The sequence below is a fragment of the Micromonospora sp. NPDC048169 genome (assembly GCF_040652815.1).
Lineage (GTDB): Bacteria > Actinomycetota > Actinomycetes > Mycobacteriales > Micromonosporaceae > Micromonospora.
This window is the reverse complement of record NZ_JBEZMS010000002.1, coordinates 280,959-338,629: the sequence shown is the minus strand read 5'-3', so window position 1 is coordinate 338,629 and position 57,671 is coordinate 280,959. Positions and strand designations below refer to the sequence as shown.

At 73.3% G+C, this 57,671-nt stretch carries 48 protein-coding genes and 1 tRNA gene; 18 read left to right on the top strand and 31 right to left on the bottom strand.

Going from position 1 to position 57,671, the window contains the following annotated elements:
- Positions 1 to 37 precede the first annotated feature (37 nt).
- The gene (locus AB0D28_RS03530) at positions 38 to 727 is read left to right on the top strand and encodes a TIGR03089 family protein (protein WP_357381771.1); all 690 of its coding nucleotides are present in this window, start codon (positions 38 to 40) and stop codon (positions 725 to 727) included.
- A gap of 111 nt (positions 728 to 838) precedes the next feature.
- Here AB0D28_RS03530 and AB0D28_RS03525 read toward each other — a convergent pair whose 3' ends face one another.
- The gene (locus AB0D28_RS03525) at positions 839 to 2,830 is read right to left on the bottom strand and encodes an acetoacetate--CoA ligase (RefSeq protein WP_357381769.1); all 1,992 of its coding nucleotides are present in this window, start codon (positions 2,828 to 2,830) and stop codon (positions 839 to 841) included.
- Positions 2,831 to 3,149: 319 nt separating this feature from the next.
- Positions 3,150 to 3,665: a hotdog domain-containing protein gene (locus tag AB0D28_RS03520; RefSeq protein ID WP_357381767.1), complete on the bottom strand. Its 516-nt coding sequence runs from the start codon at positions 3,663 to 3,665 to the stop codon at positions 3,150 to 3,152.
- Positions 3,666 to 3,688: 23 nt separating this feature from the next.
- Here AB0D28_RS03520 and AB0D28_RS03515 point away from each other — a divergent pair, with 23 nt between their 5' ends.
- Positions 3,689 to 4,345 carry a hypothetical protein gene (locus AB0D28_RS03515; protein WP_357381765.1) on the top strand — a complete coding sequence of 219 codons (657 nt, stop codon included), beginning with the start codon at positions 3,689 to 3,691 and terminating at the stop codon, positions 4,343 to 4,345.
- Positions 4,346 to 4,394: 49 nt separating this feature from the next.
- On the opposite strand, the gene AB0D28_RS03510 is transcribed toward AB0D28_RS03515, so the two are convergent.
- Positions 4,395 to 5,558 carry an acyl-CoA dehydrogenase family protein gene (locus AB0D28_RS03510; RefSeq protein WP_357381763.1) on the bottom strand — a complete coding sequence of 388 codons (1,164 nt, stop codon included), beginning with the start codon at positions 5,556 to 5,558 and terminating at the stop codon, positions 4,395 to 4,397.
- A gap of 247 nt (positions 5,559 to 5,805) precedes the next feature.
- Here AB0D28_RS03510 and AB0D28_RS03505 point away from each other — a divergent pair, with 247 nt between their 5' ends.
- Both AB0D28_RS03505 and AB0D28_RS03500 read left to right on the top strand, forming a co-directional pair.
- Positions 5,806 to 7,233: a UDP-glucose/GDP-mannose dehydrogenase family protein gene (locus tag AB0D28_RS03505; protein ID WP_354865003.1), complete on the top strand. Its 1,428-nt coding sequence runs from the start codon at positions 5,806 to 5,808 to the stop codon at positions 7,231 to 7,233.
- Between the two features lie 163 nt (positions 7,234 to 7,396).
- Entirely contained in the window at positions 7,397 to 12,301 is a 4,905-nt protein-coding gene (locus tag AB0D28_RS03500; RefSeq protein WP_357381760.1) for a permease, read from the top strand.
- Positions 12,302 to 12,661: 360 nt separating this feature from the next.
- On the opposite strand, the gene purE is transcribed toward AB0D28_RS03500, so the two are convergent.
- The 9 genes from purE to mca all read right to left on the bottom strand — a co-directional run bounded on the left by purE (position 12,662) and on the right by mca (position 23,603).
- The gene (purE, locus tag AB0D28_RS03495; protein ID WP_357381758.1) at positions 12,662 to 13,153 is read right to left on the bottom strand and encodes a 5-(carboxyamino)imidazole ribonucleotide mutase; all 492 of its coding nucleotides are present in this window, start codon (positions 13,151 to 13,153) and stop codon (positions 12,662 to 12,664) included.
- The gene (locus tag AB0D28_RS03490) at positions 13,153 to 14,310 is read right to left on the bottom strand and encodes a 5-(carboxyamino)imidazole ribonucleotide synthase (RefSeq protein ID WP_357381756.1); all 1,158 of its coding nucleotides are present in this window, start codon (positions 14,308 to 14,310) and stop codon (positions 13,153 to 13,155) included. Before AB0D28_RS03490 ends, purE begins: the two co-directional genes overlap by 1 nt.
- Positions 14,311 to 14,374: 64 nt before the next feature.
- The gene (locus tag AB0D28_RS03485) at positions 14,375 to 16,411 is read right to left on the bottom strand and encodes a thioredoxin domain-containing protein (protein WP_357381754.1); all 2,037 of its coding nucleotides are present in this window, start codon (positions 16,409 to 16,411) and stop codon (positions 14,375 to 14,377) included.
- 79 nt (positions 16,412 to 16,490) lie between these two features.
- Positions 16,491 to 17,114 (bottom strand): restriction endonuclease subunit S, encoded by a 624-nt coding sequence (locus AB0D28_RS03480; RefSeq protein ID WP_357381752.1) that lies wholly within the window; start codon positions 17,112 to 17,114, stop codon positions 16,491 to 16,493.
- Positions 17,111 to 18,766: an N-6 DNA methylase gene (locus tag AB0D28_RS03475; protein ID WP_357381749.1), complete on the bottom strand. Its 1,656-nt coding sequence runs from the start codon at positions 18,764 to 18,766 to the stop codon at positions 17,111 to 17,113. Before AB0D28_RS03475 ends, AB0D28_RS03480 begins: the two co-directional genes overlap by 4 nt.
- Before the next feature lie 8 nt (positions 18,767 to 18,774).
- Positions 18,775 to 19,461 carry a hypothetical protein gene (locus AB0D28_RS03470; RefSeq protein ID WP_357381747.1) on the bottom strand — a complete coding sequence of 229 codons (687 nt, stop codon included), beginning with the start codon at positions 19,459 to 19,461 and terminating at the stop codon, positions 18,775 to 18,777.
- A 214-nt stretch (positions 19,462 to 19,675) separates the two neighbouring features.
- A complete protein-coding gene (locus AB0D28_RS03465) occupies positions 19,676 to 22,171 on the bottom strand; it encodes a bifunctional diguanylate cyclase/phosphodiesterase (RefSeq protein ID WP_357381813.1) in 2,496 nt (831 codons plus the stop codon).
- Positions 22,172 to 22,388: 217 nt separating this feature from the next.
- Entirely contained in the window at positions 22,389 to 22,673 is a 285-nt protein-coding gene (locus tag AB0D28_RS03460) for a hypothetical protein (RefSeq protein ID WP_357381745.1), read from the bottom strand.
- Between the two features lie 48 nt (positions 22,674 to 22,721).
- Positions 22,722 to 23,603, bottom strand: coding sequence for a mycothiol conjugate amidase Mca (gene mca / locus AB0D28_RS03455; protein WP_357381743.1), 882 nt, complete (start codon positions 23,601 to 23,603; stop codon positions 22,722 to 22,724).
- A 242-nt stretch (positions 23,604 to 23,845) separates the two neighbouring features.
- Between mca and AB0D28_RS03450 the strand changes: the two genes are divergently transcribed.
- A complete protein-coding gene (locus AB0D28_RS03450) occupies positions 23,846 to 24,280 on the top strand; it encodes a DUF4307 domain-containing protein (protein ID WP_357381741.1) in 435 nt (144 codons plus the stop codon).
- A 144-nt stretch (positions 24,281 to 24,424) separates the two neighbouring features.
- Positions 24,425 to 24,925 carry a transcription elongation factor GreA gene (gene greA / locus AB0D28_RS03445; RefSeq protein ID WP_357381739.1) on the top strand — a complete coding sequence of 167 codons (501 nt, stop codon included), beginning with the start codon at positions 24,425 to 24,427 and terminating at the stop codon, positions 24,923 to 24,925.
- Positions 24,926 to 25,059: 134 nt separating this feature from the next.
- Here the strand turns inward: greA and ilvA are convergent, their stop codons facing one another.
- The 5 genes from ilvA to AB0D28_RS03420 all read right to left on the bottom strand — a co-directional run bounded on the left by ilvA (position 25,060) and on the right by AB0D28_RS03420 (position 30,954).
- Complete coding sequence (gene ilvA / locus AB0D28_RS03440; protein ID WP_357381737.1) at positions 25,060 to 26,280, bottom strand: threonine ammonia-lyase; 1,221 nt, start codon at positions 26,278 to 26,280, stop codon at positions 25,060 to 25,062.
- Positions 26,277 to 27,185 (bottom strand): DUF4328 domain-containing protein, encoded by a 909-nt coding sequence (locus tag AB0D28_RS03435; RefSeq protein WP_357381735.1) that lies wholly within the window; start codon positions 27,183 to 27,185, stop codon positions 26,277 to 26,279. The genes ilvA and AB0D28_RS03435 overlap by 4 nt, the downstream gene beginning before the upstream one ends.
- Positions 27,186 to 27,237: 52 nt before the next feature.
- On the bottom strand, positions 27,238 to 28,650 hold the full coding sequence (locus AB0D28_RS03430; protein WP_357381732.1) for an amidase: 1,413 nt from the start codon (positions 28,648 to 28,650) through the stop codon (positions 27,238 to 27,240).
- Positions 28,651 to 28,666: 16 nt separating this feature from the next.
- Positions 28,667 to 29,809, bottom strand: coding sequence for a cystathionine gamma-synthase (locus AB0D28_RS03425; protein WP_357381730.1), 1,143 nt, complete (start codon positions 29,807 to 29,809; stop codon positions 28,667 to 28,669).
- A gap of 98 nt (positions 29,810 to 29,907) precedes the next feature.
- Positions 29,908 to 30,954: a hypothetical protein gene (locus AB0D28_RS03420; RefSeq protein ID WP_357381728.1), complete on the bottom strand. Its 1,047-nt coding sequence runs from the start codon at positions 30,952 to 30,954 to the stop codon at positions 29,908 to 29,910.
- 257 nt (positions 30,955 to 31,211) lie between these two features.
- Here AB0D28_RS03420 and AB0D28_RS03415 point away from each other — a divergent pair, with 257 nt between their 5' ends.
- The 7 genes from AB0D28_RS03415 (at position 31,212) to AB0D28_RS03385 (ending at position 39,316) form a co-directional block, all read left to right on the top strand.
- The gene (locus tag AB0D28_RS03415; protein WP_357381725.1) at positions 31,212 to 31,625 is read left to right on the top strand and encodes an HIT family protein; all 414 of its coding nucleotides are present in this window, start codon (positions 31,212 to 31,214) and stop codon (positions 31,623 to 31,625) included.
- A 76-nt stretch (positions 31,626 to 31,701) separates the two neighbouring features.
- Positions 31,702 to 32,364, top strand: a complete 663-nt coding sequence (gene msrA, locus AB0D28_RS03410; RefSeq protein ID WP_357381723.1) for a peptide-methionine (S)-S-oxide reductase MsrA — start codon at positions 31,702 to 31,704, stop codon at positions 32,362 to 32,364.
- 394 nt (positions 32,365 to 32,758) lie between these two features.
- Positions 32,759 to 34,549 (top strand): N-acetylglutaminylglutamine amidotransferase, encoded by a 1,791-nt coding sequence (locus AB0D28_RS03405; protein ID WP_357381721.1) that lies wholly within the window; start codon positions 32,759 to 32,761, stop codon positions 34,547 to 34,549.
- A 2-nt stretch (positions 34,550 to 34,551) separates the two neighbouring features.
- Positions 34,552 to 36,390: an N-acetylglutaminylglutamine synthetase gene (gene ngg, locus AB0D28_RS03400; protein WP_357381719.1), complete on the top strand. Its 1,839-nt coding sequence runs from the start codon at positions 34,552 to 34,554 to the stop codon at positions 36,388 to 36,390.
- Positions 36,387 to 37,571 carry an osmoprotectant NAGGN system M42 family peptidase gene (locus AB0D28_RS03395; RefSeq protein WP_357381717.1) on the top strand — a complete coding sequence of 395 codons (1,185 nt, stop codon included), beginning with the start codon at positions 36,387 to 36,389 and terminating at the stop codon, positions 37,569 to 37,571. Before ngg ends, AB0D28_RS03395 begins: the two co-directional genes overlap by 4 nt.
- Positions 37,572 to 37,880: 309 nt before the next feature.
- Positions 37,881 to 38,810 (top strand): ribonuclease Z, encoded by a 930-nt coding sequence (locus tag AB0D28_RS03390; RefSeq protein ID WP_357381715.1) that lies wholly within the window; start codon positions 37,881 to 37,883, stop codon positions 38,808 to 38,810.
- Positions 38,807 to 39,316, top strand: a complete 510-nt coding sequence (locus AB0D28_RS03385) for a GNAT family N-acetyltransferase (RefSeq protein ID WP_357381713.1) — start codon at positions 38,807 to 38,809, stop codon at positions 39,314 to 39,316. Before AB0D28_RS03390 ends, AB0D28_RS03385 begins: the two co-directional genes overlap by 4 nt.
- A gap of 91 nt (positions 39,317 to 39,407) precedes the next feature.
- Here AB0D28_RS03385 and AB0D28_RS03380 read toward each other — a convergent pair whose 3' ends face one another.
- Positions 39,408 to 40,778, bottom strand: coding sequence for a cystathionine beta-synthase (locus AB0D28_RS03380; protein WP_357381711.1), 1,371 nt, complete (start codon positions 40,776 to 40,778; stop codon positions 39,408 to 39,410).
- Positions 40,779 to 40,854: 76 nt separating this feature from the next.
- Positions 40,855 to 41,211, bottom strand: coding sequence for a YkvA family protein (locus tag AB0D28_RS03375; protein ID WP_357381709.1), 357 nt, complete (start codon positions 41,209 to 41,211; stop codon positions 40,855 to 40,857).
- Positions 41,212 to 41,351: 140 nt separating this feature from the next.
- Here AB0D28_RS03375 and AB0D28_RS03370 point away from each other — a divergent pair, with 140 nt between their 5' ends.
- The 4 genes from AB0D28_RS03370 (at position 41,352) to AB0D28_RS03355 (ending at position 46,207) form a co-directional block, all read left to right on the top strand.
- Positions 41,352 to 42,398, top strand: coding sequence for an SGNH/GDSL hydrolase family protein (locus AB0D28_RS03370; RefSeq protein ID WP_357381707.1), 1,047 nt, complete (start codon positions 41,352 to 41,354; stop codon positions 42,396 to 42,398).
- Between the two features lie 147 nt (positions 42,399 to 42,545).
- Positions 42,546 to 43,358 (top strand): SGNH/GDSL hydrolase family protein, encoded by an 813-nt coding sequence (locus tag AB0D28_RS03365; RefSeq protein ID WP_357381705.1) that lies wholly within the window; start codon positions 42,546 to 42,548, stop codon positions 43,356 to 43,358.
- A gap of 58 nt (positions 43,359 to 43,416) precedes the next feature.
- Complete coding sequence (locus tag AB0D28_RS03360; protein WP_357381703.1) at positions 43,417 to 44,679, top strand: acetyl-CoA C-acetyltransferase; 1,263 nt, start codon at positions 43,417 to 43,419, stop codon at positions 44,677 to 44,679.
- Between the two features lie 40 nt (positions 44,680 to 44,719).
- A complete protein-coding gene (locus AB0D28_RS03355; RefSeq protein WP_357381701.1) occupies positions 44,720 to 46,207 on the top strand; it encodes a CYTH and CHAD domain-containing protein in 1,488 nt (495 codons plus the stop codon).
- Here the strand turns inward: AB0D28_RS03355 and AB0D28_RS03350 are convergent.
- The 4 genes from AB0D28_RS03350 to AB0D28_RS03335 form a co-directional block, all read right to left on the bottom strand.
- Complete coding sequence (locus AB0D28_RS03350) at positions 46,204 to 46,524, bottom strand: hypothetical protein (RefSeq protein ID WP_357381699.1); 321 nt, start codon at positions 46,522 to 46,524, stop codon at positions 46,204 to 46,206. The two genes, AB0D28_RS03355 and AB0D28_RS03350, sit on opposite strands and share 4 nt — an antisense overlap.
- 17 nt (positions 46,525 to 46,541) lie before the next feature.
- Positions 46,542 to 47,300 (bottom strand): Bax inhibitor-1/YccA family protein, encoded by a 759-nt coding sequence (locus AB0D28_RS03345; protein WP_357381697.1) that lies wholly within the window; start codon positions 47,298 to 47,300, stop codon positions 46,542 to 46,544.
- Between the two features lie 125 nt (positions 47,301 to 47,425).
- On the bottom strand, positions 47,426 to 48,301 hold the full coding sequence (locus tag AB0D28_RS03340) for a Bax inhibitor-1/YccA family protein (protein WP_357381695.1): 876 nt from the start codon (positions 48,299 to 48,301) through the stop codon (positions 47,426 to 47,428).
- Positions 48,302 to 48,412: 111 nt separating this feature from the next.
- Positions 48,413 to 48,493: transfer RNA gene (locus AB0D28_RS03335), tRNA-Leu, on the bottom strand.
- Positions 48,494 to 48,583: 90 nt separating this feature from the next.
- On the opposite strand from AB0D28_RS03335, the gene AB0D28_RS03330 reads away from it, so the two are divergent.
- Positions 48,584 to 50,410, top strand: coding sequence for a hypothetical protein (locus AB0D28_RS03330; protein ID WP_357381693.1), 1,827 nt, complete (start codon positions 48,584 to 48,586; stop codon positions 50,408 to 50,410).
- Positions 50,411 to 50,467: 57 nt separating this feature from the next.
- Here AB0D28_RS03330 and AB0D28_RS03325 read toward each other — a convergent pair whose 3' ends face one another.
- The 8 genes from AB0D28_RS03325 to AB0D28_RS03290 form a co-directional block, all read right to left on the bottom strand.
- Positions 50,468 to 51,799: an NAD(P)/FAD-dependent oxidoreductase gene (locus AB0D28_RS03325; RefSeq protein WP_357381691.1), complete on the bottom strand. Its 1,332-nt coding sequence runs from the start codon at positions 51,797 to 51,799 to the stop codon at positions 50,468 to 50,470.
- Positions 51,800 to 51,902: 103 nt separating this feature from the next.
- Complete coding sequence (locus AB0D28_RS03320; RefSeq protein ID WP_357381689.1) at positions 51,903 to 52,463, bottom strand: hypothetical protein; 561 nt, start codon at positions 52,461 to 52,463, stop codon at positions 51,903 to 51,905.
- A gap of 16 nt (positions 52,464 to 52,479) precedes the next feature.
- Complete coding sequence (locus AB0D28_RS03315) at positions 52,480 to 53,841, bottom strand: DUF58 domain-containing protein (RefSeq protein ID WP_357381687.1); 1,362 nt, start codon at positions 53,839 to 53,841, stop codon at positions 52,480 to 52,482.
- Entirely contained in the window at positions 53,841 to 54,839 is a 999-nt protein-coding gene (locus AB0D28_RS03310) for a MoxR family ATPase (protein WP_357381685.1), read from the bottom strand. Before AB0D28_RS03310 ends, AB0D28_RS03315 begins: the two co-directional genes overlap by 1 nt.
- Complete coding sequence (locus AB0D28_RS03305; RefSeq protein WP_357381683.1) at positions 54,839 to 55,423, bottom strand: hypothetical protein; 585 nt, start codon at positions 55,421 to 55,423, stop codon at positions 54,839 to 54,841. Before AB0D28_RS03305 ends, AB0D28_RS03310 begins: the two co-directional genes overlap by 1 nt.
- Positions 55,420 to 56,154, bottom strand: coding sequence for a DUF4129 domain-containing protein (locus AB0D28_RS03300; RefSeq protein WP_357381681.1), 735 nt, complete (start codon positions 56,152 to 56,154; stop codon positions 55,420 to 55,422). Before AB0D28_RS03300 ends, AB0D28_RS03305 begins: the two co-directional genes overlap by 4 nt.
- A 20-nt stretch (positions 56,155 to 56,174) precedes the next feature.
- On the bottom strand, positions 56,175 to 56,888 hold the full coding sequence (locus AB0D28_RS03295; RefSeq protein WP_357381811.1) for a uracil-DNA glycosylase: 714 nt from the start codon (positions 56,886 to 56,888) through the stop codon (positions 56,175 to 56,177).
- A gap of 19 nt (positions 56,889 to 56,907) precedes the next feature.
- Positions 56,908 to 57,612 (bottom strand): dienelactone hydrolase family protein, encoded by a 705-nt coding sequence (locus AB0D28_RS03290; RefSeq protein ID WP_357381679.1) that lies wholly within the window; start codon positions 57,610 to 57,612, stop codon positions 56,908 to 56,910.
- Positions 57,613 to 57,671: the final 59 nt, after the last annotated feature.

Sequence of the window (57,671 nt, the reverse complement as noted above, 5' to 3'; positions counted from 1 at the left end):
ATCGAGTACGCACGCGGGGCGCGTATCGTTCGCGCCGATGGCCGACAACATTGCCCGGGTGTTCGCCGACGCGATCGCGCCCGACCCCACCCGACCGCTGCTGACCTGGTACGACGACGCCACCGGCGAACGCACCGAACTCTCCGGGGCGACACTCGCGAACTGGGTGGCGAAGACCGCCAACCTGCTCACCGACGAGGTGGGCGCCGCGCCCGGCGACGCGGCCGGGGTGCTGCTGCCGCCGCACTGGCAGACCGCCGCCGTGCTGCTCGGCTGCTGGTCGGCGAAGCTGACCGTGGTCGGCACGCCGGGGCCGGTGGAGGCGCTGTTCGTGGCCGTCGACCGGGCGGACGAGGCAGCCGGTTGGCCGGCCGGCGAGCGGTACGCGCTGGCGCTCGACCCGTTCGCACTGCCGATGCGGCAGGTGCCGGCGGGCTGCGCGGACTTCGTCACCGCGGTACGCGGACACGGCGACCACTTCACGCCGGACCCGTCCGGCGGGGAAGCGGACGCGGCGCTGCTGGCCCGGGCGGCGGTCCGCGCCACCGAGCTGGGCCTGACTCCGGGCGACCGCCTCCTGGTCGACGTGACCACTCACCCCGACCCGGTCGACTGGCTGCTCACCCCGCTCACGGCGGGAGCCAGCGTGGTCGCGTGCGCCCACCCCGACCCGGCTCGCCTTGAGGCGCGCTCCACAACCGAGAAGACCACGCACACCCTGGCCTGAGCCCGCCCCGCCCCTCTCCCTGTTGATCTTGCACCTTCGGCCCTCGGTACGGGGGATTCACCCCTTTCGCCGGGGCGGAAAGTGCAAGATCAGCGAGGGCGACAGGGCTGATCAGCCAGGGGCGACGGGGCTGTCGGTGGTGGAACGGCGCTGGGCGAGGGCGGCGAACGCCGTCAGGGACTCGGGGTTGGCCAGGGCGCCCTTGGCCGCCGCGCGGTCGACGGGGGTGCCCGTCAGGATCTTCTTCACCGGCACCTCCAGCTTCTTCGCGCTCAGCGTGCGGGGCACGGCCCGGACCTGGTGGATCTCGTCCGGCACGTGCCGGGGCGACAGCGCGGTACGCAGCTCCCGGCAGATCTTCTTCCGCATGTCGTCGTCGAGTTCCAGGCCCTCGGCGAGCACCACGAACAGCAGCAGCTCACCCGCGCCGCCCTCGTCGTCCTCCAGGTGCACGACCACCGAGTCGACCACCTCGTCCAGCCCTTCGACCACCGAGTAGAACTCCGCGGTGCCCAGCCGTACCCCACCCCGGTTGAGCGTGGCGTCGGACCGCCCGGTGATCACGCATCCGCCGCGCTCGTTCACCGTGATCCAGTCGCCGTGCCGCCACACGCCGGGATAGACCTCGAAGTACGCCTCCCGGTAGCGGGCGCCGTCCGGGTCGTTCCAGAACCCGACCGGCATGCTCGGCATCGGCTCGGTGATCACCAGCTCGCCGAGCTGCCCGATCACCGCGCTGCCGTCGGCGGAACGGGCCTCCACCTTCGCGCCGAGCGCCCGGCAGGCGATCTCCCCCGCGTACACCGGCAGCAGCGGCACGCCGCCGACGAAGCCGGTGCACACGTCCGTGCCGCCGGACAGCGACTGGAGCTGGAGGCGGTCGCTCACGTTCTCGTACACCCAGGTGAAGCCCTCGGCCGGCAGCGGCGCGCCGGTCGAGCCGAGGCCGCGCACCGCGGACAGGTCGGCGACCTCGCGCGGCACCAGGCCGGCCTTGCGGCAGGCCAGCAGGAACGGCGCGGACGTGCCGAAGTACGTGGTGCCGGTGTCGGCGGCCAGCCGCCACAGCGCGCCCAGGTCGGGGTGGCCCGGGTTGCCGTCGAACAGCACGATCGCCGCGCCCACCGCCGGGCCGGAGACCAGGAAGTTCCACATCATCCAGCCGGTGGTGGTGAACCAGAGGAACCGGTCGGCCGGACCCAGGTCGTGGTGCAGCGCCAGCATCTTGAGGTGTTCCAGCAGGATGCCGCCGTGGCCGTGCACGATCGGCTTGGGCAGGCCGGTGGTGCCGGAGGAGTAGAGCACGTAGAGCGGGTGGTCGAAGGCGACCGGGGTGAACGTCAGCGGCTCGTCGGTGGGCGCCGCAAGCTCCGCCCACGGCAGCGCGCCGTCGGGGGCCGGGCCGTCCGGATCGAGGTACGCGACGGCGACGGTGTGCCGCAGCGACGGCAGCGCGGCCCGGATCGCGGCCACCTCGGCGCGCCTGTCGACCGGCTTGTCGCCGTACCGGTAGCCGTCGACGGCGACCAGCACCGTCGGCTCGATCTGCTGCCAGCGGTCGGTGACGCTGCGGGTGCCGAACTCGGGCGCGCAGGAGGAGAAGATCGCGCCCAGGCTGGCGGTGGCGAGCAGCAGGACGTACGTCTCCGGGATGTTCGGCGCGTACGCGGCCACCCGGTCGCCCGGTCCCACGCCGAGGCGGCGCAGCCCGGCGGCCACCCGGCGGACCCGCTCGCGCAGCTCGGCCGCGGTGAGCGTCTCCGGCGCGCGGGTCTGCCCGTGCGCGATCACCGCCGGGTCGTCGTCGTCCAGCCCCGGCATGCGCAGCACGTTCTCGGCGTAGTTCAGCGTCGCGCCGGGGAACCAGCGGGTGCCCGGCATGGCCCGGTCGGTGAGCGTGGCGGTCGGCGGGGTGTGCGCGACCACGTCGAAGTAGTCCCAGATCGAGCGCCAGAACGCGTCCAGGTCGGTCACCGACCACTGCCACAGCGCGTCGTAGTCGGCGAACTCCAGCCCGCGGTGCTCGGCCAGCCAGCGCAGGTAGTCACCGATCCGGGACCGCTCCCGCACGTCCGCCGGCGGCGTCCACAGCACGTCAGCCACTGTTCCACCCTCCCCTGGGCCCGCCACGACGGTGTGCCGGAGCCGTGGCGCCATCTTGCCCTACCTCGTGCCGCCATTGTCCGCGCCGGGTGCGCCGTACGGGGCGTGCCCCGCCCACACCCCGTACCCCCACCCCATGTGGCCCACATGGAAGGAAGGGCCCCCTCTTAACGCCTCGTGCAGAGGAAGGGCCCCCTGTTAACACCTCACTCCCGCGGGGGTCCGCCGCCGGACGGCGGGGGCAGCGTGCGTGCCCGGGTGTTAATAGGGGGCCCTTCCTCTACCGCAGGCGTTAAGAGGGGGCCCTTCCTTACACCCCTCAGCCGGCGCGGTGGGCCTGGATCGCGCGGCGCCGGGCGAGCCGGTGCGCGCGCCGGATCTCGGCCTCCCGGAAGCGGCGCTCGTCCTCCGGCGTCTCGGGCAGCACCGGGCGCACCGGGCGCGGCGCGCCGCCCACGTCGACCCCCACGAAGACCAGGTACGCGGTGGCGACCCGCACCGGCTCCTCCTCGGCCGAGTCCCAGCGCTCGCCGACCACCCTCACCCCGACCTCCATCGAGGTCTGGCCGGTCCAGTTGACCTGTGCGTGGGCGTGCACGAGATCGCCCACCCGGACCGGCTCGGAGAAGACGATCTCGTCGATGGACGCGGTCACCGCGGTGCCGCCGCTGTGCCGCGCCGCCGCCGCGCCGGCAACGTCGTCCACGAATTTCATCAGTACCCCACCGTGCACGGTCCCGTACAGATTGACATCGACCGCGGTCATGATGCGACTGAGCGTGACGCGGGAGTACGACGTGGGCTTACCCGGCGGGACCGCGGGATGATCTGTCATGCCGAAAACGGTACGGTGCGCGGATGCGACATCTCTGGAGCTTCCTCGCCGGGTTGGCGGTGGCGCCTGTCACCTGGGTGCTCGTCACGCTCGGTCAGGACGGATCTGAGCGGACCGTCGACCGCTGGGTGGAGATCGGGACGTACAGCACACCGAACCTGATCGAGCCGGCCGTCTATCTGGGCGTCGCCGGCATCCTGCTCGGTCTGCTCGGCACGTTGCGTTTCTCGCCGTTCGGCCCGCTGGTGGCCGGCCTGCTGCTCGCCGCCCCGTACGTCGGGCTGTTCGTCGCGCCGTTCAGCGTGCGGGACCGGGTGCCGGACGACCTGAAGCTGCTCGGTGACCCGCTGCCGCTGCGCGAGCCGCTGGACAACGGCACCCTGTTCCTCATCGGCGTGCTGCTGCTGATGGCCGTGTTCAGCACGAGCCGGTGGCGGCGTCCCGCCACACCCCCGGCGGCCGGGGCGGAGCTGACCCCGGCCGTCGCGCCGGTGGAGCACAAGCCGACGCTCACCGACTGGCCCCCGGCCGACGCGCCGAAGGACCCGGACACCGCGCCGCTCACGCTGGCCTATCCCGAGACCCCCACCGAACCCCTGCCCCGCCGTACCGGCGGCGAGTCGCCCTGGTCCGCGCCCCCGCGCGGCGCCGGGCGGCCGGAGGGCACCGAGACCCGTTGACGAGCGCGGGCGGGCCGGTACGCCGGCCCGCCCGCCCGAACGCCGGTGGTCAGCCCTTCAGCAGCTGACGGGCCATCACGATCCGCTGGACCTGGTTCGTGCCCTCGTAGATCTGGGTGATCTTTGCGTCGCGCATCATCCGCTCGACCGGGTAGTCACGGGTGTAGCCGTAGCCGCCGAGCAACTGGACCGCGTCCGTGGTGATCTCCATGGCGGCGTCCGAGGCGAAGCACTTGGCGGCCGCGCCGAAGTAGGTCAGGTCCGCGTCGCCGCGCTCGGACTTGCCGGCGGCGGTGTACGTGAGCTGCCGCGCCGCCTCCAGCTTCATGCCCATGTCGGCGAGCATGAACTGGATGCCCTGGAACTCGGCGACCGGCTTGCCGAACTGCTTGCGCTCCTGGACGTAGCCCTTGGCGTAGTCCAACGCGCCCTGCGCGATGCCGACCGCCTGGGCGGCGATGGTGACCCGGGTGTGGTCCAGCGTCTTCATGGCGGTGGCGAAGCCGGTGCCCTCGGCGCCGATCATGCGGTCGGCCGGGATACGCACGTTGTCGAAGTAGACCTCCCGGGTGGGCGAGCCCTTGATGCCGAGCTTCTTCTCCGGGGCGCCGAAGCTGACGCCCGGGTCGGACTTCTCCACCACGAACGCGGAGATGCCCCTCGACCGGGCTGTGGGATCGGTCACGGCGAACACCGTGTAGTACTCGGACACGCCCGCGTTGGTGATCCACCGCTTCACGCCGTTGAGCACCCAGTGGTCTCCGTCACGTACCGCCTTGGTCGTCATCGAGGCGGCGTCGCTGCCCGCCTCCGGCTCGGAGAGGCAGTAGGAGAACATGCCGTCCCCGGCCGCGACCGGGGTGAGGTACTTGCGCTTCAGCTCCTCGGAGCCGGCCAGCAGCAGTGGCATGGTGCCCAGCTTGTTCACCGCCGGGATCAGCGAGGACGACGCGCAGGCCCGCGCCACCTCCTCGATCACGATGGCCGTGGCCAGCGCATCCGCGCCGGCGCCGCCGTACTCGACAGGGATGTGCGGGGCGTGGAAGTCGGCCGCGCGCAGGGCCTCGTACGACGCCTTCGGGAACTCACCTGTCTCGTCCGCCTCGGCGGCGCGCGGAGCCACCTTGGCCGCACAGACCTCACGGACCGCCTCCCGGATCGCCTCGTGCTCCTCCGGCAACCGATAGACGTCGAACGACTGCTCTGCGGCCATGTCGGCCCTCCCCTTCCACCGCTATCATGCGCAGTCTGTGCCGCCCGAGGGCCGACGACTGCCGCAAACTGAAGGATAGCCACCGGTCCCGGCCGGACCTTACCGGCGGGTAGGCTCGCGCCCGAGCCTCGCCCGCCCGACCCGATTACCCTCACAGCAGACATCCAGTTCCCTCGGTGCCCGGCCTCGGCGCCCCAGCAGAATGCGACGCGTGGAAGCGCCGCCAGTGCGAGCGGAGAAGACAGGCGTGACGATTCCGTACCCGAACACCCAGCCGATGCCCGCCATCGCCGCGGTGACCCCGCCGTCCGGCGCCGCCCGCCCGCGGGTGACCTTCCTCGGCACCGGCTACCTCGGTGCGACCTACGCCATCTGCTACGCGGAACTGGGCTACGAGGTGCTCGGCTTCGACGTCGACGCGGACAAGATCGCCAAGCTGAACGCGGGCGAGGTGCCGATCCACGAGCCGGGCCTCGACGAGCTGCTGCGCCGCAACCTGGCCGCCGGCCGGCTGCGGTTCAGCACCGACATCCAGGAGACCGCCGACTTCGGCGACGTCCACTTCATCTGCGTCGGCACCCCGCAGCGGGCCGACGGCATGGGCGCCGACCTGTCGTACGTCGAGGCGTCCGTGACGAGCCTCGCCCAGCACCTGACCCGTAAGGCGCTGATCGTCGGCAAGTCCACCGTGCCGGTGGGCACCGCCGAGTGGGTGGAGCAGCTCGTCGGCAAGCACACCCCGGCCGACCTCGGCGTCGAGGTGGCGTGGAGCCCCGAGTTCCTCCAGGAGGGCTTCGCCGTCGACGACGTGCTGCGTCCGAACCGGATCGTGGTCGGCGTCAAGAGCGAGTGGGCAAACGGCATGCTCTTCGCCGCCCACAAGGGCGTCTTCGACCTCGCCGCCACCGAGGACCGCGAGGTGCCGCTGGTGGTCACCGACTTCGCCACCGCCGAGTTGGTAAAGGTCGCCGCGAACGCGTTCCTCGCCACCAAGATCTCCTTCATCAACGCGATGGCCGAGGTCTGCGAGGCGGCCGGCGGCGACGTGACCCAGCTCGCCCGCTCGATCGGCTACGACCCGCGCATCGGCAACCGCTTCCTCCAGGCCGGGCTCGGCTTCGGCGGCGCCTGCCTGCCCAAGGACATCCGCGCCTTCCAGGCCCGCGCCCAGGAACTGGGCGCCGGTGAGGCGTTGCGCTTCCTGCACGAGGTCGACCTGATCAACCAGCGCCGCCGCAGCCGCGTGGTGCAGCTCGCCGCCGAACTGCTCGGCCGCCGTTCCGGCCCGGCCGGCCCGGACCTGTCCGGCACCCGGGTCGCGGTGCTCGGCGCCACGTTCAAACCCAACACCGATGACGTACGCGACGCGCCGGCGCTCGCGGTCGCCTCGCTGCTCGGCAAGGCCGGCGCCGACGTGCACGTGTTCGACCCGCAGGGGATCGAGAACGCGCGCCGGGCGGTGCCCGAGCTGGCGTACGAGGAGAGCATGAACGACGCGGTCCGTGGTGCCGACCTGGTCTGCGTGCTCACCGAGTGGGCCGAGTTCCGCAACGCCGACCCGGTGGCCCTGGGCGAGCTGGCGAACGGCCGCAAGGTGGTCGACGGGCGCAACTGCCTCGACTCCACACTGTGGACACAGGCCGGCTGGGAGTACCGCGGCATGGGCCGCCCCTGACCCGCTGACCAGCTGGACCGGCCCGCCGGGGACACCTCCCCGACCGGGCCGGTCCTTTTTGTTGTCCGGAACGCGGCGGCAACTGTCGAAATCCCGGCCCACTCAAGGCATGCTGCCTCTGGGAGGTCCACAGTGCGGAGGCACGGGCGGACGGGAGACTGTCGTGGAGAGCTTCAGGTGCGCTTCGTGCGGGCAGGACATCAAGCCCGCCGTCGTCTGCCCGCACTGCGGCGCGCCCCAGCCGCAGTGGTCCGAGCACCTGGCCGACATCGAGCGCTCGATCGCCGAGATGAAGGCCCGCGACGCCGAGATCGCCCGGGAACAGCGGCAGATCGCCGCCAAGATGCAGGCTGCCCTCTTCCAGCGGGACATCCTCGCGCACGCCGGTGAGGAACGGATCCGGCAGGCCACCCGGCCGCGCCGGGTGCTGCGCCGGCGGGCCGGCCGCCGCCCGCCCACCGCCGCCACCGGCGCGCCGCCCCGGGTGCCCCGCCAGGGCACCCCGCCGCCCGGCCCGGAGGACCTGCCCCCGTCGCCGCCGCGCGGTCGCCCGCGCTGGCTCGACGCGGACGATCCGGAGCACCCGCCCGAGGCGTCCTCGCGGGAGGTGCAGAACATCCCGCTCGGGCTGGGCGCGCTCCTGCTCGGCGTCGCCGCGGTGGTCTTCGCCGCGGTCGCCACCAGCTCGATGGACGCGCTGGCCCGGCTCGGCGTGCTGCTGGTGGCGACGGCACTGATGCTGCTCGCCCCGCCGGTGCTGGCCCGGCGCGGGCTGACCTCCACCGCCGAGACCATCGCCGCCGTCGGGTTGCTGCTGGTGCCGCTGGCCGGGTACGCGCTCTGGGCCGTCGACCGGATCGGCGGCGACGGGACGGGCGCCGCCTTCGCCGGCACGATCTTCCTGGTCACCACGCTCGTCGCACTCGGATACGCGTACGGCACCGGTCTGCGCGCACCACGCTTCGCCACGGTGCTGGCCGCCCAGCCGGTGCTGCCCCTGCTGGCGTACGAGCGGATCACCGGGCCGGTCGGCTGGGCGCTGGTGCTGACCGTGGTGGCGGTGCTCGACCTGGCGCTGGCGCGCTCGGCGGTGGTACGCGAGCGGCCCGTCCGGCGTGACCTGCCCGCCACCGGGCCGGTACCGCCCGGCCCGCCCCGGCAGCGCGCCGAGGACGACCGGCCCGAGTCGGCCCCGGAGGAGTCCGCCGAGGTGCTGGGCGGTGAGACGCCGCCGGGTCCGGCCGTCACCGCCCGGCCGGTGCCCTGGCTGCCCGAGCTGACCTGGCTGCTGCACGGCGTGGCGGTCGCGGTCGCGCTGGCGTACGCGGTCACCGGCCTGCTGCGCGCCACCACGGTGCCGCCGGCCGCCGCAGCGGGCACGGTGCTGCTGCTCGCCGCCCTGGTCGCGCTGGCCGGGACGCTCGTGCTGCGCCGGCCGCCGCTGCCGGACGTCGGCGCCGCCGTCCTCACACTGGCGGTCATCGGCGCGCTCGGGCGGGTCGCCTCGGTGGCCCTGCCCGGCCGGTCCCTGCTGCTCATCTCCGCCGTCATCGCGTTGACCGGGCTCGCCGTCCGAGCCGTACCGGAGTCGGCCCGGCGTGGTCCGCAGATCGCGTCGGCGGTGGCGCTCACGGTCAGCGGTTTGGTGGTCGCCGGTGGCGCGCTGCGCGCCGGGCTGGCCCCGGCCCGGGCCGCGTTGCCCGCCTGGTCGGCGGACCTGAGCGGATGGCACGCCGAGCTGGCCCGGGCGGTCGGGCCGACCGGCTGGCAGCTGGCGGCCAGCGCGTTGCTGCTCACCGTCGCCGCCGTGATCGCCCTGCCGGCCGAGATCCGGCGCGAGTTCGCTGTGGTCGGGGCGGCGCTCACCGCGCTCGCCGTACCCGCCTCGCTCGGTCTGGGCTGGGCGGCGGCCTGCTGGCCGATGCTGCTGACCGCGGTCGCGATCGGCGTGCTCGGGCTGACCGCCCGCACGGAACGGGCCGCTGTGGCGCACGCGGTGACAGCGGCCGGGCTCGGCCTGGTCGGCGCGGGTGCGGCGCTCGGCCGCCCGGCCCTCACCGCCGCCGCGCTGACGGTGCTGTTCCTGGCCGGGGCGCTGGTGTCCCTCGCCCCCCGGGTCCGGCTCGCCGCCGCCGCGACCGAGACCGTGTGCGCCTGGGCGGCGGGCGGCGCGGCGTTCGCCCTGCCCGGCGCCGTCGCCGCGTTCGTCGCCGCCACGGTGCCGACGCCGCCGGTCGCCACACCGGCGAACCTGCGCGAGATCACCGTGCCGATCCTCGCGGCGAGCTTCCTCGCCGTCTGCGTCACGCTCGGCTACGCCGCCCTGGTGCAGGTGGCGCAGCGGCACCTGAGCATGCCGCACGCGCTCGGCACGGTGCTGGGCACGGTGGCAGTCGCCGCCGCCGCGTTCGGCGCGCCGGGCACGACCTCGGCCGACGCCTGGGTGGGCGGGCTGCTCCTGGTCGCCGCCGCGTTGCTGGCGCTCTCCCCGCGCATCGACGCCGGGCGTCGCGCCGACATGTCCCTCGACGGGTCCGACCTGGCCCTTGCCGCCACCACTGTGGCGCTGGTCGCCACACTGGCCCGGATCGCCGCGGTGCTCGCCCCCGGTGGTCAGCTCGTGGTGGCCTCCGCGCTGGTGCTGCTGGTGGCGGTGGCCGCGCGTGCGCTGCCCGAGGAGTGGCGGCGCGGCCCGATCCTCGGCATCGCCGCCGGTGGCACCCTGATCGGCCTGATCGCCGCCTGGAGCGCCCTGCGCGGCGGGCTCGGCGTGCTCGCCACCCCCGGCCCGATCTGGGCCGGTGACCTGACCGGCTGGCCGGCCGCGCCGACCGGCGGTTCGACCTGGCAGGCCCCGGTCGCGCTGGCGCTGCTGGCGGTCACCGCGGCCATCCTGCTGCCGCCACCCTGGAAGTACGACGTCTCCGGCCTGGCCGCCGTGCTCGCCACTGTGGGCGCCCCGGCCGCGTTCGACCTGCCCTGGTGGTCCCCGGTGCTGGTCGGCTGCATGGTGGCCACCGTCTACGGCATGGCGGCCGCGGCCTCTGTCGACCCCCGGGCCGCGCTGTCCCGGGCCACAGTGGCCGGGGTGGTGGCGCTGCACGCCGCCGGGGCCGGGCTGGTACGCCCGTGGACCACCGCGCTGGCGCTGGGCAGCATCGCCCTGATCGGCGCGACGGTGGCCGCCGTGGCGCGGACGCTCGCGCCGTCGCTCGTCGACGACGTACGCACCGAGGGCATGCCGCCACACCTGGTGCAGGTCGGCGGCGCGGGTGCCGGAGCCGCGCTGCTCGCCGCGCCCGGCGCGGTGGCCGCGCTGGCAGTCGAGTACGGCCGCCCACCCCAGGTGGTGCTCACCGCCGCGCTCGCCGCCGCCAGCATCGGTCTGGCCGCGATCGCGGCGGTACGCCGGCAGGTGCCGCAATACCTTCCGTACGCCAGCGTCGCGGTGGTCGGCGCGGGCACCGTCACCGCCGCCGCCGCGCTCGCGGTCGGGCTGCCGGCCGGCGTGTTCGCCGCCGCCGCCGCGCTGCTCGGTGTGCTCGCCGAACTGGTACGGGCCGCCACCGTCCCGCCCGCGGGTTCGGGCCGGCCGGTACGCCGCTGGACCGTGCTGCTCAACGGGGCGCTACGGCGTGCCCCGGACGATCCGGAGCTGCGCTGGCGGGTCAGCCCGGCCGCCGGAGCGCTGGCCGCCGCGGCGCTACCCGTCGCCCTGGCGCTGGCCACCCTGGCCCCGTCGCTCGTGGTGGCGTTGTTCTCGCCGTTCACGGTGCTGAAGCGGGTGTGGCAGGGGCCGCCGCCGGAGTTGCTGACGCCGCCGCCGAACGCGGTGAACCCCACGCACGTGCTCACCGCGCTGCTGTTGACCGTGACCGCGGCGCTCGCCGCCACCGGGTTCAGTGGCGGCCGGCGGTCCCGGGCGGTGCCGGTGATCCTGCCCGGGGCGGCGATCACGCTGCTGATCACGCCGGTGGCGCTCGGCCGTGGCTGGCCGGTGACCGCGCTGGCCGCGCTGGCGGTGTTCACCATCTCGATGCTCGGGCTGGCGCTGACCCCGCCGCCGGCGCTGGCCGAGCCGGGCCGGTCGCTCCGGGTGGCCCGGGTGCTGGTCTTCGCGCTCGGCCTCGCCGCCGGTGGCGCCGGGCTCGCGGGCAGCCTGGCCACGAGCGACCTGACGGTGTTCACGCTGGGCGGGGCGGTCGGTGTGGGCACTGTCGCCGCGCTGTTCGGCACCACCCAGCGGGCCCGCATCCTGGGCTGGCTGTTCGGCTCGGTGATGGCGCAGCTGTTCGTGCTCACGGTCGGCCTGAAGTCCGGGCTGGCGGCGGTCTGGTCCGCGTTCGGGGTGCTCGCGGTCGGCGCGGCGTTGCAGGTGTTCGCCGCCACGCTGCCACGGCTGCGCCGTCCCGAGGCGTACCGGGAGGCGGCCACAGTCGAGTGGAGCGGCTACGGGGCGGCGCTCATCGCGCTGGCGCTGGCGTACGACTCGCCCCGGCACATCGCCGCACTGCTGGCCGCCTGGGGCGCGGTCCTCGGGGTGGCGGCCAGCCGTCCGGGGCGGCGGCCGATGGAACGCAACCTGCTGTTCTGGGCGGTCGTGGCCTGTGAGATCAGCGCCTGGTGGATTCTGATGCGGGTGGCCGACGTGGCGCTGCCGGAGGCCTACACGCTGCCGTTCGCCGCGCTCGCCCTCCTGGTCGGCGTGCTGCAACTGCGGCACCGGCCCGACCTGTCGAGCTGGGTGGCGTACGGCCCGGCGCTGGTCACCGCGTTCCTGCCCACGCTGGCGATCGTGATCGCCACCGACTCCGGCATGCTGCGTCAGGTGCTGCTGCTGCTCGGTGCCGTCGCAGTGCTGATCTTCGGCTCGACCAGCCGGCAGCAGGCCCCGGTGATCGTGGGCGCGGCGGTGACCGCGATCGCGGCCGTGCACGCGCTGTTCAGCCTCGGCCCGTGGCTGGTGCTGATCCCGGTCGGCATCGTGCTGCTGGTGCTCGGCGCGAGCAACGAGCGCCGACGCCGCGCTCAGGAGCGTCTCCAGACCGCACTACGCGGCATGCGGTGAGCCGGCCGGACTCAGCCGGTCGCGGGCTAGCCATGACCGGCTGAGCCCAGCCGTGACGGCCGGGCCCTCAGGCACGCGGCAGCACGCCCGACCCACGCGCCTGCCCATCACAGTCCGTGTCGGCTAGCTGCGGCCGGCATGGCACCCTGCGCCGACTTTGCTCTGCACCCACGGAAGCAGCGGCCACTCGCAGTGACATGAGCGGCCGCCGAGCGATTTGCAGCGAAACGCCGCGCCGCAGGTCAGAGCCACGCTGCGCCGATGGCTGCAGAGCAAAGTAGGCGGAGGGCATCCACTCCGGCCCGCTGGGCCGGTCACGCTGAGCGACCATCCGGATTGAGTACGCTGAGTGACGAGCGGTCAGGCCAGGGAGGCGCGCAGCGCGGCTTCCTTCTCGGCGACCAGGTCCTCCAGGCCCGCCTGGTAGGCGGCCATCTTCTCGCGCAGCACCGGATCGGAGGCACCCAGGATGCGTACCGCGAGCAGGCCGGCGTTGCGGGCGTTGCCGATCGACACGGTGGCGACCGGCACGCCGGCCGGCATCTGCACGATGGACAGCAGCGAGTCCATGCCGTCCAGGTACTTCAGCGGCACCGGGACGCCGATCACCGGCAACGGGGTGACCGAGGCGACCATGCCGGGCAGGTGGGCCGCTCCGCCCGCGCCCGCGATGATCACCTGGACCCCACGATCGGCGGCGGACCGGCCGTACTCGATCATCTTGACCGGCGTGCGGTGCGCCGAGACCACACCCACCTCGTACGGCACGCCGAACTCGTCGAGCGCCTCGGCGGCGGCCCGCATGACCGGCCAGTCCGAGTCGCTGCCCATGATCAGCCCGACGGTGCTCATCAGTGCCCCTCCTGGAGCCAGCGGGCGGCACGCGCGGCCCGGGCCCGTACCTCGGCCAGGTCGTTGCCGAGCACAGTGACGTGCCCGATCTTGCGGCCCGGGCGGACCTGCTTGCCGTAGAGGTGGACCTTGGCCCCGGGCTCGGCGGCGAACAGGTGGTGCAGCCGCTCGTCGATGGAGATGCCGCCCGGCTCGCCGCCGAGCACGTTCGCCATCACCACGACCGGCGCGGTCAGCGAGGTGTCCCCCATCGGGTAGTCGAGCACCGCCCGCAGGTGCTGCTCGAACTGCGAGGTCCTGGCCCCCTCGATGGTCCAGTGCCCGGAGTTGTGCGGCCGCATCGCCAGCTCGTTGACGACAAGCCCGGACGGCGTGTCGAACAGCTCCACAGCGAGCAGGCCGACCACGCCGAGCGCGGTCGCGAGGTCGATGGCGAGCTGCTGCGCGGCAACGGCCTGCTCCTCCGGCAGGTCGGGCGCGGGTGCCAGCACCTCGACGCAGATGCCGTCACGCTGCACCGTCTCCACCACCGGGTACGCGGCGACCTGCCCGAACGGCGACCGCGCGACCTGCACGGCCAGCTCCCGGCGCAGCGCCACCCGCTCCTCCACCAGCAGCGGCGTACCTCCGGCGAGCAGCGTGGCGGCCAGCTCGCCGGCCCGGTCGGCGTCGTCGACCATCCAGACGCCGCGGCCGTCGTAGCCGCCCCGGGCGGCCTTGAGCACCACCGGCCAGCCGGCCTCCTCGCCGAAGGCGACCAGGTCGGCCGGGGACTCCACCGGGCGCCAGGAGGGGTTCGGCGCGCCCAGCTCGCCGAGCCGCTCCCGCATCACCCGCTTGTCCTGCGCGTGCACCAGCGCCTCGGCCGGCGGGAACAGCTTCACACCCTCGTCGGTCAGCGCGCGGATGTGCTCGTTGGGGACGTGCTCGTGGTCGAAGGTGACCACGTCGCAGCCCTTGGCGAAGGTACGCAGCGCGGCCAGGTCGGTGTGGTCGCCGTACTGGACGTCGGCGGCGACCAGCGCGGCGCCGTCGTCCGGGGCGAGCGCCAGCACGCGAAGCGACTGGCCGAGAGCGATGGCGGCCTGGTGGGTCATCCGGGCGAGCTGGCCGCCACCCACCATGCCCACGACGGGGAGACCGGTACGGGAGTCCATAGCGCCGCCAGCCTATAAGGGCCGGTGCCCGGCCGGACCGCGAGGGCGGCCCGGCCCACTCGGCTCAGCCGAGCTGCGCGATCAGCTCGTCGACGCTGGTCACCGGACGCTGGCAGACGAAACCCCGGCAGACGTACGCGGCGGGCTGCCCGCCGACGAACGGCCGCCCGGCCAGCAGCGGCACCCCGGGCTGGTCCGGGGCACCGGCCACCACCACCGCGCCGGGCGGGGCGTGGCGCCGGGCGGCGGCCACCAGCGGGTCGCCCTCCGGGTCGCCGGTCGCCACCGCGATCTCGTACGGCCCGGACAGCAGCGCCTCGCCGACGGTGGCCGCGTACCCGGTGAACCGGGCGTGCCGGTCGACGATCGGCGCGACAGTCGTCAGCGTCTTCTCGGCCGCCTCCCGGTAGCGGGGCTCCCCGGCCAGCGCCGCGTACGCCACGAGCGCCGCGACGATCGCCGAGCGGCCCGACGGGGTCGCGTTGTCGGTCGGGTCGGCGGGCCGGGTGACCAGGCGCTCGGCGTCGTCTGCGGTGTCGTAGAAGGCGCCCTCCGGGCCGGCGAACCGGGCCAGCGCCACGTCGAGCAGCTCACCGGCCAGCGTCAGCCACCGCCCCTCGCCGGTCAGCTGGTGCATCGCGCAGAACGCCTCGGCGACGCAGCCGTAGTCCTCCAGCACCCCGGCGGGCTGACCCACGGCCCTGTCCCGGGAGACCCGGCGCAGCCGGCCGTCCACCAGGTGCACGGCGGCCAGGTGCTCGGCGGCGTCCCGCATCGCGCCGTCGGAGACGATCAGCACGCCGTCCATCAGGTTCGCGTCCTCGTCGTCGGGCGACACGAGAAGCGCGGCGACCTGCTGGAACTCCGCGATCGCGGTGATCGCGAGCCCGTTCCAGGCGGCCACCACCTTGTCGTCGCGGGCCGGCTGGGGGCGGGTGTCGCGGGCGGCCAGCAGCCGGCCCACCACGTCCTGCCAGCGGGCCCGCACCGCCGGGTCGGCGTCGTCGACGTCCCGGGCCAGCCGCAGCACGCTGGTGCCGTGCTCGAACGTGCCGTCGGCAGTGACCTCGAACAGGTCGGCGGCGAACCGGCCGTCCGCCTCCCCCAGCACCTCGGCGAGCTGGTCGGGCGTCCAGACGTAGGTGAGCCCCTCGACGCCCTCGGTGTCCGCGTCCAGCGCGGAGGCGAAGCCCTCACCCGCGCGATGCAGCTCGTCGGCGAGGAACCGGGCGGTGTCGCGGGCCACCCGGCGGGCCAGCCGGTCGCCGGTGAGCCGCCAGAGCTGGGTGTAGACGCGCAGCAGCAGCGCGTTGTCGTAGAGCATCTTCTCGAAGTGCGGCACCGTCCAGTGGCCGTCCACCGAGTAGCGGGCGAAGCCGCCGGCGAGCTGGTCGTTGAGGCCGCCGCGAGCCATCGCCTCACAGGTGTGCCGGACGATCTCCAGGCTGCGCGCCGAGCCGGTGCGCTGGTAATGCCGGAGCAGGAAGAGCAGGTTCATGTGCGGCGGGAACTTCGGCGCCCCGCCGAAACCGCCGTTCGTCTCGTCGTACTCCCGGGCGAGCTGGCTCGCGGCGGCGTCGAGCAGGTCGGCGGTGAGCGGGGCGGTCACGCCGCCGACGGCCTGCGCGCCGCCGATCGCCTCGACCACGGCGGCGCCCTGCCGCAGCACCGCCTCCCGCTGGTCGCGCCAGGCGGTGGCGACCGAGCCGAGCAGGCGGATGAAGTTCGCCCGGGGGAAGTACGTGCCGCAGAAGAACGGCGTGCCGTCCGGCGTGGCGAAGACCGTCATCGGCCAGCCGCCCTGCCCGGTCATCGCCTGCGTGGCGGTCATGTAGACCGCGTCGACGTCGGGACGCTCCTCGCGGTCGACCTTGACGCAGACGAAGTCGTCGTTCATCAGCCGGGCCACTGCCTCGTTCTCGAACGACTCGTGAGCCATGACGTGACACCAGTGGCAGGCCGCGTAGCCGACCGAGATGAGCACCGGCACGTCGCGCCGCTTCGCCTCGGCGAACGCCTCGTCGCACCACGGCCACCAGTCGACCGGGTTGTCGGCGTGCTGGAGCAGATAGGGCGAGGTGGCCTGGGCGAGTCGGTTCACCACCCGACCCTAACCGTCAAGCGAGTCCACCGTCGGTGCGACGCCACCCCGGCAATGTGCCAGCCACCACCGCGCACGCCTACTCAGGAGGAGGTTCGACTCCCCGAATCAAAAGCTGCGCGAGGACGTCGCGCGCCCGCTCGGCGGTTCGGCTGATTCGGGCGTGCACCTCCGCCTGCTCGTTCAGCAGATCGAGGTGGCGCACGATCGTCTCCTGACGTTCCGTGGACGGCACGAGAACGGGCATGCTGCCCAGGGTGGACGCATTGAGGGCAGGAATTGCGGTACCCGCGCGGTTGTGCTCGAACCAGTCCTGAATCTCGGGCAGAGTCAGGTAGTAGACGAGGTATCGGGAGTTGATCCGGTGTGGGCGTAGCCGGAGGAGCCCCGTCGAGAACAACCAGCCCTCGGACTCCTCAGGCACCCAGGCGATCCGACCTACGGTACCGGTGCGCGTGACCAGGACATCGCCGCGCAAAACGCTGTAACGAGTTAGGCGAGCCGCCACGTCGTGCCGAACGCGAGCTAAGCCTTCCGAGCGTACGCGGCCGTCGACGAGGTCCTTGGGCATGATCATCGGGTGCCCCTCGGTTTGACGGTCTCCCGACCCCACCGTCGCACCCGACGGCCCGGATCGGATATCGACCACGTCACCCAATCGCACCTCAGGCCATCCCGTCGGCACGGCTCTGTGTTCACTCATCCGCCACCGAGCCCCTCCAGCATCTCGTGCGCCTCGGAGTCCACGGCTTTCGCCCGATCGACCAGCTGGGCCAACTCCGCGCGTACGACAGTCAGGTCGTGCCACGAGACTCCGACTGTCTGAGAGGACTCGGCCGCGACGTAGGTCGACGGCAGTAGCGAGTAGTCCCGGGTGGAGATCAATGCCGGGGAAACCACGGCGCTCATACCGGCTGAAGGCTCGAACGGAACACCCGTCGGGGAGGTAGACCGCCAGCGCCGGTACTCATCGACAATCGACTTGATGTCTTCGGGCCGAAGTGTCCTGCGGCCGCGGGATGCCGCCTCACCGGCCGTACGAGCATCTATGAACAGCACATCGGTGGCGCTTCCCCTCGGCCTCCGGATGAGCCAGAGCGTCACTCCGATGGTGGTCTCGGCGAACAGGCCGGCCGGTAGCGCCACCACTGCGGCCACCGCCCCCGCTTCCACCAAGGCCCGTCGCATCTCTCGATCGGCTGTGCCCTTGCCGAAGGCGGCCAGTTGAGGCATGACGACGGCTCCTCGGCCGTCCTCGGTGAGCGACGAGATGGCCGATTGGAGCAGGGCCGTCTCCTTCCGCCGGGCCGAGCCGAAAGGGCCGTTGGCGGCGGCTTCGTTGGGTAGAGCCCCGAAGGGAGGGTTTGTCACCACCACGTCGGCACTGCCGCGCACGCGTGGCTCTCCCTGCTCGATCAGCTCCAAAGGTGACCCGTCGAATCGGTGCATGGCGACGTTCATCCGCGCGAGTTCCACCATCCGCGGATCGGGATGCGTACCGGCGATCTGGATCGGTGCCACAGGCGGCTTCCCCGCCGACCGGGCCAGTTCCACCAAGAGCTCCCCGCCGCGACAAAACGGATCGACGCATCGTTCTCCGCCCGCGACCGGACCAACTAGGTCACCGATCAGACGAGCAAGTGACCTGGGCGTGACGAAGGCATAGCGGACCTCCTCCGCCAACCGGTCGAAGGCGTAGTCGAAAAGCGTCGCGACATGGTCGTCCTGCAGGGCCCGGGAGGGTGCCGCTGAACCGGCGAACTCTGTGAGGATGCCAATCACTCCTGCCAGGGTCTGCTGGGCCGTCGGCGTCACGGTGGTGAGGTGTCGCACCGCTCGGGCGGCATCAGGCAGCCCGGACATCTCGAAGGACGACGAGAGACGCGCCGGCGTGTCCGCGACATCGGACTCAGCCGCGAACACCTGCCAAACATCCGGTCGAAAACGCTGGACGAACATCAGCGCCAACAGAACCTGCCAATAGTCGCCGTCCCTAGCCGTCGTTCTGGACAAGTCGTGGAGCCGCCAGACGACGTCGTTCAGCGCTCGCCGGCCGTCTGACCCGACGACAGCAGGCGAGGCTCGCCGGGAATCGTTTCCCGCCGCCGTCGCCACCAACCGGTCACCGTATGTCGTTCCGGGTGTCTCGCCCGCTCGAAGTCCCTTGGTAGGAATCTGCCTTGACGCTAGCCAGGCGACCACCTCGTCCCTGCGGAACATCTCCCCGTCCGCGGTGGTGAGAGGTTTCGGGAAGTCCTGGTGACGTCGCTGCCAGTTCGTCACGGCAGGCCGCTCCACACCGGCGAGCCGCGCGATCTCGGATCGCGATACCAAGTGCGCCTGCGCCGGACCCATGCGCGTCCTCAGAACCGTGGCTGCGTCCGGCACGACCGGACGTCATCGCGCCTCAACAGGACTGACGGGACCCGGTCCATGGCCCGCACCACTTCGACGACGGATCCATCGACTGCCGCCAACAACTGGTACAGCCTTCGATGGTCAGCTGCGAGATCCCGATGGTGGATCGGCTCGTGGTGCATTATGCGGTTCCGCAGTAGGCGCATGGTCTCGAAAGATTCGTGGAGGCGTCCACGGGAACCGGAATAGCCGGGAAATGCTTGGTTCAGGGCAGGCACCCAGAGCAATCGGTCGTACCGGGACCCCGGCCGATTACTGAGTAGCGACACCCAGAATCCGAAGCTCAACTCCGCGACCACGTCGTCTGCCCCCGGCGCCAGCACGCCGCGACGGCCGAATCGGCGCCGGCACTTGTCCGCCGCTTCACGCACAAGACGCGACCCGTGTTCGGTCAGCGGCGCAACGGCCCACCAGTCCGGCCTGTCGTAGTGACTGGCGAGGCGTCGGTGCAGCGCGTTGCGCAGCGCGATCTCGAGGCAATGCAAGGGGCCGTAGAAGGCCGCCGAAATCTCGATGTTCCACCAGTAGAGAGCCACTGCCTGATCGTGGTCTCCCGCCACGGCCTCCACATACGGCCGCATCCGAGCTACCGAGAACGAGCGCCTGATCCAGTCCGGCAGGTCGGCAGGCATCACTGCGGCTCCATCCGAGAGGTGTGTGGGCAGGGCGGTGTGATACCTTGGGCCGGTAAGCCCCGGGTCCGCCTCTGCTCTGCATGCCGCCCGGGGCACGGCTCTTTCTGGGGAAGCTGCCAGCGACCGGCCCCCGGACAGGTAAGAACTTACCGCCTCCAAGTCCGATTCAGCAAGCGTATTCGCGTACGCATGCTGTTAACCCCTCTCAGGGTCAGGAGACGCCGTCGGCGCGCAGCGGGAAGACGTTGCCCCGGGCGGAGTCCCGCAGCGACCCGAGCACCGCGCCGATCTTGTCGGCCGGCATCGGCTTGAAGAAGTGGTAGCCCTGGGCGGCGGTGCAGCCCAGCTCGGCCAGCGCGGTGCGCTGCTCGGCGGTCTCCACGCCCTCGGCCACCACCCGCAGCCCCAGCTCGTGGGCCAGGCCCACGGTGGTCCGGACGATCGCCGCCGCCTCCGGTGAGTCGGCCATCCGGAGCACGAACGAGCGGTCCACCTTCAACTCGTCCACGGCGATCCGGGTGAGGAACGTCAGCGACGAGAAGCCGGTGCCGAAGTCGTCCACGGCGAGCTGCACGCCCATGGCGCGCAGCGTCGCCAGCACCTCGTCGATGACCTCCAGCTCACTCATCACCACCGTCTCGGTGATCTCCAGGACCAGCCGGTGCGGCGGCACCTGGTGGCGGAGCAGCGCCTCCTCGATCTCGACGGGCAGCCGCGGGTCGAGCAGGCTGCGCGCGGACAGGTTCACCGAGATCGGCACGTCCAGCCCGTCCCGCGCCCACCCGGAGGCGACCGCCAGCGCCTTGTCCAGCACGTACCGGGTGAAGCTGCCGAGCTGCTCGCTGTTCTCCACCGGCCGGATGAAGTCGGCCGGGCCGAGCCAGCCCCGGCGCGGATGCCGCCACCGGATCAGCGCCTCCACCCCGGTCGGCGCGCCGGTCGCCAGGTCCACCGCCGGTTGCAACGCCAGCACCAGCTGGTCGTCGGCGGCCAGCGCCTCCCGCATCTCCGCCAGCAAGGCCAGGTGGTCGGTGCTCGCCGCGTCGCGCGAGCTGTCGTACGCGGCGACGCTGCCGCCGCCCTCCTTCGCCTGGTACATGGCGATGTCGGCACGCCGCAGCAGCTCGGTCAGGTCGGCGGTGCCCGCGTCGGCCACCACCACACCCACCGCCACCTCGACGGACATCCGTACCCCGGCCACCTCGGTCGGTGCGGCGAGGCGCTCGGCGACCTCCCGGGCCTGACGCAGCGCGTACGCCAGCGGGGCCGTCCGGTCCTCGACCAGCGGAACCGAGGTCAGCAGGAGGGCGAACTCGTCGCCGCCGAGGCGGCCGAGCAGGTCACCCGGCCGGGTCAGCGCGGCGAGCCGGTTGGAGGTCAGCCGCAGCAACTGGTCGCCCGCCGAGTGCCCCAGCGTGTCGTTGACCTCCTTGAACTGGTTCACGTCGAGCAGCAGCAGGGCCACCGGGTGGTCGTGTGCGCGCTGCCGCAGCGCCTGGTCGCCCTTCGCGAGCAACGCCGACCGGTTGAGCAGGCCGGTGAGCTGGTCGTGCACCGCGTCGTACGACGAGCGGGCGGTGACCAGCCGCAGCTCGCGGTGCGTGGCGGCGTCGTGCAGCGCGGCGGCCAGGGCGTCCCCGAATGCCGCCACGCCGTCGCGTTCCCGGGCACTCGGCGGGGCGGACCGGGCGAACCGCACCCGCAGGCGGCCGACCTCGGCCGAACCCACCGCGAGGCGCCGCACCAGTTCGTGCTCCCCCACGCCGAGGCCGGCCGACGGTTCCACCTCCCGGTCGCGTACCTGGCCGCCGCGGTCGGCCCGGTAGCGGCGCCAGCGTCCCTCGCCCCGGGCCACGTCCACCTCGACCAGTTCCGCGCCGAACAGGGTGAGCGCGCCGGTCACCGCGGCGGTCGCCACGCCACGCTCGTCGAGCTGGTTGAGTGCGGCGGTGGCCTCGGCGAACGCCCGCCAGGTCCGCCGCTCCTGGTCGGCCCGGAGCCGGTGGCGGTAGGTCTGCTGGAGCAGCCAGAGCGGCGGCGGCAGGAGCAGCAGCCAGCGCGCGTCGAGTTCGAGCAGCGCGACGACCACCAGGCCGACCGCCACGTTGCCGACGAACATGAGCAGCTTGCCGCGCAGCGCGGCGAGCAGCGGCGGGCCGATCGCGATGCCGTGCCGCAGGGCGAGCGCGACGGCGCCCAGGAAGGCGGTGGTCAGCAGGTAGGTCACCGCGGCGGCGCTGAGCGTGAGCGCCAGCTCCGGGGTGGGCGCGGCGAGCAGCGGCGCCCCGAGCGCGGTGGCCACCGCCGCGGCGAGCGCGGTGGCGGCGGTCAGCGAACCGGCGATCCCCACCAGTTCCAGGGCGGGACGGCGGTCGGAGAGCACCGACATCACGGTCCAGGCGGCACCCACGCCGAGCAGGGCCGCGGCCGGGAGCCAGCCGGCCGGCACCAGCCAGAGGCAGACCACCAGTGCGGCCTCACCCCAGGTGATGCTCACCATGCCCGAAGCGGTACGGAAGCGCAGCCGGGCGAGCTGGGCCACCGCGAACGCGGCGACGGCGATGCCGAACCGCGCCGGACCCGGCAGTGGGTGGCCGGCCGGCAGGTGCGCCGGGACGGTGAGGCCGAGCACTGCGGCGAGCAGACCGGTCAGCGCGACCGCGACGGTGAGCAGGACCACGCCCGTCGGTGTCCCGCGCAGGCCGATCCGGTCGGGGGAACGGTCGGCCGGCTCGGTGGTCACGGGGCCGCCCCGTCGACGGGTCGGGCCGGGGCATGGCCGGGGGCCGGTGTTGCCATCGACATCGGCGTGCCCCTTCCGCGCAGGGTCCGGTGGCCTGACGGTCCCCCCGGCGGAAGGCTAAGCCAAAGCCGGTGGTCGCAACAGGGGGCGACGACCGGCTTCGACGTGATTCATGCGGTGTTCAGCTGTTGCGGCGCTGCTGAGAGCCGTTTGACGCGTTCGTCGGTGAATCCTGCTCGACGAGCCCGTCTGTCGGATCGGCGACTGCGGAATCGGCCCGGCCCGGGCCGCCCTGCTGCGGGAAGCGGTCGGGCAGCCGGCGCAGCCGGGCGTTCATGTTGCGGATCAGCAGGACGGTGACGGTGGCCAGCGCGACGATGAGGAAGAGGCCCATCGGACCGGCCAGACCACCCGTGCGGGTGTCACCGAAGTTGTTCTGCGCGAGCACCTCGACGGTGGTCAGCATGGTGTTCCTCCGATGTGCGGCTGAGCACCAGGGTAGACCCCGGCCAGGTCAGTGGGCACGGCACGCCTCCCGTACGCCCGCGAACAGGTCGGACTCGGGCAGCGGGCTGTCGACCAGTGACCTGGCGAGTTGGAAGTCCTCCGTCGGCCAGGCGCGCTTCTGCAGCTCCATCGGCACCTGGAACCAGAAGCCGTCCGGGTCGATCTGGGTGGCGTGCGCGCGCAGCGCGTCGTCCCGGACCGGGAAGTAGTCGGCGCACTCGACCCGGGTGGTGATCCGGGCGCCCTTGTCGGGGCGCTCGTCCCAGCGCTTCATCCAGTCGCCGTACGGCGATTCGAGGCCGGCGGCGAGCACCGCCTCGTGCAGGCTCATGATCTTGGCGCGGGAGAAGCCCACGTCGTAGTAGAGCTTCAGCGGCTGCCACGGCTCGCCCAGCTCGGGGTGGCGGTCCGGGTCACCGGCCGCGTCGAACGCCGCCACGGTGACCTTGTGGGTCATGATGTGGTCCGGGTGGGGGTAACCGCCCTCCTCGTCGTACGTGGTGACGACGTGCGGGCGGAACTGCCGCATCAGTCGCACCAGCGGCGCGGCGGCGACGTCCACGTCCTGGAGCGCGAAGCAGCCCTCCGGCAGCGGCGGCAGCGGGTCGCCCTCGGGCAGCCCGGAGTCGACGAAGCCGAGCCACGCCTGCTCGACGCCGAGGATGGCCCGCGCCGCGTCCATCTCGGCCCGCCGGATGTCGCCGATGTTCGCCCACACGTCGGGGCGGTCCATCTTGGGGTTGAGCACACTGCCCCGCTCGCCACCGGTGGCGGTGACGACCAGGACGTCCACCCCCTCGGCGACGTATTTCGCCATGGTGGCCGCACCCTTGCTCGACTCGTCGTCGGGATGGGCGTGCACCGCCATGAGACGCAGCTTCTCTGCCACCTTCGGCGCTCCTCGTCTGTGCCCGCCGACCGACCCGGGGCCGGGCGGCTGACCTGCCGGAATCTCCCCCCGCGCCCGCGAAAGCCCCCGTGACGGCCGGTCGGGGGCCGCCACCGGAGTGGCCAGGGCCACGCCCGCCGGTCCAGGCCGACCTGCCATCCTTGACTCAGCGCCGGGCTGGGAAGATGGACCTAGCCATTCTTGCCGATGCCGCCGACAACAACGCCAGGAGACAGCCGCCGGTGAGCGAGACGCACGCCACAGTCGCCGCGGAGGCCCCGGCCTTCCCGCCGGGCCGCTACGGCCGCCGCCGGGAGCCGGGACGCCGCCGTCCGCTCCTGCTCGCCCTGACCGTCACGGTCCTGCTGGCAGTCCTCGGGCTGGGCGCGGCGAAGCTCTACTACCAGTACGGCGACCCGGAGTACCAGGGCGAGATGATCAGCTACTCCGACATCACCGACTCCCGGGTGGCTGTCGACTTCCGGGTCACCGTACCGCCGGGCGGTTCGGCCACCTGCCTGCTGCGGGCCCGCTCCCACGACGGGGCCCAGGTGGGCAGCGCGGAGGTCACCGTGACCGCCGACCCCGGCCAGCGCCACATCCGGACCCGGCAGGAGGTGCCCACGAGCGCCCGGCCGTTCATCGGCGAGGTCCTGCGCTGCCGGCCGGCCGGCTGACCCGGACCGCCGGCGAGTCGCCGGCAGCCACACCCCGGCCCGTCACCGCCACCCGGGGTGATTGATCACACCTCGACGCGTACCGCACTGGTAGCCTTGCAAGTTCACCTGTCAGCCAGTCCGCACCAATCGAGGAGATCGCCTGTGTCCACAAATGGAAACAAGGCGCCCGCCACCTGGCTGTCCCAGGACGCCTACGACCGTCTGCAGGCCGAGCTCGACGAGCTGATCGCCAACCGGCCGGTCATCGCCGCCGAGATCAACGCCCGGCGCGAGGAGGGCGACCTGCGGGAGAACGGTGGCTACCACGCCGCCCGCGAGGAGCAGGGCAAGGCCGAGGGCCGCATCCTCTACCTCAAGGAGCTGCTGCGCACCGCAAAGGTCGGTGAGGCTCCGGACACCGACGCGGTGTCCCCGGGCATGGTCGTGAAGATCTACTTCGACGACGACGCCGACGACAGCGAGACCTTCCTGCTCGGCTCCAGGGAGATCGCCTCCACCACCGACCTCACGGTCTACAGCCCCGAGTCCGCGCTCGGCAAGGCCATCCTCGGCGGCAAGGCGGGGCAGACCTGCACCTACACCGCGCCCAGCGGCGCCGATATCAAGGTGACCATCGTCTCCTTCGAGCCGTACAGCGGCTGACCTTCCGGACCCGCGCCGGATGGCTCGGGTCCCGAACCCGACCGAGGCTGACAGGCCCTCCTCGGACCCGAGCCGCACACCCGAACGCCCCGACCGGATCATCCGGCCGGGGCGTTCGCGTTCCGCCGAGTGGCTCAGCCCTCGCCGGTGAAGACCACCTGGTAGCCGCTGGCCCGCAGCGCGCTGATCAGCGTGTCAGAGTGCTCCACCCCGCGGGTCTCCACGGACAGGGCCACCTCCACCTCACCGAGGCGCAGGTGCGGGTTGGCGCGCTGGTGCACCACGTCCACCACGTTGGCCCGGTGCTCGGCGATCTCGCCGAGCAGGGAGGCGAGCTGGCCGGGCCGGTCCGTGCAACGCACGGTGATCCGCAGGAACCGGCCGGCCGCGGCCAGGCCGTGCTCGATCACCCGGAGCATGAGCAACGGGTCGATGTTGCCGCCGGAGAGCACAGCGACGACCGGGGCGCTCACCTCCACCGCGCCCGCCAGCAGCGCCGCCACGCCCACCGCGCCGGCCGGCTCCACCACCTGCTTGCCGCGTTCCAGCAGCATCAGCAGCGCCCGGGAGATGTCCTCCTCGGAGACCGTCACCACGTCGTCGACGAGCTTGCGGACGTGGGTGAAGGTCAGCTCGCCCGGACGGCCGACGGCGATCCCGTCGGCGATCGTCGCGAACGAGGGCAGCCGCAGCGGCTCACCAGCCCGCAGCGAGGGCGGGAAGGCGGCGGCGCTCGCCGCCTGGACCCCGATCACGCGTACGTCGGGACGCAGCGCCTTCGCCGCCACCGCCATGCCCGAGACCAGCCCGCCGCCGCCCACCCCGGTCACGATGGTGCGTACGTCCGGGCACTGTTCGAGGATCTCCAGCGCGACGGTGCCCTGCCCGGCGATCACGTCGGCGTGGTCGAACGGGTGGATGAACACCGCGCCGGTCCGCTCGGCGAACGTCTGCGCCGCCACCAGCGACTCGTCCACCGTGTTGCCGACCAGCTCGACCTGCGCGCCGTACCCCTTCGTGGCGGCCACCTTCGGCAGCGGCGCGTTGACCGGCATGAAGACGGTGGCGTGCGCGCCGACCAGCCCGGCGGCGAGCGCCACCCCCTGGGCGTGGTTGCCGGCGCTCGCCGCGACCACGCCGCGGGCCCGCTCCCGGTCGGAGAGCCGGGAGATCCGCACGTACGCGCCGCGCACCTTGTACGACCCGGCGCGCTGGAGGTTCTCGCACTTGAGCCAGACCGGCCCGCCCAGCGCGGCGCTGAGCGGCCGGGACGGCTCCAGCGGGGTGGTACGGGTGACACCGGCGAGCAGTTCCCGCGCGGCCTGCACGTCGGCGAGGCCGACCAGTTCCGTCATGCCCCGATCGTGCCACCCGGCCCCGGTGGGATTTGCGCCGACGTGGCCGACGGCGCGGGCGGCACCGGCGCGACGGAAGAGGCCCGGTCGGGGTGCCCCGGCCCGCCCGGCTGACCGGGCCACGCCGGCTGACCCGGCCACGCGGGCACGGCCCGGGCGAGGCGGTCCTGCTGGGCGGACGAGATCCGGCGGATCAGCACGACGAACGCGATGCCGGCGACCAGGCACGCCGCCGCCGGCACCAGCCGGGGCACGAGCGCCTCCTCGTAGAAGCGCACGTACATGCCGAACTCCGCGTCGTTGCGGGGCAGCTCGGTCAGCCGGTCGTAGCGCTGCTGCTGGGCCCGGGCGACGAACCGGTCACCGATCAGGAACACCAGCCAGCTCGCCCACCACACCCCGACCAGCCACGACTGGCGGCCCCGCCAGACGCTGTTGCGGAGCAGGTCGGCGAGCACCCGGGCCGGCACGACGAGGTTTGCCAACGGGACCAGCCAGCCGGCGATCGCCCACGCCGGGCTGAGATTCGGCGCGGTGCCCGGGAAGGCGTCCAGGTTCTTGCGCGCCCGCCAGGTCCAGATCACCACGAGCGTGCCGGCGGTCAGGAGTGCGAGCAGGTAGGGCAGGGTGAACAGCACGTCGGCCAGCACCGCGCCGAGCAGCATGTCCCGGTCGAGCTGCTCGGCGGCCGAACGGGCCATCCGCACACCCACCAGCGGGGACAGGGCCGCCAGCAGGTAGAACAGGGCGGCCGCGCCGACCGCGAACGCGCTGGCCACGGCCAGACCGCGTACGCCGTACGTGGGCGTGCCGGGGGTGACGGCGGGCTGACCGACGCGGGTGCCGCAGCGCCGGCACTCCTCATAGGCCGGGGACGTGGCGTCCCCGCAGGTCTGGCAGTGCATCGGGGACCGTCCGAGGTGGAGTGTGCGACAGAGGTGCGCACACGTTAGACGATCACGCGGTGGCCGGCGACCCCGTTCCGGCGCGGGGATAGCCGGGCGCGTGCCGGGCCCACGGCGCCTGCATCTCGAACTGACCGGCCACGCCGAGCAGCAGCAGTTCGGAGCCGGGCGGGCCGACGAACTGCACGCCCACCGGCAGGCCGTCCGGGCGGCGGCCGACCGGCACCACGATCGCGGGCAGCCCGGCGATGTTCCACGGCGCCGCGTACGGGGCGTACCTGATGTTCGTCGACATGTTCGCCAGCCAGGAGCGGCCGGACCACCCGGCGGCCTCCGGCGGCGGCCCGGCCAGCGCCGGGGTGAGCAGCAGGTCGATCGAGTTGTCCGCGAAGAAGTTCACCGACCGTTCGCGCCAGGCGGCCCGGTCGGCCTCCCGCACGTACCCCCGGCGTTGCGCCCACTCGCCGAGCGTGACGTGCCGGCGGCTGCGCCGCTGGAGCTGGCGCGGCGCCACCCCGGCGGCGCGCACGTCGGCGGCGGCGGCCGCGAACCAGGTGGCGATGCCCTGGAGACCGAGCCGGGTCGGGTAGACCGGGTCGGCGGGCACCGTGTCGTGACCGGCGGCGGCCAGCAGCCGGCCGGCGGCGGCGACCGCGTCCCGGTTCGGCGCGTCCGGCGAGATGCCGCGTACCGGCGAGCGCAGCGAGACGCCCACCCGCAGCCGGGCCGGCGGGACCAGCTTGTCCGGCCGGCGCCCGGCCAGCACCGAGAAGCCGACCACCGCGTCGGCGACCGTGCTGGTGAGCATGCCGTGCTCGGTCAGGCCGAACCAGTCGTCCGCGCCGAGCTGGCAGGGCACCACGCCCCGGCCGGGCTTGAGCCCGACCAGGCCGCAGCAGGCCGCCGGGATGCGGATCGAACCGAGGCCGTCGTTGCCGTGGGCCATCGGCACCAGCCCGGCGGCCACCGCGGCTGCCGCGCCACCGGACGAGCCGCCGGGGGTGCGCGCCTTGTCCCACGGGTTGCGGGTCACTCCGGTGTCGTCGTCGGTGAGAGCCCACAGGCCCAGCTCCGGCATCCGGGTCACGCCGAGGATCACCGCGCCCGCGCCGCGCAGCCGCCGGACCACCTCGTGGTCGGCCTCCGCCACCTCGGTACGCATCGCGGCCGACCCGTTCCAGGTGGGCAGGCCGGCCACCGGCGTGTTCTCCTTGACCGCCACCGGCACCCCGGCCAGCGGCAGGTTCGCCAGTTCCTCCTGCTCGTCGACCTTCTCCGCCTCGGTGATCGCCTCGCCGCCGCGTACCGTGCGGAACGCGCCCAGCTCACCGTCGACGCGGTCGACGTGGTCCAGGTGGTCGGCGACGACCTGGGTGGCGGAGACGTCGCCACGGCGGACCGCCCGGGCGATCTGTTTCGCGGTCGTCCCGACCCAGGTCGTCGGCAAGATCTCCGGCACTGCCACCCTCCCCAGCCAGCGGTCAGCCCAGGGCCTGCTCCAGATCGGTGAGCAGGTCGTCGACCGTCTCGATGCCGACAGACAGTCGCACGAGATCGCCGGGAACTTCAAGCGGCGAGCCCGCAGCACTCGCGTGTGTCATCCGGCCCGGGTGCTCGATCAGGGACTCGACGCCGCCGAGCGACTCGGCGAGCACGAACAGCCGGGCCCGGTTGCAGATCTCGACGGCGTGCTCCTCGCCGCCCGCCGCGCGGAACGAGATCATGCCGCCGAAGCGGCGCATCTGCTTGGCGGCCACCTCGTGGCCCGGGTGCGACGGCAGGCCCGGGTAGATGACCTGGGCGACCTTGGCGTGCCCGTCCAGGTAGGCCGCGATCCGCTCGGCGTTGTCGCAGTGCCGGTCCATCCGTACCCCGAGGGTCTTGATGCCGCGCAGCGTGAGCCAGGCGTCGAACGGGCCGTTCACCGCGCCCATCGCGTTCTGGTGGTAGCGCAGCTCCTCGCCGAGCGCGCGGTCCGCCGCGACGAGCGCGCCGCCGACCACGTCGGAGTGCCCGCCGACGTACTTGGTGGTGGAGTGCACCACCACGTCCGCGCCGAACGCGATCGGCTGCTGCAGGTACGGCGAGGCGAACGTGTTGTCGACCACCAGCAGCGCGCCCGCGTCGTGCGCCACCGCGGCGAGCGCGGCGAGGTCGGCGATGCCGAGCAGCGGGTTCGTCGGCGTCTCCACCCACACGATCCGGGTGGCGCCCGGGCGGATCGCGGCCCGCACGGCGTCCGGGTCGGAGACCTTCGCCGGGGTGTACGCCAGGCCCCAGCGCTCGGCCACCTTGGCGAACAGCCGGTAGGTGCCGCCGTACGCGTCGTCCGGGATCACCACGTGGTCGCCCGGCTTGCAGACGGTCCGCAGCAGCGTGTCCTCGGCGGCGAGGCCGCTGGCGAAGGCGAGCGCCACCGGGCCACCCTCCAGCGCGGCCAGGCACTCCTGGAGCGCGTCCCGGGTGGGGTTGCCGGAGCGGCTGTATTCGTAGCCCTCGCGGGGCGCGCCGACGGCGTCCTGGGCGTACGTGCTGGTCTGGTAGATCGGCGGGATCACCGCGCCGGTGCGGGCCTCCGGGTCCTGACCGGCGTGGATGGCGAGTGTCTCGAAGCCGTGGCTCATGCCCGGAAGGCTAGTCCCTGCGTCCGCCCCCGGTACGCGATGTCCCCGTCGCGGGTGCCGCGCCGCTCCCACCCGGTGGCGGGAGCGGCGCGGGACGATCAGGCCGCAGGTACCGGCAGCACGTGCAGGGTGGCCGGCCGGGCGCCGGTCCAGTCCGAGGTGATCGCGTAGAGCCGGGCGCCGTTGGGAGACCAGGCCAGCCCTCCGGGTACGAGGTCCGCGCCCAGCTCGAACCGGGCCTGCTCGGTGCCGTCCAGCCCGAACACGAACACGTCCGGGTCGTAGGAGGCGTCGGCGCCGCCGGCCACCCGGGTGCCGTCCCGGGTCAGCTCGACCGCGTTGGGGTAGGCGCCGGTCCGGAACGTCGCCGTCGGGGTGGTGATGGCGGCGAGCGGGAACGCCTGCACCTCGTACGGGGCGCCGGAGGCGGTGTAGATCGTGTCGCCGGCCGGGTTCAGGGCGATGTCCCGCAGGTTGCTGCCGACTGCCATGAAGTCGTTCGTCCGCAGGAAGCTGAGCGCGCCGCCGGTGCCGATGGCGTAGGCGTCTACCGACGCCGGGCTGACCCCCGGCTGGCCGACAAGCAGCACGGTGCGGTTCTGCTGGGGGGCGGTCATCAGCGGCGCGCCGTAGTAGGTCTCCCGGGCCAGGCCGGTGGTCAGGACGGCCGGCTGGCGGCCCAGGTCGAGCCGCCCGATGTTGCCGTCCCACCCGCCGCAGCCGTAACCGAACCACAGGAAGCGGCCGGTCAGCGCGAGCGAGGAGGGACAGGCGGCCGCGCCGGTGTCGAACCGGGCGAACTCGGTGAGGGTGCCGGTGTTCACCGCCGCGATCGCGTTCGCCGACGGCAACGCCACGTAGAGCGTCTGCCGGTCCGCGCTGAGCTGGAGGTCGGTCGGGCCGGGCAGGCCGGACAGGGTGCTGACCAGGTCGCCGTTCGCGGCGGTCACCACCACGTCGGTGGAGTTCCGGCCGCCGCTGACGAAGATCCGGTCGCCGGCCGCGACCACGTCGGCGGCGTCGGCGATCGGCAGGGGTACGGCCCGGGGCGCGGCCGCGGCGGAGGCGGACACGCCGGGTACGGCGGCGAGCAGCATGCCGGTGAGCGCGGCCAGGGCCGGCGCGAGGCGTCTGTCGAGGCGCAAGGGTGTTCCCTTCACGAGGTCGGCCGCGGCGGTGGCCACGGCCGGATGGCTGCCGGACCGTCCTCGGAGGCGGTCGGCGAGCACACCCGGACGGGGACCGGACCGGTCCCCGTCGCGCGTCAGCACCATCGCCCCCGAACGTGCTGATCCAGACTCATGAATAGTTACCACAATCGCTCGCCGCCGTGGGGGCGACCCGTCAGCGCGGCAGGGCCGCGGACGGCGCGCGCGGGGCCCGGACGGCATACCCTGCCCGGATGAGCGGGTGCGTGTTCTGCGGGATCGTGGCGGGCGAGGTGCCGGCCTTCCGGGTGACCGACGAGCCGGACGGGGTCGCGTTCCTCGACACCCGGCCGGTGTTCAAGGGCCACGTGCTCGTGGTGCCCCGGCCCCACCTGGTCGCCCTGCCCGACCTGCCGGGCGACGCGCTGCCCGGCTACTTCCGGCTGGTGCGGCGGATCGCCGTGGCGGTGGAGGCCGGTCTGGGCTCCGGTGGGACGTTCGTGGCGATGAACAACCGGGTGTCGCAGTCCGTACCGCACCTGCACACCCATGTGGTGCCCCGGACCAGGGGCGACGGTCTGCGCGGGTTCTTCTGGCCGCGTACCCGGTACGCCGACGACGCCGAGGCGACGGCGTTCGCCGGCCGGATCTCGGCGGCGCTGGCCTGACGGCGGCGTGGGCGGGTAAGGAACCGGGGGCCGGCGCTGTTGCACACGCTGGGAAAGCCAAGAGAGGAGTCCCACCGTGTTCCTCCGCCGCATGAAGGCCGAGATGATCTCTCCTGACCAGGCCCTGCCGGGCCGCCCGATCGCGATGCCGATCGCCGACCGGCACGAGGTGCTGCCCGCCTCGCTCAAGGGCCCGTTCCCCGAGGGCGCGCAGGTCGCCGTCTTCGGCATGGGCTGCTTCTGGGGCGCCGAGCGGCTGTTCTGGACCCTCCCCGGCGTGGTCACCACGTCCGCCGGTTACGCGGGCGGGTACACCACCAACCCGACGTACGAGGAGGTCTGCTCGGGCATGACCGGGCACGCCGAGGTGGTCCAGGTGGTCTACGACCCGTCGAAGATCGCCTACGAGGACCTGCTGAAGGTCTTCTGGGAGAACCACGACCCGACCCAGGGCATGCGCCAGGGCAACGACGTGGGCACCCAGTACCGCTCGGCGATCTACACCACCACCGACGAGCAGCTGGCCGCCGCCAAGGCGTCGCGGGACGCGTTCGCGCCGATCGTGGCCCGGGCCGGCAAGGGTGAGATCACCACCGAGATCGCCCCGCTCGGCGACTACTACTTCGCCGAGGACTACCACCAGCAGTACCTGGCGCCGACGAAGAACCCGAACGGCTACTGCAACCACGGGCCGAACGGGATGTCCTGCCCGGTCGGCGTGGCCCGTACCGCGGGCTAGGCCTGGGTCGTCAGTCTGGATCCGACGACGAGGAGGGCACGATGGACGGCGCATGCCCGACCGGGTATGCCAAGCCGGTCATCGTGCCCCGATCGCCCGGAGATTCTTCGCGCGCCCACCGAGGGGCCGTGGACCTGCCGCAGCACCTGAAGTGGTCGTGCAACAGCAGGTACGACCCGGCACAGCCGGGCCGGATGCGGGGTCGCTTCGATGAGCGGTTGGGATTTACCTCACGTCTCCCGGTGGGACGAGGTCGGACATCAGCCGCCGACAGGCACGGAAGAACACCACAGGAGGCGACCCCCCTTCGTGGGGGCGCATGGTAGCAAGCTGTCACACGTTCGTCATCGTCTCAACAGGCGAACCGCAACAAGCTCTGGCAGCATTGGCTCGTATGTGCGGACTTGCGGGAGAGTTCCGTCGTGACGGTTCACGCGCCGACGTCTCGGCCGTGGAGCGGATGGCGGCCACGATGAGTGACCGAGGGCCCGACGACAGCGGCGTCTGGTCGCAGGGCCCGACCGCGCTGGGACACCGGCGCCTGAAGATCATCGACCTGTCCGCGGCGAGCGGCCAACCCATCGTTGACGCCGCCGCCGGACTCACCGGTGTCTTCAACGGCTGCATCTACAACTACCGGGAGCTGCGTGCCGAGCTTCAGGCCAAGGGCCACCGGTTCTTCTCGTCCGGTGACAGCGAGGTCGTGATCAAGGCGTACGCCGAGTGGGGGCTCGACTTCGTCGACCACCTGATCGGCATGTTCGCGGTGGCGATCAGCGAACGCGACACCGGCCGCCTGGTGCTGGCCCGGGACCGCCTCGGCATCAAGCCGCTCTACCTGGCCGAGAGCCCCGGCGTGGTCCGGTTCGCCTCGACCCTGCCGGCGCTGCTCGCCGGTGGCGGCATCGACACCACCATCGACCGGGTGGCGCTCGCCCACTACCTGAGCTTCCACAGCATCGTGCCGCCGCCGCGCACCATCCTGGCCGGCGTCACCAAGCTGCCGCCGGCCACGGTCCGGGTGTACGAGGCGGACGGCTCCACCCACGAGCGGGTCTACTGGGACCCGACGTTCGGCCGTGCCGCCGAGCGGGCCGGCTGGTCCGAGCGGGACTGGCAGGACGCGCTGCTCGACTCGCTGACCACCGCCGTACGCCGCCGCATGGTGGCCGACGTGCCGGTGGGCGTGCTGCTCTCCGGCGGCCTCGACTCCAGCCTGGTCGTCGCGCTGCTCGCCGGCGAGGGGCAGGCCCGCTCCGGCCTGGCCACGTTCTCCATCGGCTTCGACGCCGTCGGCGGCCGGGAGGGCGACGAGTTCGTCTACTCCGACCTGGTGGCGAAGACGTTCGGCACCGACCACCACCAGATCCGGGTGCCCACCGGCGACCTGCTGCCGCCGCTGGAGGCGGCCGTCTCGGCCATGAGCGAGCCCATGGTCAGCCACGACTGCGTCGCGTTCTGGCTGCTCAGCCAGGAGGTCGCGCGGCACGTCAAGGTGGTGCAGTCGGGCCAGGGCGCGGACGAGATCCTTGGCGGCTACCACTGGTACCCGCCGCTGGCGGGGGTGGACCGGGAGCAGGCGCTCGAGACGTACGCGAAGGCGTTCTTCGACCGCGACGCGGCCGGACTGGCCCGGGTGCTCAACCCGGCGTGGCTGGCCGACGGCGACCCGGCGCGGGAGTTCGTGGCCGCGCACCTGGGCCGCCCGGGCGCGCAGACCGCCGTGGACGCCGGCCTGCGGATCGACACCCAGGTCATGCTGACCGACGACCCGGTGAAGCGGGTCGACAACATGACCATGGCACACGGGCTGGAGGCCCGCGTGCCGTTCCTCGACCACGAGTTCGTCGAGCTCGCCGCGAGCTGCCCGCCGGAGCTGAAGCTGGCCCAGGGCGGCAAGGGCGTGCTCAAGGAGATCGGCCGGCGGGTCCTGCCACACGAGGTCATCGACCGGCCCAAGGGCTACTTCCCGGTGCCCGGCCTCACCCACCTGGAGGGCAAGCTCCTCGACCGGGTACGCGACGCCCTCACCGCACCGGAGGCGCGCCGTCGTGACTTGTTCCGCGCCGACTACGTCAACGCGCTGCTCGCCGACCCGAATGCCGAACTGACCCCGTTGAACGGAAACAAGCTGTGGCAACTGGGACTCCTGGAAATGTGGCTCCAGAGCCACGGAATCGACTGACAGTGACCGACACCCTCGCCACCGGAACGGCGCGTACCGACCGGGAACGGGTGCTCGGGCGACGCCGGGAACGCACCGGCCCCGGCGGCGACCCGATCGCACCGGGTACGCCGGAGCCACGGCAGCCGCAGACCGCTGACACCGACGCCTCGGGCGTCGTGCTGGACTGCGGCTGGGGCCGGCTGGTGTTCGGGCAGACGTTCGACGACCAGGTGCACGTGGCCGACGTGCTGCGGTCCGAGGCGGTCGGCGCCCGGGACATCTGCATCTACCTGCGCGATCCGCACGTGCTGGTGTCCCGGCTGCCGGACGAGCTGTTCATCGACCCGTCGCTGACGTACCGGCTGCCGCTGGGCGAGAAGCGGCCCGCCGCCACCGAGGGCGGCGAGGTGCCCGGGCTGACCGTCCGGCGGTTGCGCGACGCCGCCGACGCGGAGGCGGTGAACCGGATCTACGCCCGCAACGGCATGGTCACCGCCCCGGTCGAGGTGCTCGTGGACAACGCGGGCACGGACCGGTTCCTGCACCTCGTCGCCGAGGACGCCACGGGCGAGGTGGTCGGCACCATCACCGGCGTGGACCACGTCGCGGTCTTCGGGGACCCGGAGAAAGGCGCCAGCCTGTGGTGCCTGACCGTCGACTTCAACACCGCCCCGCCCGGCACCGGCCAGGCGCTGCTCACCGCGCTCGCCGACCGGCTCGACGAGCGCGGCCGGGCGTTCGTGGACCTGTCCGTGCTGGCCGAGAACTCGGGCGCGATCCGGCTGTACGAACGCCTCGGCTTCCACCGCACCGGCACGCTCTGCGTCAAGCGGAAGAACCCGATCAACGAGCGCCTGTTCCTGCCCGCCATGCCCGAGGGGTACGACGAGCTGAACCCGTACGCGAAGATCGTCGCGGACGAGGCGATGCGGCGCGGCATCCGGGTGGAGGTGACCGACCCGCACTGGGGTGAGCTGAAGCTGACCAGCGGCGGCCGGACCATCCACACCCGCGAGTCGCTGTCGGAGCTGACCTCGGCGGTGGCGATGAGCCGCTGCGACGACAAGCGGGTGACCCGGCGCATCCTCACCGAGGCGGGGCTGTCGGTGCCGCGCGGACGCACCGCCACCGGCGAGCCCGACGACGTCGCGTTCCTCAACGACGTGGGCCCGGTGGTGGTCAAGCCGGCGCGGGGCGAGCAGGGCAACGGCATCACCGTCGGCGTGCGTACGCCGGAGGCGCTGACCGCCGCCGTCGAGCTGGCCCGCCGGTTCTGCCCGGACGTGCTCATCGAGGAGCTGCGCGAGGGCGAGGACCTGCGGGTCGTGGTGATCGACCACGAGGTGGTCGCCGCGGCGGTGCGCCGGCCGGCGCAGATCACCGGCGACGGGGTGCACGACATCACCGAGCTGATCGAGCGGCAGAGCCGCCGCCGGTCGGCCGCCACCGGCGGCGAGTCCCGCATCCCGGTCGACGACATGACCCGCGAGGTGGTGGCGGAGGCCGGGTACCGGATGCACGACGTGCTCCCGGAGGGCGAGGTGCTGGCGGTCCGTCGGACGGCCAACCTGCACACCGGTGGCACGATCCACGACGTGACCGCCGAGCTGCACCCGGCCATCGCCGAGGCGTGCGTCACCGCGAGCCGGGCGCTGGACATCCCGGTCACCGGGCTGGACCTGCTGGTTCCCGCCCCGGACCAGCCGGAACACGTGTTCATCGAGGCGAACGAGCGCCCCGGACTGGCCAACCACGAGCCGCAGCCCACCGCCGAGCGCTTCGTCGACCTGCTCTTCCCGGGTACCCGGGCACCGCAGCGACTCTGGTCGCCGGCCGGTGCGGCAGGCTCTGGGGCATGACCGCACGCAAACCACAACCGCTCAAGCTCGACCTCGACTACCTCCGCCAGGTGCTGGTGGAGCTGCTGGAGATCCCCAGCCCGTCGGGACGCACCGACCACATCCAGCAGTACGTGGGCGAGCGGCTCTCCGCGATCGGGATCAGCTCCACGCTGACCCGGCGCGGAGCGCTGAGCGCCTGCCTGCCCGGCCCCCGGTCGACGGGCGCCGACCGGGCCGTGGTGGTGCACACCGACACCATCGGCGGCATGGTGAAGCGGCTCAAGGAGAACGGCCGGCTGGAGGTCAACCCGATCGGTACGCACAGCGCCCGCTTCGCCGAGGGCGCCCACGTGCGGATCTTCACCGACGACCTGGAGCGGGTGATCACCGGCCAGGTGCTGCCGCTGAAGGCGAGCGGCCACCGCTACAACGAGGCGGTCGACCTCCAGGGTGTCGGCTGGGAGCTGGTCGAGGTGCGGGTGGACGAGCCGGTGCACGACGAGGCCGGGCTGCGGGCGCTCGGCATCGACGCCGGGGACTTCGTGGCGTTCCTGCCCAACCCGACCATCACCCCGAACGGGTACGTCAAGTCCCGGCACCTGGACGACAAGGCGGGCGTGGCGGCGGTGCTGACCGCGTTCAAGGCGATGGTCGACGCCGGGGTCACCCCGGCGGTCACCGCGCACCTGCTGGTCACCGTCACCGAGGAGATCGGCCACGGCGCGAGCCACGGACTGGACCCGGACGTCGCGGAGATCGTCTCGGTGGACGCGGCGGTGGTCGCGCCGGGCCAGCAGTCCCGGGAGACCGCTGCCACGCTGGCGATGGGCGACGGCGTCGGCCCGTTCGACTACCACCTGACCCGCAACCTCGCCTCGATCGCCAAGGAGCACGGCGTCGACCTGGTGCGGGACGTCTTCGACTACTACCGCTCGGACGTGGCGGCGGCGGTCGAGGCCGGGGCGCACGCCCGGGTGGCGCTGCTCGGCTTCGGCGTGGACGCCACCCACGGCCACGAGCGCACCCACCTCGACGGGCTGCACCAGCTCACCCAGCTGCTCTGCCTCTATCTCCAGAGCCCGCTGGTCTTCCCGGAGTGGGACGCCGAGCCGGAGGGCGACCTGGCCGACTTCCCGTCGCTGGCGGTGCAGCCGGCGAACGAGGAGGGCCCCCGCGAGGGCCCGATCGGCCTGGACTGACCGGGCCTGTGATCGAAATCCGTTGCCGCGGCCGCCGGGAAGTGGATAGCGTGGCGGTACACGGGAAAGGAGGTGGTCCAGACTTGTATAGCAATCGGACTCGTGAGGTGGCTGTCCGCTAGCCGCTGTCCTCGACAGTGAAAACTCGCCCGCCGCGAGGCGGGCACCCGCAGGATCGTCGAGACCGTGTGGCAGCGGTGCGGCGAAACCACGACAGCCACCCGACCCCCGGGGTGCCGGCCCAGTCCAGCCGGCCCGCGCGCGAGCGCGGAAGCCCCGGGGGTCGCTTTTTGCCTTCCGGAGGATGCCGTGTCCATGCGTGAGCTGGTGGTGCTCGGTACGGCCAGCCAGGCCCCGACCCGGCAGCGCAACCACAACGGCTACCTGTTGCGCTGGGACGACGAGGTGATCCTCTTCGACCCGGGCGAGGGCAGTCAGCGGCAGATGCTGCACACCGGGATCACCGCCACCGACCTGACCCGGATCTGCGTCACCCACTTCCACGGCGACCACTGCCTCGGGCTGCCCGGCATGATCCAGCGGCTCTCGCTGGACCGCGTACCCCGCCCGGTGGCTGTGCACTTCCCGGCCGGGGGCGCCGAGTACTTCACCCGGCTGCGGCACGCCTCGAGTTTCTACGAGACCGCCGATCTCGCGGTCGAGCCGGTCGACACCGACGGGCAGCGGTTCGCCCTCGGCGTCGGCACGCTGGAGGCCCGCCGGCTGCGGCACCCGATCGAGACGTACGGGTACCGCCTGGTCGAGCCGGACGGCTGCCGGATGCTGCCGGAGAAGCTGGCCGCGTACGGCATCGCCGGTCCGGATGTGGGGCGGCTGCTGCGCGACGGCCACCTGGACCTCGACGGGCGTCGCGTCAGCCGGGACGAGGTGAGCGTGACCCGGCCGGGGCAGCGGTTCGCCTTCGTGATGGACACCGGGCTCTGCGACGGCGTGTACGCGCTGGCCGAGCACGCCGACCTGCTGGTGATCGAGTCGACGTTCCTGGAATCGGAGGCGGCGCTCGCCGCCGAGGTCGGGCACCTCACCGCCGGCCAGGCCGCGCGGGTGGCGACCGAGTCGGGGGTACGCACGCTCGTGCTGACCCACTTCTCCCAGCGGTACGCCGACCCGCGCCGCTTCCACGACGAGGCCCGGGAGCACTTCGCCGGCGAGCTGGTGATCGCCGAGGATCTCCAGACGGTGCAGGTGCCGCCCCGGCGGGTACCGTCGCCCCGGTGACGATCTCCCTACGTTCCGCGACCGAGGCCGACCTGATGGCGGTCGGCGCCCTCCACCAGCGCTCCCGGGTGGCGGCGTACTCGTCGTTCCTGCCGCCCGAGGCGCTGACCGACCCGACGCCCGCGGCGATGGGCCGCTACTGGGTGGAGCGGCTGACCTGGGAAGGCGCTGACCACCGGATGACGGTGGCCGAGCGGGACGGGCGGCTGGTGGGGTTCAGCTACCTCGGGCCGGACGACGAGGGCGATCCGGCGACCGGGCTGCTCAACGCGATCCACCTGGAGCCGTCCGAGCGGGGCCGGGGCACCGGCCGGGCGCTGATGGTGGACGCGCTCGACGCGATGCGGGCACGGGGGTGGACCCGGGCGGCGCTGTGGGTGCTGCGGGACAACGCCGCCGCGCGCCGCTTCTACGAGCGTGGCGGCTGGGCCGCCACCGGTGAGCAGCGGGACGAGCACATCGGCGCGGCGCTCGTCCCCCAGCTCCGCTACGCCCGCCTGGTGTAAGGAAGGGCCCCCTATTAACGCCTCCGGTAGAGGAAGGGCCCCTTGTTAACACCGGGTGTTAATAGGGGGCCCTTCCTTACAACGCGGAGGGTCAGCGGGCGCCCAGGTGGGCCAGCAGGTCCTGGCGGGTCAGCACGCCCTTGGGCTTGCCGTCGACAAGCACCAGCGCCGCGTCCGCCTTCTCCAGCAGCCCGACCGCCTCGCTCACCGGCTGGCCGCCGCCGATCATCGGCAGCGGCTCGCCCATGTGCCGCTCGATCGTGTCGTGCAGGTGCGCCTGGCCGGTGAACAGGGCGTCGAGCAGGTCCTTCTCGGCGATCGAGCCGGCCACCTCACCGGTCACCACCGGCGGCTCGGCCTTCAGCACCGGCAGCTGGGAGACGCCGTACTCGCGCATGTAGTCGATCGCGTCGCGGACCGTCTCGGTCGGGTGCACGTGCACCAGCTCGGGCAGGCCACCGGGCTTGTCGGCGAGCGCGTCGGCGACGGTCGGCTCGGTGCCCGATTCGTCGAGGAAGCCGTACCGGGCCATCCACTTGTCGTTGAAGATCTTCGACAGGTAGCCACGGCCGCCGTCCGGCAGCAGCACCACGATCACGTCGTCCGGGCCGGCCTTGCGGGCCACCTCCAGCGCACCCACCACCGCCATGCCGCAGGAGCCGCCCACCAACAGGCCCTCCTCGCGGGCCAGCCGGCGGGTCATCTCGAAGGACTCCTTGTCCGACACCTCGACGATCTCGTCGGCGATCTGCCGGTCGTACGTCTCCGGCCAGAAGTCCTCGCCGACGCCCTCGACCAGGTACGGACGGCCGGTGCCACCCGAGTAGACCGAGCCCTCCGGGTCCGCGCCGATCACCCTGACCCGGCCCTCGGACGCCTCCTTGAGGTAGCGGCCGATGCCGGAGATGGTGCCGCCGGTGCCGACGCCCGCGACGAAGTGGGTGATCTTCCCCTCGGTCTGCCGCCACAGCTCCGGGCCGGTGGTCTCGTAGTGCGAACGCGGGTTGGCCGGGTTGCTGTACTGGTTGGGCTTCCACGCGCCGGGGATCTCCCGGGCCAGCCGGTCGGAGACGTTGTAGTAGGAGCGCGGGTCCTCCGGCGCCACGGCGGTCGGGCAGACCACCACCTCGGCGCCGTACGCGCGCAGCACGTCCTGCTTGTCCTGGCTGACCTTGTCGGGGCAGACGAAGACGCAGCGGTAGCCCCGCAGCTGGGCCACCAGGGCCAGCCCGACGCCCGTGTTGCCGCTGGTCGGCTCCACGATCGTGCCGCCCGGCCCGAGGATGCCCGCCTTCTCGGCGTCCTCCACCATGCGCAGGGCGATCCGGTCCTTGACCGAGCCGCCCGGGTTGACGTACTCCACCTTCGCCAGCACGGTGGCCTGGATGCCCTCGGTGACGTTGCGCAGGCGGACCAGCGGGGTGTTGCCGATCAGCTCGACGACGTTGTCGTAGTACTGCACCTCGTTGTGCCCTTCGTCGCGCCGCCGTCGTGGGGCGGTCGGTCAGCCGTCAGTTCGCCGACCAGCGTACGTGCCCTCAGGGCACCACATGCCCCGGGATGACGGAGCTGCGACGCGTCTCCCACTCCAGGAACCGCTCGGTCTCGGCGAGCACGCTGCCGGCCAGCCAGGTGACCATGACCGCGTCGTCGGCCAGCCCGAAGATGGCCAGTGGGATCTCCGGCAGCAGATCGATCGGCGAGACGATGTACGCCGTCGCCCCGGCCATCAGCGCCAGGCGCAGGCCACCGTCGTACTCGCCCCGGGTGGTCGCGCGGATCATCCGCGGCAGCGCCGCCAGCCGGGCCCCGAGCGACGGCCCGCCCCGCGTGCCCGCCGCCAGCGCCCGGGCCAGCGCGGCGAACGCGGCGCTGCGCTTCAACGTCTTCCCCATGATGTCGCCCCTCTCCGCTCGACCATGGTGCGGCCCGGTGGCAAGTCCGCGCCCGCTACCCCACCGGTACCCATTCCGGGCGTCGCCCAGCCATCCGATCACGGACAGCAGTGGTCGTACCGGCGCGATACTGTCGGCTCATGGGGGACGCTGGTTCCGTCGCGCCGGTCCGCCGGCAGCGCGCCCGGCAGATCGTCCGCCTCGCGGCGGTCGGCACGGGCGCCACGGTCGCGGCCACGCTCGCCACCGGCGGGGTGCTGCTCGGCCAGGCCCGGCAGGCCCGCCGCACCATCCCGATGGCCCAGGCCCCGCCGCCTCGCTGCGACGGCGTCTACGGGGCGAGGCTGCCCGGCCCGCCGATCACCATGGTCGTCCTGGGCGACTCCTCCGCGGCCGGCTACGGCGTGCACAGGCGCCGGGAGACGCCGGGTTCGCTGCTCGCCACCGGGCTGTCCCGCCGGCTGCACCGGCCGGTCCGGCTGCACCGGTTCGCCGTGGTCGGCGCGCTGTCGTCCGGTCTGAAGCCGCAGGTCGAGTCCGCCCTGGAGGTCGAGCCGGACGTGGCGGTGATCCTGGTCGGCGGCAACGACGTCACCAACCGCACACCGTTCCCGGTGGCCGTGCGCTACCTGGTCGACGCGGTCCGCACGCTGCGGGCAGCCGGCTGCGAGGTGGTCGTCGGCACCTGTCCCGACCTGGGCACCATCCGGCCGATCCAGCCGCCGCTGCGCTGGCTGGCCCGGCGCTGGAGCCGCCAGCTCGCCGCCGCGCAGACGGTGGGTGTGGTCGAGGCCGGCGGCCGTGCCGTCTCGCTCGGTGACATGCTCGGGCCGCGGTTCGCCGCCGACCCCGGGCGGATGTTCGCCTGGGACCGATTCCACCCCTCCGCCGAGGGGTATGCGATAGCCGCGGCGGCGTTGCTGCCCACCGTGCTGTCCGCGCTGGGCGCGGTCCCGGAACGCAGACCTGTCCTGCCCGGCGTGGAAGGCGTACGGTCGCTCCCGGAGGCCGCTCACCAGGCGGCCCGGCACGCCGGCACGGAGGTCAGCGGCACCCAGCTGCGGGGTCGCGACCGCGGGCCGGGCGGGCGGTGGGCGCAGCTTCGCCGGCGGGCCTTCTTCGGCGTCGGCGCGGTGCCACCGACCGGCAGCGCCGCCGACTCGGCAACGCTGGAGGGAACGGCATGAGCGAGCGAATCGGCCGGCTCAGCGCGAAGGTGCCTCATGGCGGCACGGAGCGAAGCGGAGTGACGGCATGAGCGAGCGCAGCGAGCGAATCGGCTGGCTCAGCGCGAAGATGCCTCATGGCGGCACGGAGCGAAGCGGAGTGACGTCATGAGCGAGCGCGGTGAGGTGGCCCGGTGGGGCCGGGCGGCGGCCCTGTCCCTGCTGGCCGGCACGGTGGGCGGCGCGGCGGTCCTCGCCGGCCAGGCCATCGCCGCCCGCAGCCGGGAGTACGCCCAGCCCGAGCTGGGCCTGATGCTGCGCGCGACGGTCGGACGCGCCGACGCCCCGCCGCTGCGGCTGGTGCTGCTGGGCGACTCGTCGGCGCTCGGCGTGGGCGTCGACCGGTTCGAGGACACCATCGGCGGCCAGCTCGCCAACCTGCTCGCGGAGGGGCCGGCCGGCCGGCGGGTGCAGTTGTCGAGCGTCGGTGTCTCCGGCTCGCGCGCGACCGACCTGGCCACCCAGGTGGCGCGGGCACTGCTCGGCGAGCGGCCCGACGTGGCGGTGGTGCTGATCGGGGCGAACGACGCGACCGCCATGGCCCGGCCCGGTGACGCGGCGGCCTATCTCGGCTCGGCGGTACGCCGGCTGCGGGAGGCCCACGTCGAGGTGGTCGTGGGCACGTGCCCGGATCTCGGCGCGGTCCGCGCGGTCGCCGCCCCGCTGCGCCAGGTGCTCGGCTGGTCGGGACGGCGGATGGCGCGGGCCCAGACGGCGGCCGTGCTGGACGCCGGCGGCACCGTCGTCGACCTGGGCACCGAGACCGGTCCGGTGTTCCGCGCGGACGCGGGCACGCTGTGCCACGACGGCTTCCACCCGTCCGCCGACGGCTACCGGGTCTGGGCGCACGCCCTGCTGCCGGCCGTCGAGGCCGCCACCGCTGTCGCGTTCCGGCACCACAGGCGACCGCCCACGGGGTGACATTTCCCGCCCGCCTCGCGGCTTCCCGCGCATGTTACTAGCGCGTTAACGTTGGCTCATGCCGATTGAGTCGCCCCGCGACGCCGTCATCGTCGCCACCGCCCGGTCCCCCATCGGCCGCGCGTTCAAGGGTTCCCTCCGCGAGGTCCGCCCGGACGACCTCGCCGCCACGATCGTCCAGGCCGCCCTCGACAAGGTCCCGGCCCTCGATCCCACCACCATCGACGACCTCTACCTCGGGTGCGGTCTGCCCGGTGGCGAGCAGGGCTTCAACATGGCCCGGGTGGTCGCCACCCTGATGGGGCTGGACGGCCTGCCCGGCGCCACGCTGACCCGCTACTGCGCGTCCTCGCTCCAGACGACCCGGATGGCGATGCACGCGATCCGGGCCGGTGAGGGCGACGTGTTCGTCTCCGCCGGTGTGGAGATGGTCTCCCGGTACGCCCGGGGCAACTCGGACACGCTCCCGCCGGAGGCGCAGGCGCTGGTCGGGGGCGGCTGGGAGAACCCCCGCTTCGCCGAGGCGCGGGAGCGTTCCGCGGCCCGCGCGAAGGGCGGAGCCGAGGTGTGGACCGATCCGCGCGAGGCCGGTCAGCTCCCCGACATCTACCTCGCCATGGGTCAGACCGCCGAGAACCTGGCCCAGGTCTACGACGTGACCCGCGAGGACATGGACGCGTTCGGCGTCCGCAGCCAGAACCTCGCCGAGAAGGCGATCGCGGACGGCTTCTGGGCCCGCGAGATCACCCCGGTCACCACGCCGGACGGCACTGTGGTCAGCACCGACGACGGTCCGCGTGCCGGGGTGACACTGGAGGCGGTGGCCGGCCTGAAGCCGGTGTTCCGCCCGGACGGCCGGATCACCGCCGGCAACTGCTGCCCGCTCAACGACGGCGCCGCCGCCGTGGTGATCATGAGCGCGCAGCGCGCGTCCGAGCTGGGGCTCACCCCGCTGGCCCGGATCGTCTCCACCGGTGTCACGGGGCTCTCCCCCGAGATCATGGGTCTGGGCCCGGTCGAGGCGTCGAAGCAGGCCCTCAAGCGGGCCGGCATGACCATCGACGACGTCGACCTGGTCGAGATCAACGAGGCGTTCGCCGCCCAGGTGATCCCCTCGTACCGGCAGCTCGGCATCCCGGAGGAGAAGCTGAACGTCGCCGGTGGCGCGATCGCCGTCGGCCACCCGTTCGGCATGACCGGCGCGCGAATCACCGGCACGCTGCTCAACGCGCTGGAGTGGCACGACAAGACCATCGGTCTGGAGACCATGTGCGTCGGCGGCGGCCAGGGCATGGCGATGGTGCTCGAACGACTGAACTGAGACCGGTTCGCCGGGGCACGGGCCGGGTACGGGAGGCCGCATGGCGACCGTCGTGGAACGTGAGCGCAAGTACTCCGGCGACGAGGGTTTCCGGCTGCCCGACCTGACCGGGTGCGGTGGCGTCGTGACCATGTCCGACGCCACCGTCTCGGATCTGGACGCCGTCTACTGGGACACCGACGATCTGCTCCTGCTGCGCAGCGGGCACGCGCTGCGCCGGCGTACCGGCGGGCACGACGCGGGCTGGCATCTCAAGGTGGGCGCGGTCGGCGGTGCCCGGGTCGAGCACCGGTTCCCCGCCGGGGCGTCCGACGACGGCCCGCCGCCCGAGCTGGTCGCGCTGATCCGGGCCGCGTCGCGCGGTCGCCCGGTGGCCCCGGCGGCCCGGGTCGTCAACCGCCGCCGGGAACGCGGGCTGCTGGACGCGGACGGCCGGGTGCTGGCCGAGGTGGCCGAGGACGACGTCCGGTCCGAAGACCTCGTGGACGGCACCGAGCGGGCCTGGCACGAGATCGAGATCGAGCTGGTCGAGGGCGACGAGGGTCTGCTCGACGTCGTCGGCGAGCGGCTGCACGCGGCCGGCGCCCGGGACGTGGCGGTCAGCAAGTCGCACCGGGCCGTCGCCGCCCGGATCGAGCGCTTCGACGACCAGGAGCCGGACGGTCCGGCAGGGCAGGTCCTCGCGTACGTCCGGGCGCAGCGGGACGCGATCGTCGGCAACCACGCGGCCGCGTACCAGGGGGGCGAGGACGCGGTCCACGACATGCGCGTCGCGACCCGCCGGTTGCGGGCGACGCTGCGTACCTTCCGGGGCCTGTGGGACCGCCGGGAGAGCGAGACGCTCCGGGCTGAACTGCGCGAGCTCGGCGGCGAGCTGGGCCGGGTCCGCGACACCCAGGTGATGGCCGTCCGGCTCACCGACGCGGTGCACGAGTTGCCCGACGACCTGGTGCTCGGCCCGGTGGCCGCGCGGATCCGCGAGCGGTTCGCCGCCGACCTGGCCGAGGCGACCGCGGCGCTGCGGTCCGCGCTGGACGCCGACAGCTACCCCGCCCTGCTGACCCGTCTGGACCGGCTGGCCGACGGGCCGCCCGCCGACGTGGGCCGGCGCTGGGTGGAGCGCAGGGTCCGCCGCGCGGTACGCCGCGCCGACCGGCGGCTGGACCGGGCGCTCGCCACCACCGGGCCAGCCGGTGACGCCGCGTTGCACGAGGCACGCAAGAAGATCAAGGCCGCCCGGTACGCGGTGGAGGTGCGCGAGCCGGCCGCCGGCAAGCCTGCCGCCCGTCTGGTGAAGCGGTTCAAGGCGCTCCAGAATCTGCTCGGCACCCACCAGGATTCGGTGGTGACCCGCGAGGCGCTCCGGCGGCAGGCGCTCCAGGCGTACGCCGACGGCGAGAACACGTTCACCTACGGCCTGCTGCACGCGCGGCAGGCCGAGGCCGCCGGCCACGACCGCCCCGCGGTCCTGCGGGCACGCGATCGGGCCCGGCACCGCAAGGTACGCCGCTGGCTGAAGCGGGGCTAGAGGGCGGTGCGGGTTCGGGTCACCGCGTCGGTGGCGGTGACCAGGACGGGCTCCGGGGGCGCGGCGCGCGTGAGGTCGGCGGTGACCACGCGGAGCTGGTCGGGCAGCGCCAGATCGGCGGGGAGGCGGGGCACGTCGCGGCGCGGCTCACCGGCCGCGTCGGCGGCCAGGTCGGCGATCTCCTGGACCAGCTTGTGCACCAGGTCGGCCCGGGACACGTTGCCGCCTTCGGCCTTGGCCGACCAGCGCGGTTGCTGCCAGTGCCCGACCTGTCGGACCAGCAGGGCCACCGCCCGGTCCAGTTCCGCTGCGCTCATCGCCGCCGAGTCTACGGTCAGCGGCGTACGTAGCTGAGCAGGCGGAGGATCTGCCAGTACAGGAAGATCAGCCCGACCAGCAGCCCGAAGGCGCAGTACCAGGCGTAGCGGCGGGGCAACCGGTTCGCGGCGGACCGCTCGACCAGGTCGAAGTCGAGGATGAAGCTGAGCGCGCCCGCGATGATCGCCACCACCGAGAACAGGTACGGCAACCAGCCCACCCGGTCGCTGAGGCTGTACACGACCGCCCCCTGCCGCCCGGTGAACAGGTATGCGACCAGGTTGACCAGGCCGATCGCCACGATCCCGACGAGCGTGCCGATGACCAGCCGGGCCAGGCGCGGGGTGGCGCGGATCAGCCGGGCCCGGTAGAGCACCGCCATGCCGAGGAAGACGCCGAACGTGCCGACCACCGCCTGCGCCACGATGCCCGGATAGACCAGCTCGAAGGCGCGGCTGGCCACCCCGAGCAGTAGCCCTTGCAGAACGGCGTACCCGACGATGACCGGAGGGCTGGTGATCTGCTTCAGTGAGATGACGAGCACCAGGGCGAGGCTGGCCAGCGCGCTCCCGGCGAGCGCGGCGGTGATCCACGCGGCCTGCGGCACCACCACCCAGGACACCGCCGCCGTGACGCCGGTGACCAGCAGCAGGCCCACGGTCCGGCTGACCACGTCGGCCACCGTCATCGTGCCGGCGGTCCCGACCCCGAGCACCTGCCGCTCGGCGCGGCCGACGTCGTCCAGCCGGTCCAGCACCGGGTTGGCGCTGCGCACCGTGACCACCTCCCGCCCACGTACCCGGATCCCACTCTGCCCCGGGCGGCCCGGCGGGGACGGGGAAACGGCGACGCCCGCCGCCGCGGATGCGGCAGGCGGGCGTCGTCGGGGAGGGCGTGATGTCAGTCGTCGCCCTGGAAGTAGCTGAGCAGCCGCAGGATCTCGATGTAGAGCCAGACCAGGCCCACCACGATGCCGAATGCGGCGGTCCACGAGTAGCGCTGCGGGAGGCCCATCCGGACCCCCTCCTCGATGTCGGCGAAGTTGAGCACGAAGCTCAGCGACGCCACCACGATGCAGACCAGGCTGAAGCCGATCGCGAGCGGGCTGCCGTCACGCAAACCGGTGTTCACGCCGAACAGCGCCAGCACCAGGTTGACGAGCATCACGCCGAACAGGCCGGCCATGATGGCCACCATGATCCGGGTGAACTTCGGGGTGGCCCGGATGATCCGCGCCTTGTAGATCATCGCCATCAGGAAGAACACGCCGAACGTGGCCACGACCGCCTGGAGCACGATGCCGTCGTAGAGCGACTCGAACGCCTTGCTGACCATGCCGACGAAGACGCCCTCGATGACCGAGTACGCCACGACGAGCGCCGGGTTGGCCATCCGGGAGAACGAGATGATCAGGCCGAGCACCAGGCCGACCACCGCGGCGCCGATCCAGGCCACGCCGACGAGCGAGTCCGGCACGAGCACCCAGGCCGCAGCGGCCGAGGCGCCGAGGATGGCGAGCATGAGGACCGTCTTGACGACCACGTCGTCGAGGGTCATCGGGGTCACGGTGGGCGGGGCCACCGGCTGGCCGTAGCCGCCCGGGTAGGGCTGGGCGTAGGGCTGCTGGGGGTACTGCTGCGGGGCGTACTGCTGCTGCGGGTACTGCTGCTGGGGGTATCCGGGCTGACCGTACGGCCCGGGCTGGGCGTACCCGGCCGCCCGCTCACGCTCTGCCGCCTGGCCGAGCCGGGCGAGCACCGGGTTCGAGGACTTCACTTCTCAGGCCTCCCTCAGGGGGTCGATCGCACGAAAGACGCGCTACTCCAGGGTAAACGTGGCCGCAATCGCGCGTGCTACGCCTAGCTGTGGGAAACCTGAGAGTTCGGGTGCCCGGGGCGGGGGTCGAACCCGCACGCCTTGCGGCAGCCGCTTTTAAGGCGGCCGTGTCTGCCGTTCCACCACCCGGGCGGGTGACACCGGCGCGTCGACACGCGGCGGTACAGATCTCACCGTAGCGGCTCGGCCGCGACGCGGCGTACCCCGACGGGTGCGGCCGTTATGGTCGAGGCCGTGACCAGCCCCGCCCGCCCGGCACTCCGGCCCGGCCGCCGCCGGGCGGCCCGGCCGGCGGCGGGCACGCGGCGGGTGACGGCGGCCCTCCGGCGGCATCGCGCGGACCTGCTCGCGGGGTTGGCGTTCGCCGCGCTCGCCGGCTGGCTCACCCACGGCCTCTGGCCGGCGCCGGGCACGCGTGTGCTCGCGCTCAACCCGGCCGACCAGACGCTGTACGAGTGGTTCCTGGCGCTGGACGCGCGCGCCCTGCGCGGCGAGCTGAGCCTGGTCACCGACCGGCTGAACGCGCCGGACGGCGTCAACCTGATGGCGAACACCTCGGTCGTGGCGCTGGGCGTGCTCTTCGCCCCGGTCACCCTGGCGTTCGGGGCACCTGTGACGTTCGCCCTGCTCGTGGCCGTGAACATGGCGGGTACGGCGCTCGCCTGGTATCTGCTGTTCGTCCGCGTCCTGCGGGCCCGCCGGCTCGCGGCCGCACCCGGTGCGGCGCTGTGCGGCTTCGGGCCGGGCATGGTCTCGCAGAGCAACGGCCATCTGCACATGACCGCGCAGTGGCTGGTCCCGGTGCTGGTCTGGCTCGTGGTCCGGCTGCTGCGCGCCGCCGACCCGGCCGGTCGCCCGGACGGTCCGGACCGCCGCCGCATGGCCTCCTCGACGGCCGGGCTCGCCGCCGTCGTCATCGTGCAGGTCTTCGTCGGCGAGGAGGTGCTGTTCCTCGCCGCGCTCACCCTGGCGGTGGTCACCGTCGCGTACGGGCTGGCCGACCGGGACCTGGTACGCCGGGCCGGTCGCGGCTTCGCCGGTGGGCTGCTCGCCGCCGCCGGGCTGGCGCTGCCGGTGCTGGCGTACCCGCTGTGGGTGCAGTTCGCCGGCCCCCAGGGCGTCGCGGACGGCATGTTCCCACCCGCCTACTTCTCCGCCGACCTGATCGCCTGGACCCGCCTCTCCGCGCTGTCGGTGTTCGGCAGCCCGGAGGCGGTACGGCTCACCACCGGCCCGGCCGAGTTCACCTCGTTCCTGGGCTGGCCGCTGCTGCTGGTCGCCGTCGGCTGCGCGGTCTGGCTGGGCCGGCGCGCACCGGTGGTGGCGCTCGTGGCCGGCGCGCTGACGATGGCCGCGCTCGCGCTCGGCCCCGAGGTGGTGGCCGGCGGGGAGCGGACCGGGATCCCCGGCCCGTACGCGCTGCTGGCCGGGCTGCCGCTGGTGGACGGCGCGCTGCCCACCCGGTTCGCGCTCGCGGTGCTGCCGCTCACCGGCACAGTGCTCACCCTCGCCGTGCACCGGGCGCTCGGCGAGTCCGGGCGGGCCCGCCGGGTCGTCCCGGTCGCGGTCGGCGCGGCGCTGCTCAGCGTCCTCCCCGCGCCGCTGCCCACCATGGACCGGCCGCCGCTGCCCGAGTTCGTCACCGGCGGCCACTGGCGGCAGTGCGTACGCCCCGGCGGCGTGCTGGTGCCGGTGCCCACCACCACCCCGCAGGACCCCTGGCCGATGCGCTGGGCCACCGCCACCGGCGTCGCGTTCGCCATGCCGGAAGGCTTCTTCATCGGCCCGTACGGCCGGGACGGCTCGGCCACCATGGGCACCTGGCAGCGGCCCACCTCGGCCCTGCTCGCCGAGGTGGCCCGCCGGGGCGTGGCGCCCGCTGTCGGTGACCGGCAACGCCGCCAGGCCGCCCGGGACGTGGAGTTCTGGCAGGCCTCGTGCGTGGCGGTGACCGACGACGCCCCGCACGCGGAGATGCTGCGCCGCACCCTGGAGCAGCTCTACGGCCCCGGCGTCCGGCTCGCCGACGCCTGGACCTGGCGGTTCTGACCCCCGGTGACGGCGAAGGGCCCCTCCCATACGGGAAGGGCCCCTACGCGAGACGCGTCAGACGCGCGCCGGGACCTGCGGCGCGGACGCCTCGGCGAACTCCTCGCGCGGGTCGTGCAGCTGGCCGAGCGCGACCACCTCACGCTTGAGGAAGAACGCGAGCGTCCAGTCGACCACCACACGCACCTTGCGGTTGAACGAGGGGATCCGCGACATGTGGTACGTCCGGTGCATGAACCAGGCCGGCCAGCCGGTCATCTTGATGCCGTAGACCTGCGCCACGCCCTTGTGCAGGCCGAGGCTGGCCACGCTGCCGGCGTGCTTGTGCTTGTAGTCGACCGGCTCGCGCCCGCGGATCACGTTCGCGATGTTGTCGGCCATCCGCGCGGCCTGCCGCACCGCGTGCTGGGCGCTCGGGGAGCAGAAGTTGCCAGGCTCCTTGGTCAGGTCCGGTACGGCGGCGCAGTCACCGGCGCTCCACGCACCCTCGACCACCCGGTCGCCGTCCACGATCTGCAGGGTCGGCCGGCAGGTGACCCGGCGGCGCTCGTCGCGCGGGAAGTCAGTCGCGTCGAGCATCGGCGACGGCTTCACACCGGCGGTCCAGACGATGGTGTCGGACGGGAAGCTGTCGCCGTCGGAGAGCTTCACCACACCGTCGACGCAGGACTCCAGCCGGGTGTCCAGGCGGATGTCCATGTCGCGCTTCATCAGCTGCTGCACCGTGTAGGCGCCCATGTCCCGGTCGACCTCGGGCAGCACCCGCTGGGTCGCCTCGACGAGCACCCAGCGCATGTCCTCGGGCTTCAGCTCCGGGTAGTAGCGCAGCGCGTCCCGGGCCATGTCCTCCATCTCGGCCAGCGCCTCGATGCCGGCGTAGCCGCCGCCCACGAAGACGAACGTCAGCGCGCGGCTGCGTACTGCCGGGTCGGTGGTGGAGGCCGCCACGTCGAGCCGGTCCAGCACGTGGTTGCGCAGGAAGATGGCCTCGCCGATGGTCTTGAACCCGATGCCGTTCTCGTGCAGGCCGGGGATCGGCAGGGTGCGGGAGACCGAGCCGGGGGCGACGACCACGTGGTCGTACTGGATCTCCCGGGCCGGGCCGCTGATCGGCTGCACCACGGCGGTCTTGCGGTCGTGGTCGATCCGGGTGACGGTGCCCGCCACCACGGTGCACTTGCGCAACTCCCGCCGCAGCGGCACCACAGCGTGCCGAGGGGAGATGTTGCCCGCCGATGCCTCCGGGAGGAACGGCTGGTACGTCATGTGCGGCTGCGGGTCGACGACGATGACCTCGGCCTCACGCCTGTTCAGCTTCTTGGACAGGCGCAGAGCGGCGTACAGGCCCACGTGACCGGCACCCACGACAAGGATCCGCTTCGGGTTCACGTCATCTATCTTTCCCCGGGGTCCCCGGGTAATCCCGCGCGAGACCCCCTTCTGTGACGGAGCACAACCCGTGTGACCTGCGCAACGTCACCGGAACGCAGCGTCACCGGCGTCGCAGCAGCCACCCCAGCAGCGCGCTCAGACCCACCGCCACCAGCAGCCCCACCGCTGTCACCGCCTGCGAGCCGTCCGTCCCGCCCACTCCCCCGAGCCACGCGAGCACCACGCCCAGCACGGCGCTGGCGAGCACCACGCCGCCCGCCCGGCCCAGCCACCGCAGCACCACGTCCGGGTCGATCAGGCCGTCGTAGGGCAGCAGCGCGGCGAGCGCGCAGAGCGAGTGCGCCAGGTAGAGCAGCGTCGCCACGGCGAGCAGCCGCCATAGCGCCGGCGGCCGGTCGAAGCCGAGCGTGGCCAGGAGCCAGCCGCCGACCGTGACCAGCGCGGTGAACGTCGGCCAGATCCGGCGCGGCCCGGCCGCCGGCAGCACCGCGGCCACCGTCAGGGCCAGCAGCGAGCGGGAGGTGAAGGCCTGCACCGGGTACGCGAGCAGGAAGCCGGCCAGCACGGTGAGGAAGATGCCGCCGCGTACCAGCAGCGGCAGCGGGCTGACCCGGGCGGCGGCGTACCGCAGGGCCCGCACCCGCTCGACGACCGCGTTCACCGGGCCCGCCTCTCGTTCACCGCAACCCCGCCTTCGGGGCGGTCGCCAGCCGGGCCACGTCGCGCAGCACCTCGTCCAGGCTGCCGGAGCCCGCCCAGCGCACCACCGGCACCCCGTGCTCCCGGAGCTGGCCGATCATCGTGTCCCGGTCCAGCCGCCACAGCCGGTACGCCACCTCGGCCCAGCCCCGCTCCTTCGGCACCGGAAGCTCGGCCGGCAGCGTGTCCACCGCCACCACGAACCGCCCGCCCCGGGCCAGCCGGGCCAGCATCTGCGCGGACCGCTCGTCGAGCAGCGGGGTGAGCACTACCACCAGGGCGTCCGAGGAGAGCACCTGCGGGCCGAAGACCTGGTCGTACGGCTCGTGCGGGGACGAGTCGGCCTGCACGTCGAGCAGCCACTCCAGCACTGTCAGGTACTGCCGCCGCCCGGTGGCCGGGCGCAGCCGGCGGGCGGACGGGCCGTACTCCAGCATCGACACCCGGTCGCCGCGGTGCAGGTAGTGCTCGGCGATCGCGGCGGCGGCCCGGACCGTGGTGTCCAGCACCGACGCGGTCCCGTTGACGCCGCCGGAACGGCCCGCCTCGGCCAGCACGTCCAGCAGCACCACCACCTCGGCGTCCCGGTCCGAGAGCGTCGACGCGACGTGCAGCTGCCGGGCCCGCAGCGACACCCGCCAGTCGATCCGGCGCAGCCGGTCGCCGGGCGCGAACACGCGCACCCCGGCCAGTTCGCCGCCCTCGCCCGGCCGCCGCGAGCGGTGCGCGCCGACCAGCCCGGCGGCCCGGGGCATCGCCTCGACCGCGTCGAACGGCTCGGTACGCGGATAGACCCGGGCCCGGATCGGCTCGGTGATCACCGCGCGGGAGACCAGCAGCCCGTCGGCGGCGGCGACCCGCACCCCGGCCGGGCCGATCGGGTGCCGGCCCCACCGCAGCGCGGTGCCGGTCAGTTCCAGGTCGACGGCGCTGCCCCGGGGTACGGAGGTGACGAACGGCCGGTCCGCGCCGCCGGAGCGGCTCACGTCCAGCCCGGTGCCGCCGAAGCCCACCTGCTTCACCCGCAGCCAGCGCGACATCCGGGTGCGGACCACCGCCAGGTCGTACCCGATCAGGTCGGGGTTGGCCACCGCGACCGTCGCGGCCATCGGCGCGCCCTCGACCAGGTGGGTGTCCGCGACGCCCAGTTCCAGCTCGGGCAGCCCGGCGGGACGGCGGCGCAGGGCGTACGCGGTCCCGAGCGCGAACGGCGTGGCGAGCACCACCAGGTCGATGCGGCCGAGCAGGACGGCGACGACGAGCAGCACGCCGGTGAGCAGCACGGCCCGGCCGAGCGCCCAGGTGGGCGCCCAGCCGTTCGCCGCGTCGGCCCGGTCCATCAGCGTCCGGCGGCGTAGCTGGGCAGCGCGCCGCTGGCCGGGGCGGGCGTGGACTCCAGCACCTCGCCGACCACGAAGGACGGGTCGACCCGGCGCAGCCACATCTCCGGCCGCAGCGTGATCCGGTGCGCCAGCGCGGGCGCCGCCACCGCCTTGACGTCCTCCGGCACCACGTAGTCCCGGTTGGCGAGCACCGCCCGTACCCGGGACAGCAGGAGCAGCGCCAGCGAGCCGCGCGGGGACGCGCCGACGAGCACCGACGGGTGCTCCCGGGTGGCGGCGGTCAGCGCCACGATGTAGCGGCCGATCGAGTCCTCGACCACCACGTCCTCCAGGGCGGCCTGCATGGCGCGCAGCGTGGCGGCGTCCACCACCGGCTTGATCTCGGCCTCCTCGCGGCGGCGGGCGAGCCGGCGGCGCAGCACGTCCCATTCCTCGTCGTGGCTGGGGTAGCCGAACGACACGCGCAGCAGGAACCGGTCGAGCTGCGCCTCCGGCAGCGGGTACGTGCCCTCGTACTCGATCGGGTTGGCGGTGGCGAGCACGTGGAACGGCTCGTCCAGCCGGTAGGTCACGCCCTCGACCGAGACCTGCTTCTCCTGCATCGCCTCCAGCAGCGCCGACTGCGTCTTCGGCGGCGTCCGGTTGATCTCGTCGGCGAGCAGCAGGTTGGTGAAGACCGGCCCGGCCCGGAACGCGAAGTCGCCGCTGCTCTGGTCGTAGAGGAACGAGCCGGTCACGTCGGCGGGCAGCAGGTCCGGGGTGAACTGGAGTCGCCGGAAGTCCAGCCCGAGCGCCTGCGCGAAGCACCGCGCGGTGAGCGTCTTGCCCAGGCCGGGCAGATCCTCCAGCAGCACGTGACCACCGGCGAGGATGCCGGCCAGCACCAGCTCCAGCGCGTCGCGCTTGCCGACCACGACGGTGCCGACCGCCTCCAGGACGGCCCGGGCGAGCCGGCCCACCTCGGCGGGGGCCATGCTCCGGTCCACGTCGTTCATCAGATCTTCTCCAGTTCGGCGACGATCGCCGCGAGGTCGCGCGGCGACGGAGGGCGGCGGACGGGGGTGGCGAGGAACGTCCACAGTGGTTCGCCCAGCACCGACCGGGCGCGGTCCGGGTCGGACTCCCGGGTGACGCCGTGGCGCTGGCGCAGCCGTTCGTCGGCCAGCTCGCCGAGGCGGGGCAGGATGCGCTCGTTGAACCGGTCCCGGTTGTCGGCACACCAGTCCAGCGGGCGTTCCCAGCCGTTGATCGCGGCACGCAGCGCGTCCCGCGCCGACCAGTTCCAGGTGCCGGGCTCCTCGCCGGCGGGCGCGCGGGCCCCCGCGCGGGGCGGCGGCGGAGGTGAGAGCGTGGTGGTGACCCGGCGTACGGCGAGCACCGCGAGCACCCCGGCCGCGATGATCCAGACCGGCATCTTCAGGCCGACAGCGCGCAGCCCGACCACCACCACGACCACGATCGCGGCGGTGACAGCGGCGGTCCGCAGCAGCAGCCGGGCCCGGCCGCCGCCGGAGGGCCGGGTCTCCTCCCCGGCGGGCTCCTCGCCGAACGAGAGCAGGTCGTCGATGCTGCTGCTCACGACGCCTCCCCCGCCGCCAGGCTGGTCAGCTCGCCGCGCAACCGGCGCAGCGCGGCACGGGCCTGGTCCCGGGTGTGCTCGTCGACCGGGTGCGTGGCGTACCGGGCCTCCCGGTAGACGTTCGCGAAACCGTCGAGCACGTCGGCGCTGGCGATCGCCGGGATGCCGGCCGCCGGGTCGCCGCGCAGCAGCCGCGCCACCAGGTCGGTCGGGGTGTCGCCGGTGTGCCGGGGCACGCCCGCGTCCTCGGCGGCCTCCTCCAGGCGTACCCAGCAGGCGATGACAGCGGTTCGCGGGTCGGTGGAGCGGTCGTCCAGTTCGACGAGTCCGGCGTCGAGCGCGGCCACCACCTCGCGGGCGGTCCCCTCGGCGGTACGCCGGGTGCGCCGCACCGGCACCGCGCGGGTGGTCCGCCGCAGCGCGCCCCGGAGCACGTTCCACAACACGTACCCGATGGCGGCCAGCACCGCCGCGAACAGCAACGCCACGGCGGCGGTGGCCAGCCAGTCGGGCACGCCGCCCGAGGTGGGCTCGCCGACGTCGCGCGGCTCCACGGGGATCGACGGCACGGCCTCCGGCGACGGGTAGTCCGGCACGTACGGGATGGTGTCGGCGGCGGGCGGGATCCGGCTGGCCCCGATGGCGGAGTGACCGGCGGCGAACGCGGCGAACGCGAGCAGCACCGTCACCGCGGCGACCGGCCACCACCTGCGCAGTACGCCGAAATCCATCCCACCGCCTCAGGTGTTCCTCAGTCCACCCCGGCCAGGTGCTTCGCCCGGGTGAACACGTCGTCCAGCATCGCCGGTGTGAGCCGTCCGGTGAATGTGTTCTGCTGGCTGACGTGATAGCAGCCCAGCAACGCCGGCACCGACTCGCCGGACCAGTGTGCCCCATGACCGAACGCCGGTCGCGGTGTGGGCGGTCGCTGCCCGTACACCTGGCGTAGCACCGGCCACCACGCGGCCCACGCGAACGCGCCGAGCGCGACCACGACGCGCAGCGTGGGACGGACCAGTTCGACCTCGCGGTGCAGCCACGGCGCGCAGGTGTCCCGCTCGGCCGGGGTGGGTTTGTTGTCCGGCGGCGCGCACCGCACGGCGGCGAAGACGCGGGTGTCGCGCAGCGTCAGGCCGTCGTCGGCGGACACGCTCGTCGGCTGGTTGGCCAGCCCGGCGCGGTGCAGCGCGGCGAACAACACGTCGCCGGACCGGTCCCCGGTGAAGATCCGGCCGGTGCGGTTGCCGCCGTGCGCGGCGGGCGCCAGGCCGAGGATGGCGATCCGCGCGTCCGGCGGGCCGAGGCCGGGCACCGGCCGTCCCCAGTAGTCCTGGTCGCGGAACGCCGCCCGCTTGACCAGCGCGACCTCCTCGCGCCACGCCACCAGGCGCGGGCAGGCGAAGCAGTCGCTGACCGCGCCGTCGAGGTCGGCCAGGTCGGTCGCCCGCGCGGCGCGGGCGACCACGTCCTGCGGGGTACGCGACTCAGCCAAGCTTCGCCCGGAACAGTTCCAGCGTGCGGGCCCAGGCGGTGGCCGCGGCCCGCTGGTCGTAGTGCTCCGGCCGGTCCTCGTTGAAGAACGCGTGCGCGGTGCCCGGGTAGTCGAACGTCTGGCAGGTGCCGCCGGCCGACTCGATGGACCGGCGTACGCTCTGCACCCCGTCGGCGGCGGACAGGCCGTCCGCCTCGGAGCAGTGGATGAGCGCCGCCTTGCCGGCGTAGCCGGCCCAGCCGCCCTCGTCGGCCGCCCCGACGGCCATGCCCTCCCAGGGCAGGCGCGGATAGAACCCGGCGGTGGCCACGATGCGCTCGGAGAGCGTGGCGGACCACAGGGCCAGGCTGGCGCCCGCGCAGAACCCGGCGCAGCCCACCTTGCCGGCGACCTCCGGCCGGCTCGCCAGGTATTCGGCGGCGGCGGCGATGTCGGTCGCCGCCTCGTCCATCTGAGAGCTGTTGAGCATCAGCTGCGGCTCGGTCGGCTTCACGGCCGGCCCGCCGTGCCGGAAGTCGGGCGCGAGGGCGACGAAACCGGCCTCGGCGAAGCGGTCGACCACGGCCCGGACGTGGGGCACGAGACCCCACCAGTCCTGGATGACGATGACCGCCGGGCTGGCCGCACCGCCGGAGGGTATCGCGAGATACCCCTCGCTCGTCCCCCCGTTGCCGGTGAAGCTCACCATCTCGCCCATGGGCCCGTCCTCCTTGCGGTCAGTCAACGTTGGCTGGTCGCACAGTTGGCTGTTACGTG

Bases quoted from the DNA above. Each gene is read 5' to 3' on its own strand.
- AB0D28_RS03435 (WP_357381735.1), bottom strand. From the start codon at position 27,185: ATGCACTGCCAGACCTGCGGGGACGCCACGTCCCCGGCCTATGAGGAG.
- ilvA (WP_357381737.1), bottom strand. From the start codon at position 26,280: ATGACGGAACTGGTCGGCCTCGCCGACGTGCAGGCCGCGCGGGAACTG.
- AB0D28_RS03510 (WP_357381763.1), bottom strand. From the start codon at position 5,558: ATGGCCGCAGAGCAGTCGTTCGACGTCTATCGGTTGCCGGAGGAGCAC.
- AB0D28_RS03350 (WP_357381699.1), bottom strand. From the start codon at position 46,524: ATGAGCGCAGCGGAACTGGACCGGGCGGTGGCCCTGCTGGTCCGACAG.
- AB0D28_RS03290 (WP_357381679.1), bottom strand. From the start codon at position 57,612: ATGGGCGAGATGGTGAGCTTCACCGGCAACGGGGGGACGAGCGAGGGG.
- AB0D28_RS03300 (WP_357381681.1), bottom strand. From the start codon at position 56,154: ATGGATTTCGGCGTACTGCGCAGGTGGTGGCCGGTCGCCGCGGTGACG.
- AB0D28_RS03365 (WP_357381705.1), top strand. From the start codon at position 42,546: ATGAGCGAGCGCGGTGAGGTGGCCCGGTGGGGCCGGGCGGCGGCCCTG.
- AB0D28_RS03475 (WP_357381749.1), bottom strand. From the start codon at position 18,766: ATGGGTCCGGCGCAGGCGCACTTGGTATCGCGATCCGAGATCGCGCGG.
- AB0D28_RS03460 (WP_357381745.1), bottom strand. From the start codon at position 22,673: ATGCTGACCACCGTCGAGGTGCTCGCGCAGAACAACTTCGGTGACACC.
- AB0D28_RS03360 (WP_357381703.1), top strand. From the start codon at position 43,417: ATGCCGATTGAGTCGCCCCGCGACGCCGTCATCGTCGCCACCGCCCGG.
- AB0D28_RS03370 (WP_357381707.1), top strand. From the start codon at position 41,352: ATGGGGGACGCTGGTTCCGTCGCGCCGGTCCGCCGGCAGCGCGCCCGG.
- AB0D28_RS03315 (WP_357381687.1), bottom strand. From the start codon at position 53,841: ATGGACCGGGCCGACGCGGCGAACGGCTGGGCGCCCACCTGGGCGCTC.
- AB0D28_RS03355 (WP_357381701.1), top strand. From the start codon at position 44,720: ATGGCGACCGTCGTGGAACGTGAGCGCAAGTACTCCGGCGACGAGGGT.
- AB0D28_RS03425 (WP_357381730.1), bottom strand. From the start codon at position 29,809: ATGAGCCACGGCTTCGAGACACTCGCCATCCACGCCGGTCAGGACCCG.
- AB0D28_RS03310 (WP_357381685.1), bottom strand. From the start codon at position 54,839: ATGAACGACGTGGACCGGAGCATGGCCCCCGCCGAGGTGGGCCGGCTC.
- AB0D28_RS03480 (WP_357381752.1), bottom strand. From the start codon at position 17,114: ATGAGTGAACACAGAGCCGTGCCGACGGGATGGCCTGAGGTGCGATTG.
- AB0D28_RS03530 (WP_357381771.1), top strand. From the start codon at position 38: ATGGCCGACAACATTGCCCGGGTGTTCGCCGACGCGATCGCGCCCGAC.
- AB0D28_RS03490 (WP_357381756.1), bottom strand. From the start codon at position 14,310: ATGGACTCCCGTACCGGTCTCCCCGTCGTGGGCATGGTGGGTGGCGGC.
- AB0D28_RS03330 (WP_357381693.1), top strand. From the start codon at position 48,584: ATGGTCGAGGCCGTGACCAGCCCCGCCCGCCCGGCACTCCGGCCCGGC.
- AB0D28_RS03375 (WP_357381709.1), bottom strand. From the start codon at position 41,211: ATGGGGAAGACGTTGAAGCGCAGCGCCGCGTTCGCCGCGCTGGCCCGG.
- purE (WP_357381758.1), bottom strand. From the start codon at position 13,153: ATGAGCACCGTCGGGCTGATCATGGGCAGCGACTCGGACTGGCCGGTC.
- AB0D28_RS03515 (WP_357381765.1), top strand. From the start codon at position 3,689: ATGCGACATCTCTGGAGCTTCCTCGCCGGGTTGGCGGTGGCGCCTGTC.
- AB0D28_RS03405 (WP_357381721.1), top strand. From the start codon at position 32,759: ATGTGCGGACTTGCGGGAGAGTTCCGTCGTGACGGTTCACGCGCCGAC.
- AB0D28_RS03520 (WP_357381767.1), bottom strand. From the start codon at position 3,665: ATGACAGATCATCCCGCGGTCCCGCCGGGTAAGCCCACGTCGTACTCC.
- AB0D28_RS03395 (WP_357381717.1), top strand. From the start codon at position 36,387: ATGACCGCACGCAAACCACAACCGCTCAAGCTCGACCTCGACTACCTC.
- AB0D28_RS03470 (WP_357381747.1), bottom strand. From the start codon at position 19,461: ATGCCTGCCGACCTGCCGGACTGGATCAGGCGCTCGTTCTCGGTAGCT.
- AB0D28_RS03415 (WP_357381725.1), top strand. From the start codon at position 31,212: ATGAGCGGGTGCGTGTTCTGCGGGATCGTGGCGGGCGAGGTGCCGGCC.